This window comes from Streptomyces sp. NPDC053750, from assembly GCF_044544295.1.
GTDB lineage: Bacteria > Actinomycetota > Actinomycetes > Streptomycetales > Streptomycetaceae > Streptomyces.
Map to the genome: position 1 here is coordinate 56,261 of NZ_JBITXB010000008.1, position 57,018 is coordinate 113,278.

Below are 57,018 nucleotides of genomic sequence, written 5' to 3' on the forward strand. Positions count from 1 at the left end.
CGCCGCCAGGACTCCGCCACCACCGCACGCACGGGCCGCGGCACCGTCCCCGCCTCGGTGAACGTCTCGTGCGCGCGCCGCAGCGTCCGCGCGCGCTCGGCGGGGTCCGCCCCCGGTTCCAGAGCCAGCCACGAATCGGTCAACTCGGCCTCCCGGACGGTGTGATGCGACGGGGACATCGTCACTCCGCCGGTACGCCCGGACAACCACTTCGACCGGCCGGGTCACCCGAACGTGGCAGTGCGCCGGGAGTCAGGCGAAGTTGACCAGTCTGATGTACCGGGTCCAGTCCCACAGGGGCCCCGGATCCGTGTGGTCGCTGCCCGGCACCTCGTGATGGGCGATGATGTGCGTGCGGTCCCTGGGAATCCCGTACGTGGCGCAGATCGCCGCCGTGAGCCGGGCCGACTGCTCGTAGAGGGCGTCGGTGAAGTACTCGGGCCTGTCCACCCATCCTTCGTGTTCGATTCCGATGCTGCGTGTGTTGTAGTTCCAGTTCCCCGCGTGCCAGGCGACGTCCGCCTCACGGACGCACTGCGCCACGTGTCCGTCGGAGGACCGGACGACGTAGTGCGCGGACACCTGCCGGGAGGGGTCGCGGAAGATGGCGAGGGTGTCGGCGTAGGTCTCCTGCGTCACGTGGATGACCACGTGGTCGACGGGATAGGTGGCGGGACGGCTCGACGGGGTGTAGTTGGCCGTGCTCGCCGGCTGCCACTCGGCGGAGGGGTAGTCGACGGCCCGGGGACGTGCGGTGGCGCGTGTGCCGGAGAACAGGGTGAGCGGGACGGTGGCGAGTGCGGCGCCCTTCAGGAGTCGCCGCCTGGTCGGAACCGGTGCTGTCCTTTCCCCTTCCATGGGGACTGCCTTTCGTCGGTGGGGGCTTGCTGCGAGGTGCGTCCGCGCGAATCACCGTACGGGGGCTGCGGGTTGCGCAGTAGTGCGCCGCGCCGTTCCGTGGACAGCCGCCGCCTTGTGGACACCGTGCTCACTCGATCGAGTGATGAGGGTCGATCGATGCAGGTGGGCGAGGGACGGACGACGAGGCAGGAAGACAGGAAGACAGGACGGGGCGGACAGGGCGGACGGGCTCAGGCCCGCTCCGCCACCACCGCCGGATCGTCCAGCACGGCCCGCACCACCGCGTGCGCGGCGCCGAGCAGCGGCCCGCGCGGACCCAGCTCCGACACGGAGACCGGGCAGGCCGGGCCGGCCGTGCGCCGGGCCAGTTCGTCCCGCAGAGACGGCAGCAGCCAGGGGGCGAGTCCGGCCAGGGCTCCGCCGAGCACCACGCTCTCGGGGTCGAGCAGGTTGACCGCACCGGTGAGCGCGATGCCGAGCGCCGTCCCCGCGTCGCGCAGGGCCCGCCGGACCGCCTCGTCGCCCTCCGCGGCTCGCCCCGCGAGGACTCCGACGCGATCCTCGCCCGGCTCCACGCCGGCCGCGCGCAGTACCGCGCTCTCACCGGCGTACTGCTCCAGGCATCCTCGCCCGCCGCAGGCGCACTCCGGCCCGTCGGGACGGACCGGCACATGACCCAGCTCGCCGGCGAATCCGCGGGTTCCGCGCAGCAACTGCCCGTCGACGACCACGGCCGCACCGATACCGATCTCCGCCGAGACGTGCAGGAAGTCGCGGGGGGTGCCGTCACCGAGCCAGAGCTCGGCGAGCGCCCCGAAGTTGGCCTCGTTGTCCACGGTCAGCGGCAGATCCGCGGGCAGCAGCGCGCCGAGGTCCGCGTCGTGCCAGTCGAGGTTGGGGGCGCGTACGACGGTCCGGGCGTCCCGCGCCACGAGACCCGGGACGGCCACCGCGAGGCCGGCCGGCCACAGGCCCTCGGCCTCCGAGTCGGCGACGACCTGCCGCACCAGGCCGGCGAGCTGCTCGAGCACCGGCTCCGGTGAGCGGCCACGATTGCTGCCGTACCGAACGACACGCGAGCGCACCTGGCCGCGCAGATCGACCGCGCAGACCGAGAGGTGGTCGACTCCCACCTCCGCTCCGATGCCCGCCGGACCCCGCGCGCTGACGGCGAGCGCCGAGCCGGGCCGGCCGACCCGGCCGGGGCGCTCGGGGCCCAGCTCCTCCAGCAGGCCCGAGCGGATGAGTTCGTCCACGAGGGTCGAGACCGCGGCCCGCGTCAGCCCGATCCGTGAGGCGACGGCGGCCCGGGACAGCGGACCCTCGGCGCTGACGGTGTGCATCACGCGCGCGAGGTTGCGGCGGCGCATGCCCTGCTGGGTGTCCGGCAGCGCGCGCCCGGCGCGGGCCGGGTGGGCTTCGTGGGACGGTGCGGTCATTCCTCCGTCATTCCTTTGTCGTTCCTCCGTCGGTTCCCGGCCGGGAACCGGCCGGACCGGCCTCGGGTGCGTGCCCCCGGCCACCGGTCCGGCCGGCATGTCGGTCCCCGGCGGCCTGCCTCGGAGGGCGTCCGGGAGGCAGCCTCCGACGGCGATGTCGCGCGTCGGTGGCGTGCCGCAGGAACGCCGGTGACGGTGCCTGGCGGCATCGTCCGTCCGGGTGCGTCTCAGCGGGAGTCCGCGCTCCGTTCCAGCAACGGTGCCGCGTCGGAGAGTACCCCGGTGATCCTCGCCAGCGTCGCCCCGTCCCGTTCCACGGCGTCGAGGACGGGCCCGGCCGCCGTGTCCCAGCGCCGGGCGACCGCAGCCGCGTCCTCGCCGGTCAGCAGGCCGGCCGCCTGCGCCGCGGCGCCGAGCGCGACCAGTTCCCTGGCCTCGGGGATCTGGACAGGACGTCCGGAAAGCCGCCGTACGGTCTGCTGCCACGCCGTACCGCGTGCGCCGCCGCCGATCAGCAGCAGGGGCGCGGACGGGTCCGCGTCGGCGTCGAGGACCAGGTCGAGCGCGCCGAGCAACGAGTGGACGGCGCCGTCGTAGGCGGCCTGGAGCAGCTGGCCCCCGGTCGTGTCGTGGCGCAGCCCGTGCAGGAGGCCGGAGGAGTGCGGCAGGTTCGGGGTGCGTTCACCGTCCAGGTAGGGCAGGAGTGTGACGTCGGTGCCGGGTTCGACGGCCTCCCGGTCCAGGCCCAGCAGGGCCGCGACGCGGTCGACGGCGAGCGTGCAGTTGAGGGTGCAGGCCAGCGGCAGCCAGTCGCCGCGTGCGTCGGCGAAGCCCGCGACGGTGCCGGTCGGGTCGGCGGGCCGTCGCTGCGACACGGCGTACACGGTGCCGGACGTGCCCAGGCTCATCACCGGCACGCCCGGGCGCAGTCCGAGGCCCAGCGCGGCGGCCGCGTTGTCGCCGGTGCCGGCGGCGACCAGGGTGCCCTTGGAGAACGGCAGGTCGTGGGCGTCGCGCACGGTGCCGGCCACCTCGCCGGGCCGGACCACCCGCGGCAGCAACGCCGGATCGAGCCCCACGCGCGCGAGGATGTCCTCGTCGTACGCCTCCGTACCGGACGCCCACCAACCGGTGCCGGACGCGTCGCCGCGGTCGGTGGTCCCCTCACCGGTGAGCCGCCCGGTGAGGTAGTCGTGGGGGAGACGTACGGCCCTCGCCGCGCGGGCCGCGTCCGGCTCGTGCTCGGCCAGCCAGGCCCACTTGGTGACCGTGAAGGAGGCACTGGGCACGCTGCCCGTGCGCTCCGCCCAGGTCTTGGGCCCGCCCAGCTCGTCGATCAGACGGCGGGCCTGCGGCGCCGAGCGCACGTCGTTCCACAGGAGAGCGGGACGCACCGGTTCGCCCCGGGCGTCCAGCGTGACGAGTCCGTGCTGCTGCCCGCCGATCGACACCGCGGCGGCCTCGCGCGCCGCGTCACCGCACTGGTTCAGGGCGTCGACCAGCGCGTCCCACCACTGACGCGGGTCGCTCTCGCGGCCGGCCCCGGAGGACACGGTGTGGGACGCCTGGCCGCTGGCGACGACCTGGCCGGTGGCCGCGTCGACGACCAGCGCCTTGGTGGACTGGGTGGACGTGTCCACGCCGACGACGAGCGGACCCTCGGCTGCTGACATCGGGCTTCTCCCTCTTCCGCGGCTCGCGGGATCTGACTGGCCTGACCTGGGATTCTGTGGCTCCAGGGCCTTAGGCGGCCCGGCGTCACCCGTTCGGCGACACCTTGTCCCTTCCCAGGAACGTGTGTGCATACTAATTTGTAAAGCGCCATGACGAAATAGTCGTCAGCGATTGGCCGGGCAGTGATTGGTCGGACAACGATTGGCCGGACCACGATTGGTCGGCAGCGAGTGAGGAGCCGCGGAATGAACTACCAGCCCACTCCCGAGGACAGGTTCACGTTCGGTTTGTGGACGGTCGGCTGGCAGGGCCGGGACCCGTTCGGTGATGCCACCCGGCGTGCCCTGGACCCGGTGGAGTCCGTGCAGCGCCTGGCCGAGCTGGGGGCGTACGGGGTCACCTTCCACGACGACGACCTGATCCCGTTCGGGTCGAACGACACGGAGCGGGAGGCGCACGTCAAGCGCTTCCGGCAGGCGTTGGACGCGACGGGCATGAAGGTGCCGATGGCGACGACGAACCTGTTCACGCACCCGGTGTTCAAGGACGGCGCGTTCACGGCCAACGACCGGGACGTGCGGCGGTACGCGCTGCGCAAGACGATCCGCAACATCGACCTCGCGGTGGAGCTGGGCGCGAGCGTCTACGTGGCGTGGGGCGGCCGCGAGGGCGCGGAGTCCGGCGCGGCCAAGGACGTGCGGGACGCCCTGGAGCGGATGAAGGAGGCCTTCGACCTGCTGGGCGAGTACGTCACGTCCCAGGGCTACGACCTCAAATTCGCGATCGAGCCGAAGCCGAACGAGCCCCGCGGTGACATCCTGCTGCCGACGGTCGGCCATGCCCTCGCGTTCATCGAGCGCCTGGAGCGGCCGGAGCTGTACGGCGTGAACCCGGAGGTGGGTCACGAGCAGATGGCGGGGCTGAACTTCCCGCACGGGATCGCGCAGGCACTGTGGGCGGGCAAGCTGTTCCACATCGACCTCAACGGCCAGTCCGGGATCAAGTACGACCAGGACCTCCGTTTCGGCGCGGGTGACCTGCGGGCGGCTTTCTGGCTGGTCGACCTGCTGGAGCGGGCGGGGTACGAGGGTCCGCGGCACTTCGACTTCAAGCCGCCGCGGACCGAGGACCTGGACGGGGTGTGGGCGTCGGCGGCCGGCTGCATGCGCAACTACCTGATCCTCAAGGACCGGGCGGCCTCCTTCCGGGCGGACCCCCGGGTGCAGGAGGCGCTGGCCGCGGCCCGGCTGGACGAACTGGCCCGCCCGACGGCCGAGGACGGTCTCGCCGGCCTGCTGGCCGACCCGACCGCCTACGACACCTTCGACGTGGACGGGGCCGCCGCCCGCGGCATGGCCTTCGAACACCTCGACCAGCTCGCCATGGACCACCTCCTCGGCGCCTCCTGAACCCCACCGCACCGCGGCGCGGACGCTCCGGCCCCCTCCGGTCCACGGACGGGGCCGGAGCCCGTCCGGCCGCCTGGGAGGATGGCCCTCATGACACAAGAGAGCGCAGTGTCGGTGGCCCCCGTGTCCGGCGGGGGAGAGCCACTGGCCGTCGTGGCGGCGGCGATCGTCCAGCACGGACGCCTGCTGGTCGTGAGCAAGCAGGCCGCCCCGGAGGTCTTCTACCTGCCCGGGGGCAAGCCCGACGCGGGCGAGGAGCCGCTGGAGGCCCTGTGCCGTGAGCTGGACGAGGAGTTGGGCGTCGAACCCAGGGAGCCCCGACTCCTGGGCCGGGTCGAGTCGACGGCGGCTCTGGAGAAGGTGCCCATGCACCTGACGCTCTTCGAGGCGCGGATCGACGGACTGCCCCGGCCTGCGGCGGAGCTGGCCGACATGAAGTGGATCTCCGGACACGAGCGCGACGTCCGGCTCGCACCGGCGGTCACGGACCACGTCCTGCCCATGCTGCGACAGCGCGGCTCCATGGCGCCGTAGGACGCCGGATCGCCGGCCACGTGCCGAGCAGTCGGACTCCCCCCCGCAGGTCCAGGGGAGGCCCGGTTGGGGTCAGGGCTCGCGTGGAACACCCCTCGCCCTGCCCCACCCGGTCCCGGCATCAGCAGCGCCGGTCTTGTCCCACACAGAGCCTCAGGGGATCAGGATTCGTCCCCGGCGGTGAGTGCCGCCGAGGCCAGTGCGGTCGCCGGGTCCTGCGACGCGCCGCCCACGGGAACCCAACGACCCCGCTCCTTGCGGTACGGCCACCAACGGCCGTCCCGGTCCAGACGGAGCTGGTACGGCGCGCCGGTGACGGTCCACCGGTTGGCCCGGGCCCGAAGCGCCGGCCGTTCGTCCTCGTCCCAGGCCGATTCCAGCGCCGCACGCGCGCGTGCGAGCGTGTCGCCGTCCACCGGCCACTCCTCCTCCAGCACGGACAGGGCGACGGCGCCCCCGAGCCGCCACGCGCGGACGGCCACGGCCAGCGCTTCCCGAGTGCGCTCCGACCCGTCACCCAGGCGCTGCAGCACGGCCGGTCCGGGCCCCCCCGCGGCCAGACGCACCGCGTCCTGCGCGACGGTCGGCGCACCGTCGACGGCCTGTCCGCCGTGCCCGGCCCGAAGAGCCTCGGCGAGCAGGCGGTGTGCCTCCACCGCGGCCCGGGAGGCCAGGAAGGTCAGGGCGGCCGGGTCGACACCGGGCGGGGGCGCCGTCTCGGTGTCCAGGGAGGGCGGTGTTCCCGGCCCCTCCCTGAGGCCGGGCGGGGCGGGCAGCGGAGGCAGCACGTGGCCCGCCGCGTACGCCTCGGCGGCGTCCACGCCCACCGGACGGGAGGAGGCCGCCTCGGTGGACGAACCGCCGTGCGTCTGAAGGGTGTCCAGAACGGCGCTCTGGTCACGCCCCCGCATCAGCAGCAGGACGAAGGGGTCCTGGTCCAGCAGCCTGGCGACCTGGTAGCAGAGTGCCGCCGTGTGCCCGCAGTGGTCCCAGGCGCCACAGTCGCACTCCGGTTCCAGATCCCCCAGACCCGGCAGCAGGTCGATGCCGGCGGCCGCCGCGTCCTCCACCAGGTGCGGGGGCATGTCGTGGTCCAGCAGAGCCGCGACATGTCCGGACCGCTCGATGGCCATGTCGGCAAAGCGGTCCCACTGGGCGTCGGACAGCTTCTCCAGCAGGACGTCGGCCCGGTACGCCGTGCGGTCCCGGTCCTGGACGACCGCGGTGATGCGCCCCGGCCGCACCGACACCGCACCGACCGCTCCCGCGCGCGCCAGCCTGCGGCCCGTCTTCACCTGCCCCGTGTCCAGCGCCGCGTCCTCCAGCGCCTTCAGCCATGCCATGCCCCACCAGGTCTGCGCGAAGCCGCGGCCGGGCGCGGGCGGGAGTGCGGCGAACGTCCGTTCCGTGTCACCGTCGTACCGGGTCATCGGGTACCCCCTCGCAGCTCGACCAGATCGGCCAGTTCCGCGTCCGTCAGCTCCGTGAGCGCCACCTCGCCCGCCCCCAGCACCGAGTCGGCCAGCTCCTTCTTGCGGTTCAGCAGGGTGGCGATGCGGTCCTCGACGGTTCCTTCGGCGATGAGCCGGTGCACCTGCACGGCACGGGTCTGGCCGATGCGGTAGGCGCGGTCGGTGGCCTGCGCCTCGACGGCGGGATTCCACCAGCGGTCGTAGTGCACGACGTGCTCCGCGCGTGTGAGGTTCAGTCCGGTCCCCGCCGCCTTCAGGGACAGCAGAAAGACCGGGACTTCGCCCTCCTGGAACCGCCGCACCAGCGACTCCCGCGCCGCGACGGGCGTTCCGCCGTGCAGGAACAGCGAGGCCACCCCCCGGGCGGCCAGGTGCTGTTCGAGGAGGCGCGCCATCTGCACGTACTGCGTGAAGACCAGCACGCTCGCCTCCTCGGCGAGGATCGTGTCGAGCAGTTCGTCCAGCAGCTCCAGCTTGCCCGAGCGGCCCGTGATCCTCGGCCGGTCCTCCTTGAGGAACTGCGCGGGATGGTTGCAGACCTGCTTGAGGCTCGTCAGCAGCTTCACGATCATGCCGCGTCGCGCCATGCTGTCGGCACCGGCGATCTCCGCGAGCGCCTCGCGCACCACCGCCTCGTACAGTCCCGCCTGCTCCGTGGTCAGCGACACGGGATGGTCGGTCTCGGTCTTCGGCGGCAGCTCGGGCGCGATCCCGGGGTCCGACTTGCGGCGACGCAGCAGGAACGGCCGCACGAGCCGCGCCAGCCGCTCCGCCGCAGCCGGGTCCTGACCGCCCTCGACGGCCCGGGCGTAGCGCCTGCGGAAGGTGCCGAGCCGGCCCAGCAGGCCAGGGGTGGCCCAGTCGAGGACGGCCCACAGCTCCGAGAGGTTGTTCTCCACAGGAGTGCCGGTGAGCGCCACGCGCGCGCGTGCGCCGATGGAGCGCAGCTGCCGCGCGGTCTCGGAGTAGGGGTTCTTCACGTGCTGGGCCTCGTCCGCGACGACCATGCCCCACGGCACCGTGGCGAGTCGTTCGGCGTCCAGGCGCATCGTCCCGTACGTGGTGAGGACGAACTCGCCGTCGGCGAGAGCCTCCAGGTCGCGTCGCGTGCCGTGGAAGCGGCGTACGGGCGTGCCGGGCGCGAACCGCTCGACCTCCCGCTGCCAGTTGCCCATGAGCGACGTCGGACAGACCACCAGGGTGGGCCCGGCGGCGGACGTGTCGGTCTGCCGGTGCAGGTGCAGGGCGATCAGGGTGATGGTCTTGCCGAGACCCATGTCGTCGGCGAGGCAGCAGCCCAGACCCAACGACGTCATACGGGCCAGCCAGCTGAGCCCGCGTCGCTGGTAGTCGCGCAGCGTGGCGTCGAGGGCGGCCGGCTGCGCCACGGCGTCCTGCGCCTCGGGATCGGCGAGCCGTTCCCGCAGGGTGGCCAGCCATCCCGTGGGGTGCACCTCCACGGGGCGTCCGTCGACCTCCGCCGAGCCCGTCAGGGCCGCGGCGAGCGCGTCGACGGGCGTGACCTTGTGGTCCTGCCGGGCACGGGCGCGGCGGGCCTCCGCGGGGTCGACGAGCACCCACTGGTCGCGCAGCCGCACCACGGGGCGGTTGGCCTCGGCGAGCACGTCCAGTTCCTCGCGCGTGAGCCGCTGCTCCCCCAGCGCGAACGACCAATTGAAGGCGAGCAGCGCGTCGGCGGACAGGAACGACGGATCGGCGTCAGCGGCGGACGTGTGCGGCGCCGGCTCGTCGTCGGGCGGTCCGACCTCCGCGCGGGCGGTGAGATCACGCGCCAGTTCCCGTGGCCAGTGCACGTCGACCCCCGCGCCGGCGAGCGCCCGGTGGCCCGCACCGAGGAGCTCGGCGACCTCTTCGTCGGCGAGCTCCACGGCGTCCGGCACAGCGGCCGACAACAGCGGTGTGAGTGCCGGCCACGCCCGCGCGGCACGCCGGAGCGCGAGCAGGGCGTCCATCCGCGCGCGCGTGCCGAACGCGTCGTCCACGGTGCCGCCCCACACCTCGGCGGCGTCCGCGACGAGCGCGGGATCGTTCACGCTGTGCACCTGGGGCACGGCCCGGAAGGTGGGGGCAGTGTCCTCGTGGGACGCGGCCGACAGGCCCCGCACCTCGACGCGCAGGGACAGCCGTACGCCCATGTCGTGTCCCGCGGCCACGTCGGCGGCCCATGGGTGCGCCTCGGGCAGCCGCTGCGGCTGTGGCGACGCGTAGGCCGGCCCGTCCGTCACGAGCTCGGCCGCGGGGGAGCGGGGCAGCGTGTCGGCGACGGCGTCGAGGAAGGCACGCACCAGCAGTTCCGGGTCGGGCAGCCGCAGGGGTGCGACGTCGTCCACCGGGACGGCGTGCGCCTCGGGCGGCATGGAGGCGGCGAGGTGGCGGATCCGCTCGGTGTCCTCCGGGCGCAGTGGACCCGTGCGCCACGCGTCGTGGTCGGTCGCGGACAGGCCGGGCAGCAGCAGCCCCCGCGCCACGAGGTGCAGGGCCTCGACGGCGACCGCGCCCCAGAACACGGTGGCGCGGTGGCCGTCCGCGTCGACACGCGCGCGTGTGAGGACCGGCAGCGCCGCCCGCACCGGCAGCAGGAGGGCGGGCACGCTCACCTGCCGCACACCGTCGCCGTCGGGCCGTACGACCGTCAGGTCCGCCACGGACCCCGACGAGACGGCCGCAGGGGCCTCGCCGTCGGACCGCCAGAAGGCGACACGGCCGGCGCGAGCGGGGTCGCCGGGGACGAATACGGCACAGTGGCGGGCGAGTTCGGAGATCTCGGAGGGCGTCGGAGGGAGATGGGTCTGCGCAGCGATGGTGTATTCCTCAAATTTGACTAGCCAGGGATGCGGCCGCCGACAGTACACGATTCGCACGGCTACGGGGTGTGGCCGAGCTGTGGCGTGGGTCACTATTCAGATGAGGTGTTCTCCGGACGGACTCGCCGACGGGTTCTCCGGGGCACGTAAGGGTACGGCCTCAGGGTCGTCTCAGGGTCGCGGTACGGAACCGCCGGGAGCGCGGACCCGTTTTCAGGACAGAGAGCGGCAGTGGCCGCGAAGGAGGCGACACCATGTCGAAGAACGCCAAGATCGCAGCAGGGGGAGTGGCGGCCGGGCTCATCCTGCTGATCTGGCTGCCCTGGTGGGCTGCCCTGCTGATAGTTCTGGGAGTCCCGGCCGCCGCGTACCTGACTCTGGATCCCTCGCAGCGACGCAGGCTGCGCCGCGTCACGCGGAAGGAGATCGGCCGCTGAGGTGCTGACGCCCGGTCGCCGGCGTCTCGGCCAGGGCGCAGGAGTTGACCACGTCGCCGTTCGCGGGCCTGTCGACCGTGTGGTCCGCGGGCGGCGGAGTGCCCCGCGCCACCCACTCGGCCAGCGCGTCGAACGCCGAGCGGAAGCAGGGCAGGATCGGCCGGAGCCTCTCGGGATACGTGTCGTACAGCCCGTCCACGTGGGTGCCGCCCCGGATGGTGTAAGAGCGGTGCAGCCCGCCACGTCCGCTCGCGTCGATCATGCGCTCGTACACGTCGGCGTGGACCGCCTTGGGCAGGAGCGCGTCCAGATCGCCGTGCAGCGTGATCAAGGGTTTCCCGATGCGGCCGGTCAGGGCCACCCGGGCGACCGCGCGGTGGACGGAGTCGGGGCGTGCCGCGTAGTCGTACGCCGCATCGGACGGACACGGTGCCAGGATCTCCTCCAGCCCGGACCCGGCGGTCGGTCCCGGACAGCCCGGATCGTAGGCCGGGTCGAACTCGGCCCGGTAGGTCTTCTGGGTCACGCCCCAGTAGGCCTTCTCGTGGTACGGCCACAGGAACTCGGAGCCGCGCGCGAAGCCCGCCGCGTACAGGTCCTCGTCCCGTGCCCCGCCGAACATCCGGGCCACGGTCACCGGCAGTGTCGTGAACAGGCCGGGGTCGTGCGCGGTCCACAGCGCGCCCTCCCAGTCCACGCCGCCGTCGTAGAGTTCCGGGTGGTTCTCCAACTGCCAGCGGGTGAGATAGCCGCCGTTGGAGACGCCGGTGATGTACGTGCGACGCGGCGCGTGTCCGTAGCGCCGGGCGGCCACCCGCTGGGCGGCCCGGGTGAGCTGGGTGGTCCGTGCGTTCCACTCGGCGACCGCGTCTCCCGGCCGTTTGCCGTCCCGGTGGAAGTCCGGTCCGTTGTTGCCCTTGTCGGTCGCGGCGTACGCGTAGCCCTGTGCGAGGACCCGGTCGGAGATCGCCTTGTCCGTGGCGTACTGCTTGCGGGTGCCCGGCGCTCCCGTCACGACGAGACCGCCGTTCCACTTGTCCGGCAGGCGGATCACGAACTGCGCGTCGTGCTTCCAGCCGTGTGTGGTGTTGAAGCGGGAGGAGTCCGGGAAGTACCCGTCGACCTGGATGCCGGGAACCCCGGACGGCGTGCTGGTGCCGCCGGCGGTCAGTCCGGCCTGGTCGGCCATGTCGGTGTAGGGGGTGCCGGCCAACGCCGTGGTCGTCAGGTCGGGCAGGCAGGCGGTGCGCTGCAGGGCCGCGCCCGGCACCCGCACGCGCTCCTGGCGGGAGCAGTGTTCGCCTGCGCCGGTCGCGGCGGCCGGGCCCGGCCCGGTGAGCGGGACCGCCATCACCACGGCGGCGAGGAAGAGGGCACCTCGGGACAGACGCATCAGGGTCTCCAGGCACGAGGGGGAGAGGAACTGAGGGCTGACCCATCGTGCGAGCCCGTACGTCCCCCTTCCATGGGCCGGACCCACATGGAGCAGGAGCTGAAGATAGAGGTTGGAGACAGCCCGGGCGACCGTGGCCGCGAGTCCCCGTGGTGACCCGCGCCCGAACCCCGGTCAGCCCGAGCCCTGGTCAGCTCGGTCGTACGGCCATCTTGTCGAGGGCCTCCAAGAGCCCCGGCAGCGACGGTCCTCGGCCCACCGGCACCACCTCACCGGGTTCGTCGTCGAGCAGGACGAAGGCGATGTCGTCGGTTCTGGCGACCAGCGACCAGCCGGGGCCGTCGGCACGCAGCGTGCGTGCGCCCCCCGGCGCGAACGACGACCGGACCCGGCCGAGCGGCGGGGGCGTGTCGACATAGGCACGCGCCTCCGCGAGCACCCGCCGGACACTTCCGCGCCCGGAGGAGCCGGTCCCCGCCGCCTGCGCGACGCCGGACTCCGCGCCCTCGTCGGCGCCCGTGTCCCCCTCCTGGGCCTCTACGGCGCCCGTGTCTCCTTCGTGGTCGTCCAGGGCGCCCGTGTCCCCTTCCCCGGCGTCCACGGTGCCCGTGTCGTCCCCTTCCCGGGCGTCCGCCGAACCGGACCCGGACTTCCCGCCCGCCACGGGGAACTTCGCGTCGTCGACCTGCTCCCGCCACTGCGCCCACTGCAGGGCGATCTCGTCGGCCCCCAGACGTCGCTGGGCGGGGCCCCAGACGGTGGTGTCCGGCGGGGACAACACGGGCCGGTCGGCGGACTCGGGGTCGGGATCGTGCGGCGCGGGGACACCGGGGGCCGCCACGGCGACCGCGAGGGGCCAGCCGGGCAGCGCGGCGACGACCGTACGCTCGTCCGGCGACAGGTCGTACTCCATGCCGCAGTCCCAGGACGCCACGGCGACGGCGACCAGCGAGACGTCGTCGACGACGACGGTCCACCGGGCACCGTCACCGTCCTGGCCGAGCACCAGCCCGTAACCGTCGGCCAGCGGTGGGAGCCCGAGCGCCGCGCACGCCTCCGGATAGTCGTCGCCCAGCACACTCGGGAACTTCGCCGGCGTCAGCAGCACCGCCGTCAGCACATAGAGCGCGTCGTCCGCGGCGGCGACGGTGTCCTCGTCCGTCCCGGCCATCCCTGCCTCCCCATCCGTTCGTCCAATGGCGCGCACCCTAGTGCGACCGGGAAGCCCTTGTCACGACTCCCAGACGCACCCGAGCTGCAGCTTTCCGGCTGGACGGGGGCGAATCGACCACGTGCCCCGCAAGGGCAGGCTCAGGTCGCAGGCAGCCCCAGGAGCGCCCGCGCCACCTCCCGCGGGGACTCGTCGCGCTCCCGTGCGAGAGCGATCACGGCCCGGCACGCCAGCTCGTTCACCCCGAACGACAGCGCCTCCGGAGACACCCAGCCCGCCGCCTCGTCCATCCGTTCCTGGTCGTCGTCCGCACTCGCCGCGACATACACGGCCGCCGCCTCGAACAGATTGTGCGAGCGCGGCTCCCCTCCCGCCCTCCCGTCCTTCCCTTCCGCGCGCCGAGCGGCACGAGATCTCTTCCAGGCCTCGCGGATCCCGTCGAACAAGCTGACCACCCTCCCCTGGCGATTGCCCTGACCGACCGTGCATCTCCTGCTGCCCAACGTAGAGTTGAAGCTTCGACAGCAGAAGGGGGCGCCACAGTGAAGCGCTTCGAACGGCTGGAACGAATCCGGCGGATGGACCCGTACGAGGACGCCTCGGAGATCTACCGGCTGACCTCGGCCTACGAGTTCCCCTGGGACTTCGCCCGCGCCCTCGAGCTGGCCCTCTACCGTACCTACGCCGTTCCGAGCATCGGTCGACTGCTGGCCGAGACCGGGGAGTTCACGAGCCGGGCGCAGAAACGGTACGACGACACGGCGCTGCTGCTCGACGCCGTCGTCGAGCACGGCTTCGGCAGCGAGCAGGGCCGTACGGCCATCCGGCGCATCAACCAGATGCACCGCAGCTACGACATCACCAACGACGACATGCGCTACGTCCTGTGCACGTTCGTCGTCATCCCCAAGCGCTGGATCGACGCCTACGGATGGCGCAGGATGTCACGCCACGAGACCGTCGCCGCCGCCGTCCACTACCGCACACTGGGACGGCACATGGGCATCAAGGACGTCCCCGGGGCCTACGAGGAGTTCGAAGCCTGCCTCGACGCCTACGAGGAGGCCCATTTCGCCTGGGACGAGGCCGCTCGCCGGGTCTCCGACGCCACACTCGACCTCATGGCCTCCTGGTACCCTCGCCCCCTCGCCCCGCTCCTGCGCACCGGGACACTCGCCCTGCTCGACGAGCCCCTCCTGCGGGCCTTCCGGTACGCCCCGCCGGGGCCCGTCACCCGGGCGACGGTGCGACGAGCGGTGTGGCTGCGTGGCCGCGCGGTCCGCCTGATGCCGCCGAGGCGCGCCCCGCACCACGCCCGGCAGAACCGGGAGGTCAAGGGCTACCCGAACGGCTACCGGCTGGCGGAGCTGGGCACCCGCCCCGTCCCGGGTTTGCGGGGCTGCCCGGTCCGGCACATCGACACGTCAGCCGTCGAGTGAACCGATCACCGGCCGCACCGAGCCGTCAGCGCTGACGTACCTGACGGACCGCCAGCGCCAGGAAGCGTGCGTCCTCGTCGACGTACGACGTCATGCGCCACCCGGAACCGGTCAGCAACGGACGGAGATTGGGCTCGGCACGCAGGTCGTCCGGTGTGATCCGCCGACCCTGCCGGGCCGCGAGCGCCGCCCTCCCGATCGGGTGGAACAGAGCCAGCACACCGCCGGGACGCACGACGCGCGCCAACTCCCGCAGGTTCCGGGCGGGGTCGGGCAGGTGCGCGACGAGGCCCGCCGCGAACACGGCGTCCAGCGATCTCGGCCTCAGCGGCAGCGCGGCGACGTCGGTCAGCAGCAGCTGACCGTCGTGGTCCCTCCCCGCGCGGACGGCGGCCTGGAGCATGGCAGGCGTCAGGTCGGCCCCGAGGACCACTCCCGAGGGGCCCACGGCGGCGCGCAACGGCGGCAGGGCGCGTCCGGTGCCGCAGCCCGCGTCGAGCACGTGATCCCCCTCCCGCAGTCCCAGCTCGGCGACGGCGGCCGCATAGGCGGGGTCGTCGTCGGGGAACCGGCTGTCCCAGTCGGCGGCGCGGGCACCGAAGAACTCCTGGACGTGCGTGTGGTCGTCGCTCATGCTTCGCATGATCCCGCAACGGCACGGAAGGCGCCGCAGTGCACACGTTCGAGCGTGACGCGATCGTTCCCGTACGTGTCTGTGTCATATAGCAACACCTTTCGAAATGCGCCCCCGTTGTGCGCCCTTGCCGGTACTAGCGTCCCGGGGCCATGGGACACCTGGACCACGTCGCCCTTGGCTGGCTGACTCCCGCGCTGTCGTACGCGATGGCCTGTGCCGGCGCAGCCCTCGGACTGCGCTGCACCGTGCGCGCCCTCTCCGCCACCGGCCGCCCGCGCCGCAACTGGCTGCTCACCGCCGCCTCGGCGATCGGCACCGGCATCTGGACGATGCACTTCGTCGCGATGCTCGGCTTCCGCGTCAGCGGCACCGACATCCGCTACGACGTGCCGCTCACCCTCGCGAGCCTGCTCGTCGCCATGATCGTCGTCTGCGCCGGCGTCTTCGCGGTCGGCTACGGTCGGGACCGCGGTCGGGCACTCCTGCTCGGCGGACTCACCACGGGGCTGGGCGTCGCGAGCATGCACTACCTCGGCATGGCGGCCGTGCGCCTGCACGGCGACGTGAGCTACGACCCCGTGCGCGTCGGGCTCTCCGTCCTCATCGCCGTCGCCGCCGCCACGGCGGCCCTGTGGGCGGCGCTCAACATCCGCTCGCCCCTCGCGGTCACCCTCGCCTCGCTGATCATGGGCGCGGCCGTGAGCAGCATGCACTACACCGGGATGTTCGCGGTGAGTGTGCGCGTCACGCCGTCCGGCGAAGCGCTGCCGGGGGCCACGGCGATGCAGTTCATCTTCCCCCTCGCCGTCGGGCTCGGGTCCTACCTCTTTCTGACCTCGGCCTTCGTCGCCCTGTCACCCACGGCGGGCGAGCGCGAGGCATCCGCCTCGGCCCGGCAACCCGTCGGGGGCCCCACCCCGTAACGGCGGCCGCGGGCGTCGACGCCCCGCAGACAACGCCCCGCACCCGTCCCGAGCGAGGAGGCCATGCGTACACCCCGTACGACCCCCGCAGCCGGCGCCGAGGCGCCGCCCCAGCCACCCGTGCGCGGCCGTCGCGCCCATGCCGGACCACCGGCCGACGAGACACCGGTCCCGCCCACGGGCGAGGCGCCGGACTCACCCACGCGCGCGTGGCGCACGCGCGTACGGCCGCGTACGGTGCGCGCCAGGATCGTCTGCCTGCTGATGGTGCCCGTGGTCTCCCTGCTCTCCCTGTGGGCGTACGCCACCGTCACCACCGCCCAGGACATCGCCCGGCTGCGACAGGTGCAGCGCGTGGACGCCCAGGTCCGGGCCCCCGTGAGCGCCGCCGTCGCCGCGTTGCAGGCCGAGCGGCGCGCAGCCGTAGGCCACGCCACCGACCCGTCGGCGGTGCCGAGCGGCGACTACGCGGAACTCTCCGCACGCACCGACCGGGCCGTCGGGAAACTGCGCCTGGGTGACCGCAACACCGTCGCCGACAGCGGGGAACTGCCCGCCGGAGTGGCCCGTCGGCTCGAGGAGTTCGTCACCGGGGCCGAGCGGCTCGGATCCCTGCGCACCGCCGTCCTCGACCGCCGCGCGGACTGGGACGAGGCCTACCGCCGGTACACGGCGGCCATCTCGGCGGCCTTCCGGGTGGGTGGCGCGCTGAGCGGCATCCAGGACGCCGATCTGGGATCCGACGCGCGCGTGCTGGTCGAGTTCGCCCGCGCGGGCGAGGCACTGGCCCAGGAGGACGCCCTGCTCGCCGGTGCCCGCCTCGCCGACGACCTCGGCGGCGAGCGGCTGCGACTGTTCACCGGTGCCGTCGACCGGCGCCGCGTGCTCACCGAGTCCGCCGTCGCCGATCTGCGCGGCTCCGAACGCGCCGCCTGGCAGGACCTCGCCGACAGCGGCGCCTACGTGACCGTGGGCACGGCCGAGGACAAGCTGCTCGCCCGCGGTCCGGATGACCGAACGATCGAGGCGGCGGCACCGCGGACCACGTGGGACGGGGCGCACGCGCGCGTGCGGGACGGAATGCGGGCGATCGAACAGGACGCCGGACGAGGAGTCGCGGACCGGGCCGACCCGTTCACCCGCGGGGTACTCACTCCCGCCGGGGCCGCGGTCCTCTTCGGCCTGCTCGCCGTCGCCGCGTCGCTCGTCATCTCCGTCCGCATCGGCCGCGGCCTCGTGGTCGAGCTGGTGAGCCTGCGCAACAGCGCCCTGGAGATCGCCCGGCGCAAACTCCCCGAGGCCATGCGCCGGCTGCGCACGGGAGAGGAGATCGACATCCCGTCCGAGGCACCACCGGGGCCACCCGCCGAGGACGAGGCCGGACAGGTCGCCGAGGCCCTGGACACCGTCCACCGCGCAGCCCTGCGGGCCGCGGTGGAACGCGCCGAACTCGCCAGCGGCATCTCCGGAGTCTTCGTCAACCTCGCCCGCCGCAGCCAGATCCTCGTCCACCGCCAGCTGAGCCTCCTGGACAGCATGGAACGCCGCTCCGACGATCCGAACGAACTCAGCGACCTCTTCCGTCTCGACCATCTCACCACCCGCATGCGGCGCCACGCCGAGAGCCTGATCATCCTTTCCGGCGCGGCACCCGGCCGAGCCTGGCGCATGCCGGTCTCCCTCACCAACGTGGTCCGTGCGGCCGTCTCCGAAGTCGAGGACTACGCGCGCGTGGAGGTACGGCAGCTTCCCGAGACGTCGGTCGTCGGCGCCGCCGTCGCCGACCTCACCCACCTCCTCGCCGAGATCATCGAGAACGCGGCCCAGTTCTCGCCGCCCCACACGCGCGTGCGCGTCACCGGCGAGCCCGTCGGCAACGGCTACGCGCTCGAGGTCGAGGACCGAGGACTCGGCATGGGCAAGGACACCCTCGCCGAGGCCAACCACCGCATCGCACGGTCCGAGGCGCTCGACCTGTTCGACAGCGACCGGCTCGGCCTCTTCGTGGTCAGCCGGCTCGCGGCCCGGCACGACATCAAGGTTCACCTGAAGACCTCGCCCTACGGAGGCACCACCGCGGTCGTCCTGCTGCCGACCGCACTGCTGCACGGTCAAGCGGCGGAACCTCCGGCGGGGCCGTCGCACGAGGCAGCACGGCCCGAGGAGCACCTCTACGCGCGCGTGCCGGAAGCCGCCCCGCACCAGGACCCCGTCCCCGCACCGGCCGACCGGCCCGCGCTGGCAGCCTCAGTACCGAGGGCGGCGCAGGCACCGGCACCGAGCCGACCCCCAGGAGCCCCCGCCTTGCGACTGCACCGATCCCCCGACGCCGCCGCGGCGTCCGACGGACCCGCCCCGCCGGACGCGACGGGGGAGACCGACGACCTTCCCCGACGCGTACGGCAGGCCAGTCTCGCCCCCCAACTGCGCGACGGTCGCCCGGGGGAGCCCGCCCGGTCCTCCTCGCCGCACTCCCACGACGAGCGCACCCCCGAACTCGTACGCGACCGCATGGCGGCCTACCGCGACGGCTGGTCACGCGGAGGCGGCCGACGCCCCGGCCGCGGAAAACCACCGGACGCGCCGACCGGCGGCAACAGCAGTGAAGGAGACCCCGCATGATCCACGACCCCGGTACGGGAACCGTCCGACCGACCCGCGAACTCGACTGGCTCCTGGACGATTTCGTCGGCTGCGTGAGCGAAGTACGGCACGCCGTGGTGTTGTCGAACGACGGACTCGCCGTGGGCGCGTCGACCGGCCTCGGCCGCGCCGACGCCGAACACCTGGCCGCGGTTGCCTCCGGCTTCCACAGCCTGGCCAAGGGCGCGGGCCGGCACTTCGGTGCCGGGGGAGTGCGCCAGACCATGGTGGAGATGGACGACGGCTTCCTGTTCGTGGCCGCCGCGGGCGATGGTTCCTGCCTCGCCGTCCTCACCGCAGTGACGGCTGACATCGGCCTGGTGGCCTACGAGATGGCACGGCTGGTGAAACGCGTCGGCGAGCACCTTCACACCGCGCCGCGCTCCTCCGCACGGCCCCCCGCCGGCGGATGACCCGGAAGTGGCCGCGCGGATGACCGACGCCACGGCCGGTGGCCCGGACCGGCCCGGCAGTCAGTGGTACGACCACGAGGCAGGGCCCCTCGTCCGTCCCTACGCGGTGACCGGCGGCCGCACCCGCCCCGGCCCCACGGACGTACGGTTCGACCTGATCGCCCTCGTCACGCGGACCCCGGGGGCGCCGGGTTTCGACCACGGTGTGCTCGGGCCGGAACACCGGACCCTGATCGACCTGTGCCGCACGGAGACCCAGTCGGTCGCCGAACTCGCCGCGGACGCGGACCTGCCCGTGGGGGTCGTCAGGGTGCTCCTGGGCGACCTGGTCGAACTCGGCTCCGTGACCGTCAGCCGCCCCGTACCGCCCGCGCAGTTGCCCGACGAACGGATTTTGCGCGAGGTGATCGAGGGACTGCGCGCCCTGTAACGGAGTGCGTGCACCGCAGAGGAGGGCCGAAAAAGCCATGACCGGCATGAACATGCACGACCACCCGGACCGAGAGAAGTGATCGATGGTCTCCGAGCAGTCCGACGCCACGGACGGCGACACGACCGCGCTGGCGTTGAAGATCCTGGTCGCCGGAGGATTCGGCGTGGGCAAGACCACCCTGGTGGGCGCGGTCAGTGAGATCAGACCGCTGCGCACGGAGGAAATGCTCAGTGAGGCCGGCCGACTGGTGGACGACACCGACGGGATCGACCGGAAGGTCACCACGACCGTCGCCATGGACTTCGGGCGTATCACCATCCGGTCCGGCCTTTCCCTCTACCTCTTCGGCACACCGGGACAGGACCGCTTCTGGTTCCTGTGGGACGAGTTGTCGCAGGGCGCGCTCGGCGCGGTCGTCCTCGCCGACACCCGGCGCCTGGAGGACTGTTTCCCGGCGGTGGACTACTTCGAGCACCGGCGCATCCCGTTCGTCGTGGCCGTCAACTGCTTCTCGGGTGCGCGCCGCTACGACGCACAGGCTGTCCTGCGCGCCCTCGACCTGGACGGGGGAACGCCCGTGGTGCTGTGCGACGCCCGGGACCGCGACTCGGGGAAGGAGGTGCTGATCCGGCTCGTCGAGTACGCCGGGCGGGTGCACACCGCCCGGCTGCTCGACTCCGTGGGCTGACCGGACCGGCCGTCGGCGGAGCAGACCTCAGTCCGCCACGGCCTTCTGGGCCAGAACCTTGTCGACGGTGACACGGACGAGGAGCTCGCCCGGAACGCCGTTGCGGGCTCCGAACTCCTCGGCGCGTTCCTCGCCCATGTAGCGGGCCCCGATACGGGCGGCCCAGTGCCGGAGGTCGTCGAGGTCCTCCGAGATCCGCGCGCGCCCCTGCAACACGACGTAGTCGAAGGGCGGCCGGTCGTCGTCCACGCACAGGGCGACCCGCCCGTCACGGGCCAGATTGCGTCCCTTCACGGTCTCCTTGCCGGTGTTGAACACCACGTCGTCCCCGTCCAGCAGGAACCAGACGGGCGCGACGTGCGGGCTGCCGTCGGCTCGGACGGTCGAGAGCTTCGCCGTGCGGGTGCCGTCCGAGACGAACGCCCGCCACTCCTCATCGGTCATCTTCTGTGCCATGCCCCCATCCTCCTTGCCCGGAGCACGGGTGTGGTGAAGGCTGGCGGGCAGATCCCCCGGCCCGGGGGAGACAACGCATACGGGGACAACACGGGGAGACCGGATCATGGTGCACAACCAGGGACTCGGCTGGCTGCTGGACGACCTGACGGAGCGCGTCGAACACGTCCGGCACGCATTGGTGCTGTCCAACGACGGGCTGGTGACCGGGGCGAGTACGGGCCTGCGCCGGGAGGACGCCGAACACCTCGCCGCCGTCTCGTCCGGACTGCACAGCCTGGCCAAGGGCTCGGGCCGCCACTTCAGCGCCGGTCAGGTACGGCAGACGATGGTCGAGTTCGACGACGCGGTGCTGTTCGTGACCGCGGCGGGCTCGGGCAGTTGTCTGTGCGTGCTCAGTGGCGCGGACGCCGACATCGGACAGATCGCCTACGAGATGACGCTGCTCGTGAACCGGGTCGGCGAGCACCTCGACGTCGATGCCCGACAGCCGGGCCGAATATCGCACATAGAGCCCTGACCTGGGCTTTCGAGGGCTCCAGTGGGGGCGGCCGGGAAGTTGTCCACAGGCTCGCCACGGAAGTCGCGGCAGCGGCTACGGTTTTGTGTCAGGCGGGCGCGGACGGCGCCGGCCGCACACTCCACGGGGGAGACGAGCATGTCCGGCAACACCATCACGCACGAGGTCACGGCCACCGTCGAACAGCCCGGCAGCGCCCGCGGCACTTCCTGTGCGCCGAGCCGCGCGGCCCGGGAACTCGGCCTCAGGCGCAGTGAGTTCGACCTCGCCGTACACCTCGGCCGCATCCGCACCGTACCCGACGAAGGAGGCGGTGGCCGACGCGTCCCCCGCACCGAGATCGCGCGGATCCGGGCAGCGGAGGGCTTCCCCGAAGCACTGCGCGAGAGCGTCCGGACCGTCGGGACGACGGAGGGCGCGGCCCTCATGGACGTGACCAGGGACCGGTTCACCCGCCTCGCACGGCTGGGGCTGCTGGTGCCTGTGAAGTTCTATGTGAACCGGTACCGCGCCGTCGTCTGGCTCTATCCGGCCGACGAACTACGGCAGTTCGCGGCCGACGAGAGGAACGCCGCACTGCTGAAGGGCCGCACCCCCGGGGGACTGCGGGCCCAGTTGACGGACGGTCTGGACCTGCGACCCCGCAACTGGCGGGGACGGTACCTGGGTTTCCTCCTCCGTCAGGCCGACGACCCATGGGCAGAGGCGGCGGCCGTGGCCTCGCTGCTCGACCCGGTCGACGTCTCGGAGATCGTCAGGGATCCCTACGAGCGCTCCCACCTGAACCGGCTCCGCCCGCAGCCACCGGCCCAGGGCGCTGCGGACTCTCCGGCCCGACAGCTCGCCGAGGAGATCATGACGGCGGCCGACCCGGACGAGATCGACTGGCTCCGGGCGGACCTGGCCGGGGCGGTGGCAGCGGCGCGCCGACAGCGCCCCGCACCACGCCCTGCCCATCGCCCGGTGCCGCCCGCCCCCGGCCCGGCACCGCAGGAGACCGAGGAGCGGGAGGGAGCCGGACGGTTCCGCGGCCTGCTGGGCCGGCTGCGGCGCAAGGGCTCATGACCCGGAGAGCTCGGGACCGGGGTCTCTTGACCTACAGGGCCCGGAACAGGCCTTCCTGGACGACGGACACCAGCATGTGCCCCTCCCTGTCGTAGATCCGCCCGCGGGCGAGACCCCGTCCACCGGTCGCGATCGGCGACTCCTGGTCGTACAGGAACCACTCGTCCGCACGGAACGGCCGGTGGAACCACATGGCGTGATCCAGTGACGCCATGTCGAAGCCCCGCGGGCCCCACAACGGTTCCACCGGAATGCGCACGGCGTCCAGGAGGGTCATGTCGCTGGCGTAGGTCAGGGCGCACATGTGCACGAGCGGGTCGTCGCCGAGCGGCCCGACGGCGCGCATCCACACCGCGCTGCGGGGCTCGGCGCCCTCGACCTCCTCGGCGCTCCAGCGCAGCCGGTCGACATAACGGATGTCGAAGGGCTGGCGACGCGCCATCCGCTCCAACTGCTCGGGCAGCGCGCCCAGGTGCTCCCGGATCTCGTCGGCGACGGTCGGCAGGGACTCGGGATCCGGGACCTCGCGGGCCACCGGCAGCTGGTGCTCGAAACTGCCCTGCTCGGGCTTGTGAAAGGAGGCGGTGAGATTGAAGATCGTGCGGCCCTGCTGCACCGCGGTGACCCGGCGGGTCGTGAACGACCGCCCGTCCCGCACCCGTTCGACCTGGTACACGATCGGCACGCCCGGCCGTCCCGGGCGCAGGAAGTACGCGTGCAGCGAGTGCACCGGGCGGTCGCCCTCCGTGGTGCGGCCGGCGGCGACCAGCGCCTGGCCGGCCACCTGGCCGCCGAAGACCCGCTGCAGCGACTCCTCGGGGCTGCGGCCACGGAAGATGTTGACCTCGATCTGCTCCAGGTCGAGCAGGGCGACGAGGCTCTCGGCCGGGTTCGTCATGGGCGGGTTTCTCCTGTGTTCAGAGCTGGCCGACAGCGGTGACGCGGACGACCGCCCGGCCCTCGGCGTCGGAGGCCGTCAGGTCGACCTCCGCGCTGATGCCCCAGTCGTGGTCGTCGTTCGGGTCGTCGAAGATCTGCCGCACGCGCCACAGGCCGTTACGGGGCTCCTCCTCGATGACCAGCAGCTTGGGACCGCGGGCGTCGGGACCGGTGCCGAGGTCGTCGTACTCGTCCCAGTACTTGTCCATGGCCTCGCCCCACGCATCGGCGTCCCAGCCGGAGTCGGCGTCCATCTCGCCCAGCTCGTCGACCTGGTCGAGAGCGGCGAGTTCCACCCGGCGGAACATGGCGTTGCGGACCAGGACACGGAAGGCGCGTGCGTTGGCGGTGACCGGCCGCACCTGGTCGGCCTTCTCCTGCGCCTCCTCGGCGGTCATCTCCTCCGGGTTGGCGAGCTGCTCCCACTCGTCCAGCAGGCTGGAGTCGACCTGGCGCACCATCTCGCCGAGCCACTCGATCAGGTCCTGCAGATCGTCGGACTTCAGGTCGTCCGGGACGGTGTGGTCGAGCGCCTTGTAGGCGCTGGCGAGATAGCGCAGCACGATGCCCTCGGTGCGGGCCAGTTCGTAGTGGGAGACCAGCTCCGTGAAGGTCAGTGCCCGCTCGTACATGTCCCGGATGACCGACTTCGGGGACAACGGATGGTCACCGACCCAGGGGTGGCTCCTGCGGTAGGTGTCGTACGCGTGGAAGAGCAGCTCCTCCAGGGGCTTCGGGTACGTGATGTCCTGGAGGCGCTCCATGCGCTCCTCGTACTCCACGCCGTCGGCCTTCATCGCGGCCACGGCCTCACCGCGCGCCTTGTTCTGCTGGGCGGCGAGGATCTGCCGCGGGTCGTCCAGGGTGGACTCCACCACGGACACCATGTCCAGCGCGTACGACGGCGACTCCGGGTCCAGCAGCTCGAAGGCTGCCAGGGCGAACGTGGAGAGCGGCTGGTTCAGCGCGAAGTCCTGCTGCAGGTCGACCGTCAGACGCACGATGCGCCCCTCGGCGTCCGGCCGGTCGAGCTTCTCGACGATGCCGCCGTCCAGCAGCGAGCGGTAGATGGCGATCGCCCGCCGGATGTGCCTGAGCTGCTGCTTGCGCGGCTCGTGGTTGTCCTCCAGCAGGTGCCGCATCGCCTTGAAGGCGTCGCCGGGCCGGGCGATGACCGACAGCAGCATGGTGTGCGTGACCCGGAAACGGGACGTCAGTGGCTCCGGATCGGAGGCGATGAGCTTGTCGAACGTGCTCTCCGACCAGGCCACGAAGCCCTCGGGAGCCTTCTTGCGGACGACCTTGCGCCGCTTCTTCGGGTCGTCACCGGCTTTGGCGAGCGCCTTCTCGTTCTCGACGACGTGCTCGGGCGCCTGGGCGACGACGAAGCCCTCCGTGTCGAACCCCGCGCGTCCGGCCCGGCCGGCGATCTGGTGGAACTCGCGGGCCCGCAGCGTGCGCACCCGGGTGCCGTCGTACTTGGTCAGCGCCGTGAACAGCACGGTCCGGATGGGGACGTTGACACCCACACCGAGCGTGTCCGTTCCGCAGATCACCTTCAGCAGGCCGGCCTGCGCGAGCTTCTCCACCAGGCGCCGGTACTTGGGCAGCATGCCGGCGTGGTGGACACCGATGCCGTGCCGGACGTAGCGGGAGAGGTTGCGTCCGAACTTCGTGGTGAAACGGAAGTTGCCGATCAGGTCGGCGATCCGCTCCTTCTCCTCACGCGTGCACATGTTGATGCTCATCAGCGCCTGCGCCCGCTCCACGGCCTGCGCCTGCGTGAAGTGCACGATGTAGACGGGGGCCTGCCGGGCCGCCAGCAGGTCGGTGAGCGTCTCCGTCAGCGGTGTGTAGCGGAACTCGTAGGAGAGCGGCACGGGCCGGGTCGCCGAGCGGACAACCGCCGTGGGACGGCCGGTGCGGCGGGCGAGGTCCTTCTCGAAGAAGGAGACGTCGCCGAGCGTGGCCGACATCAGGACGAACTGGGCCTGCGGCAGCTCCAGCAGGGGGATCTGCCAGGCCCAGCCGCGGTCCGGTTCCGCGTAGAAGTGGAACTCGTCCATGACGACCTGACCGATGTCGGCGTGCTTGCCGTCCCGCAGCGCGATCGACGCCAGGACCTCGGCGGTGCAGCAGATGACGGGGGCGTCGGCGTTCACGGAGGCGTCACCGGTCAGCATGCCGACGTTCTCGGTGCCGAAGAGTTTGCACAGCTCGAAGAACTTCTCCGACACCAGCGCCTTGATCGGAGCCGTGTAGAAGGTGACCTCGTCACGGGCCAGGGCGGCGAAGTGGGCGCCCGCCGCGATCATGCTCTTGCCGGAGCCGGTGGGCGTCGACACGATCACGTTCGCGCCGGACACCACCTCGATCAGCGCCTCCTCCTGATGGGGGTAGAGCGCGAGACCGCGTTCCTGGGCCCACGACTCGAAGGCTTCGTACAGGGCATCGGGATCGGCGGTCGGCGGCAGCTGGTCGATGAGGGTCACGCCCCCATCTTGCCTGGCCTCGGGCGTGATGGGGGAATCGGCTGTCCGTATGAAGATCACGAACGCTACGCTGGGTCGCCGACGAGCCTTCGGCGGACCGGGACAACTCGACAGCGGCACACGAGGAATGGGGCGGGCAACGGCGATGATGGGACCAGCACACTCACTGTCGGGTGCCGCGGCCTGGCTCGGCGTCGGGGCGGCGACCGCCGCCGCGGGGCACCCGATGCCCTGGCCGGTGCTGCTCGCCGGAGCCCTGATCTGCGCCGGCGCGGCGCTCGCCCCGGATCTCGACCACAAGGCGGCCACCATCTCCCGCGCCTTCGGGCCGGTCTCACGGGGGCTGTGCGAGATCGTCGACAAGCTGTCGTACGCCGTCTACAAGGCCACGAAGAAGCAGGGCGACCCGCGCCGCTCCGGCGGTCACCGCACGCTGACGCACACCTGGCTGTGGGCGGTCCTGATCGGCGCGGGCACCTCGGTGCTGGCCATCACGGGTGGCCGCTGGGCGGTCCTGGCGATCCTCTTCGTGCACATGGTGCTGGCCATCGAGGGTCTGCTCTGGCGGGCGACCCGCGGCTCCAGCAGCGACGTCCTGGTCTGGCTGCTGGCCGCGACCAGCGCGTGGATCCTCGCCGGGATACTGGACAGGCCGGACGGTGGCTCGGACTGGCTGTTCACCGCACCGGGCCAGGAGTACCTGTGGCTGGGGCTGCCGATCGTGCTCGGGGCGCTGGTGCACGACATCGGCGATGCCCTGACCGTCTCGGGCTGCCCCATACTGTGGCCGATCCCGGTGGGCCGCAAGCGCTGGTACCCGATCGGCCCGCCGAAGGCCATGCGGTTCCGTGCCGGCAGCTGGGTGGAGCTGAAGGTGCTGATGCCGGCGTTCATGGTGCTCGGCGGAGTGGGCTGCGCCGGGGCGCTCAACTTCATCTGAGGGGCCCGGGGGACCGGAAGGGTCTGCGTCCCGCGGGCAGCTCAGCTGTTCCCGTCGGCGCCTTGGCCCTCGCCGCTTCCGTAACGCCGCTCGAAGCGTGCGACGCGTCCTTCCGAGTCCACCGTCCGTGCCTTGCCCGTGTAGAAGGGGTGGCTCTCCGAGGAGATCTCCACGTCCACCACCGGGTAGGTCTCACCGTCGTCCCAGGTGATGGTCTCGTCGCTGGTCGCGGTGGACCGGGTGAGGAAGGCGTACCCGGCGGCACGGTCGCGGAAGACGACGGGCTGGTACTCGGGGTGCTTGTCCTGCTGCATGGCGGCTCCTCGTACGGCGTGGATCATCGGTGTGGCGGCGCGGGAACGCCGCCGCGGGTGGTGTCAGCCGGGCAGCGAGTCCTCGTCGACGACGTGCATCGCGGCCTCTTCGGCGGAGGCTGCCGCGCCGTCGATGCCCACGTCCATGGCGACCAGCGCCGGCTCCTCGTCCTCGTGTGCCCCCTCGTCGGGTGCCACGAGCCGGCCGGAGCGGTCCGTGCCGACCTCGTTGTCCAGCAGCTCGCCGTCGGTGCCCTGGGAGTCGCCGAGGCCGTCACCGTCGGGTGCGAGCACGTCCGGCTGCTCCTCGGCGAGCCGCTGGTCCAGCGTCTCGCCCCGGTGACGTTCGCCGGCCGTCACTCCGGTGTGCTCCACCGCCCAGGGGCGCTCGGGCGGCGACCAGCCCCGGTCGAGAGGATCGTCGACGCCGTCGTTCTCGAGGGTGTCCTCCGCGTCGAGCAGTCCGGTGTCCTCCCGCTGCTCGGAACCGTCGGGCTGGTAGACGTCATCTCCCCATCCGTCGACGCTGTTCACGGGTACCTCCAGGGGGGTGGGGACGGGCCCCTTCTCACCGTGGGCCGCGGCAGGCCGCCGCTGCACGGGGCACTGAACTCACCCGTTGCCGAGCCACACGGTTCCCGGGCCTTCCCCCGAGCCGGTGCCTTCTCCCAGCCTTCCACTCCGCTTCGGGACCGCGCAACGGCACGCACCCGGGCCGGGTACCCGCGGCACTCCCGACCCACCCCACGGGTCGACCCACGGCGGCCGGGCCGGGGCCGAATCCTGCACACCACCGGCGAGGTCCGATCGATCAACGGGGGTCCGTCCGATCACCGGGGGTCTGCCCGGTCATCGGGGGTCTGCCTGGTCAGCGGGGGTTCGTCCGGTCATCGGGAGGCCGACCAGCGCGGTCTCGCCCTCCCCGGCGGACGGTACGCGGGCCCCCGCCTCTCCGTCACCGGGGCGCGGACTCGGCCTTTGGCCCCCACCTCCCCAGCCGCCGGGGCGCGGACCGGGCCTCCCCGGCCGACCGGAAGCGAACCCGGCGCCCCCCCCGCGCGCGGCCGGACGCCGACCCGCCCGTGCGGCCGAGCCCGTCACGACCGGTCGCGGGACGACCCGCCCCGGCGGCTGTCGAGCGGAGGCCCGGTCACCCGTGCCACGAGCGCCACAGTGCGGCGTACGCGCCGTCCGCAGCGACCAGGTCGTCGTGGCTGCCCAGCTCGCTGATCCGGCCGTTCTCGACGACCGCGATGACGTCCGCGTCGTGGGCGGTGTGCAGGCGGTGGGCGATCGCGACCACCGTGCGGCCGTCCAGGACCCGGGCCAGGGACCGCTCGAGGTGGCGTGCGGCCCGCGGGTCGAGCAGGGACGTCGCCTCGTCCAGCACCAGCGTGTGCGGGTCCGCCAGCACCAGGCGGGCCAGCGCGATCTGCTGTGCCTGCGCCGGCGTGAGCGCGAAACCGCCCGAGCCGACCTCCGTGTCGAGGCCGTCGTCGAGCCCGCGCGACCAGTCGTCCGCGTCGACCGCGCCCAGCGCCGCCCACAGCTCGGCGTCGGTGGCACCGGTCCTGGCGAGGCGGAGGTTGTCGCGCAGGGAGCCCACGAAGACGTGGTGCTCCTGGTTGACCAGGGCGACGTGGGAACGGACCCGTTCGGCGGACATCCGGGACAGTTCCGCGTCGCCCAAAGTGATCCGCCCCTCCCGGGGACCGTAGATGCCGGCGAGGAGCCTGCCCAGCGTGGACTTGCCGGCGCCCGAGGGGCCGACCAGGGCGAGCCGTGTGCCGGGGGCGACCTCCAGCGACACCTTGCGCAGCACGTCCACGCCCTCGACGTAGCCGAAGTGCACCCGGTCGGCGTGCACATGCCGTCCGTCGGGGGCCAGCGAGGGGTCACCGGCGTCCGGCTCGATGTCCCGCACGCCGACCAGCCGGGCCAGGGACACCTGGGCCACCTGGAGCTCGTCGTACCAGCGCAGGATCAGCCCGACCGGGTCGACGAGCATCTGGGCGATCAGCGCCGCCGTGGTCAGCTGACCGACCCCGATCCACCCCTGCAGGACGAACACACCGCCGATCAGCAGAACGGAGGCGAGCACGGTCACATGCGTGACGTTGATGACCGGGAAGAGCACCGACCGCAGCCAGAGCGTGTAGCGCTCCCAGGCCGTCCACTCGCTGATCCGGCGCTCCGACAGCTCGATGCGACGGGCGTCCAGACGGTGGGACTCGACAGTGCGCCCGGCGTCCACGGTCTCGGCGAGCGCGGCGGCCACGGCGGCGTACCCGGCGGCCTCCGAGCGGTAGGCCGCGGGCGCCCGCCGGAAGTACCAGCGGCAGCCGATCACCAGCAGCGGTACCGCGAGCAGCACCGCGGGCGCCAGCGGCGGAGCCGTCACCACGAGCCCACCGAGCAGCAGCACCACCCACACGACGCCGATCGCCAGCTGCGGCACGGCCTCGCGCATGGCGTTGCCGAGCCGGTCGATGTCGGTCGTGATCCGGGAGAGCAGATCACCCGTACCGGCCCGCTCCAGCACGCCCGGAGGCAGACCCACCGACCGTACGAGGAAGTCCTCGCGGAGGTCGGCGAGCATCCGCTCGCCCAGGACGGCTCCGCGCAGCCGCACCTCCCGTACGAACGCCGCCTGGACGAGGAGCGCGAGCACGAACAGCGTGGCCGTGAGCCCCAGGTGCAGCTCGCGAGCGCCGTCGGACACCCGCTCCACGAGCCCGCCCAGCAGGTAGGGACCCGCCATCGACGCGACCACGGCGACGGTGTTGACGGTGACGAGGAGGAGGAAGGCACGGCGGTGCCGGCGCAGCAGTTCCCCCGCGTAGGCGCGTACGGTCGCGGGCGCGCCGACGGGCAGGGTGCTCGCCGTCGTGGGGGCCGCCGGGTCGTACGACGGTGGCGCGACGCCGATCATGCCGTCTCCTCGATCTCTTCCAGTCGGTGCAGTACGTCGTCGTCGGCGAGGACATCGTCGCCCCGGATCTCGTCGTCCGTCTCACGGGTCACCACCGCGCGGTACCGGGGCTCGGTGCGCAGCAGGTCCCGGTGGGTGCCGACCGCGGCGACCGCGCCGTCGTGCAGGAAGACGGTCCGGTCCGCGCGGTCCAGCAGCAGCGGCGACGAGGTGAACACCACCGTCGTGCGTCCCGCGCGCAGGGTCCGCACGCCCTGGGCGATGCGTGCCTCGGTGTGCGAGTCCACGGCGGAGGTCGGCTCGTCCAGGACGAGCGCCTCCGGGTCCGTGATCAGGGACCGGGCCAGCGCGAGCCGCTGGCGCTGGCCGCCCGACAGCGAGCGGCCCCGTTCGGTGATGCGGGCGTCCATCGGATCGTCGACGCCGAGCGACCCCTGCGCGAGCGCCGCCAGTACGTCCCCGCACTGGGCCGCGGCCAGCGCGTCCTCGGCGTCGACGGCACCGGACGCGGGCACGTCGAGCAGCTCACGCAGCGTGCCGGAGAGCAGCACGGGATCCTTGTCCTGGACCAGGACGGCGGTGCGGGCGGACGCCAGCGGCAGCTCGTCCAGCGGCACCCCGCCCAGCAGCGCAGACGTGCCCTCCTGCGAGGGATGCCCGCCGAGCTGTTCCGCCAGTCGGCCGGCCGTGTCCGGATCGCCGCACACCACGGCCGTGAACCGGCCCGCCGGCGCGAGCAGACCCGTGGCCGGGTCGTACAGGTCCCCGGTCGGCACTTCGGCGGCCCGTGACCCCGCGGTGTCGGTGGCCCGCTCCAGCGCCAGCACCCGCGCTGCCCGCTTGGCCGAGGGCCGCGAGAAGGAGTACGCCATGGCGATCTCCTCGAAGTGCCGCAGCGGGTAGGTGAGGATCATGACGGAGCTGTAGACGGTGACGAGTTCGCCGACGCCGATGCGGCCCTCGCGGGCCAGGTGGACGCCGTGCCAGACCACCGCGATCAGCAGCAGCCCCGGCAGCAACACCTGGATCGCGGAGATCAGGGACCACATCCGCGCGCTGCGCACGGCCGCGTGGCGCACCTCCTGGGAGGCGTCGCGGTAGCGGTCGAGGAAGAGTTCCTCGCCGCCGATGCCGCGCAGCACGCGCAGCCCGGCGACGGTGTCGGAGGCGAGTTCCGTGGCCCGGCCGGCCTTCTCCCGCTGGACGTCGGCCCGCCGGGTGGCCCGGGGCAGGAGGGGCAGTACGGCGAGGGCCAGCACCGGCAGGCCCACGATCACCACGACGCCGAGTGCCGGCTCGTAGACGACCAGGGTCACGCAGACCAGCACGATGGTCACCGCCGCCGCGGTGAAGCGGGAGACGGCCTCGACGAACCAGCCGATCTTCTCGACGTCGCCGGTGGAGACGGCCACGACCTCGCCGGCCGCGACGCGACGGGTGAGCGCCGAGCCCAGCAGGGCGGTCTTGCGGGCCAGCAGTTGCTGGACGCGGGCCGCGGCGGTGATCCAGTTGGTGACGGCGGCGCGGTGCAGGAAGGTGTCGCCGAGCGCGTTGCCGGCGCAGCACAGCGCCATCAGACCGCCGGCGAGGGCGAGCCGTGTGCCGGAACGGTCGACGACGGCCTGGACGGCGAGACCGACGCAGAAGGGCAGGGCGGAGACGGAGGCGAAGTGCAGCAGGCCCCAGGCCAGCGACTTGAGTTGTCCACCCAGCTGGTTCCGGAACAGCCACCACAGGAATCGGGGGCCCGAGCGTGCGTCCGGCACTCCCGGGTCGGGATACGGAAGGTCTTGGATCTGCATGACGTCCCAGTGGCTCGTGTCAGGGGGTGCCGTTGCACCACGGCATCAAGAGGCTGCAAACCGTGACAGGTTCGCGTCGCAGCGTGCCCAAAATCAAGCGGTTTTCCGTGGTGGGGCAGAAAACCGGCTTCCCGGCGCGGGTGCGAGGATGGACGGATGCGGACTGGTGGTGCACGGCGTACCGGGACAGCGACGGCGGCCCTCGGAATCCTGCTCGGAACCCTCCTCACGCTGCTGTCCGCGTGCGGCGGCCCGACCGGGAACCCGGACACGGGAACGAGCCGGTCCGCCGACCGACCGGCGCCGAGCAGCCCCGCCGCCGACCCGTCACGGATTCCCGGCCTCGGCGACCGGCTCCACCGGCGCATCCCGGCCGACTCGCGCCAGGTCGTGGCGGTGTACGGCGACGGCCGGGACTCCGCCGACTCCACGGTCGTGCTGTACACGAAGCAGGGGACCGCCTGGCACCGCGCCCGCAGTTGGGCGGCGCACAACGGCACGAAGGGCTGGACGACCGACCACCACGAGAACGACAAGCGCAGCCCCGTCGGCGTCTTCACCCTCAGCGACGCGGGCGGCGTGCTCCCCGACCCGGATCCGGCCCCCGGCTCGGGGCTGCCCTACACGCAGTCCTCCGCCTTCGCGGCGCCGCGTTCGTGGGCCGAGTCGTACTGGCACGACTTCGACTACGTCATCGCCATCGACTACAACCGGGTCAAGGGCACCCCGCCGAACGACCCGACCCGACCCGAGGGCACGTCCAAGGGCGGAAGCATCTGGCTGCACATGGACCACGGCAGTGGCACGTCGGCCTGCGTCAGCCTGCCCAAGCCGGCGATGGCGTATCTGCTGCGCACACTGGACCCGGACCGGCACCCGGTGGTGGTGATGGGGGACAGGGCGCACCTGAAGGCCTGATCACGCGCCCCTCGCATCACGCCGTGCGGTGGCCTCGCGCGACGTCGGGCCCGTCGACCAGCGTGTCCAGGAGCCCGCCGAGCACCGCGCGCTGCTCGTCCGTCAGCGGGGCGAGGATCTCCTCCGCGGCGGACCGGCGCGCGCCGCGCAGTTCCCGCAGGGCCGTACGTCCGTCGTCGGTGAGCTCGATCCGGATGACCCGGCGGTTGGCCGGGTCGGGGACGCGGCGCACCTTCCCGGCCGCCTCCAGCCCGTCGACCAGCGTCGTCACCGCCCGGGGCACGACCTCCAGGCGCTCGGCGAGATCTGCCATCCGGGGCGGCGAGCCGTAGTGCGCCAGCGTGCGCAGCAGCCGGGACTGGGCCGGTGTGATGCCGAGGTCACGGTGCTCGAGATGGCGCTTCTGAATGCGGTGCACCCGGCGGGTGAGCCGCAGCAGCTGTTCGGCGAGCAGGCCGTCGGTATCGGGGGCGGTCATGCGGGAACACTATCAGGACCATGTTCATTGTGAGTATAGGTAACAATGAGCTACGATCCGCAAGGCGCCGGACAGGCGCGTCGTCCTCCGAAGGAGCCCATGCACCCCGATCGCGAATCCACCTGGACCGCACCCGCCGACGCCGAGGAACAGCCCCGGCAGGTGCGCCGCATCCTGAAGCTGTTCCGCCCCTACCGCGGCCGTCTCGCGGTCGTCGGACTGCTGGTCGGCGCCGCGTCACTGGTCTCGGTGGCCACACCCTTCCTGCTGAAGGAGACGCTCGACGTCGCCATCCCCGAGGGGCGCACGGGCCTGCTGAGCCTGCTCGCCCTCGGCATGATCCTCGGCGCCGTCCTCACCAGCGTCTTCGGCGTACTGCAGACGCTGATCTCCACGACCGTCGGCCAGCGCGTCATGCACGACCTGCGCACCGCCGTCTACGGCCGGCTGCAGCAGATGTCCCTCGCGTTCTTCACCCGCACCCGCACGGGTGAGGTCCAGTCCCGCATCGCCAACGACATCGGCGGCATGCAGGCCACCGTCACCTCCACGGCTACCTCCCTGGTCTCCAACCTGACCGGCGTGGTCGCCACGATCGTCGCCATGGTCGTCCTCGACTGGCGCCTGACCGTCGTCTCGCTGCTCCTGCTGCCGGTGTTCGTGTGGATCAGCCGCCGCGTCGGCAGGGAACGCCGGAAGATCACCACCCGGCGCCAGAAGCAGATGGCCGCGATGGCCGCCACGGTCACCGAGTCGCTCTCCGTCAGCGGCATCCTGCTCGGCCGCACCATGGGCCGCTCCGACTCGCTGACCCGCGCCTTCGCGGACGAGTCCGAGAGCCTGGTCGACCTCGAAGTGAAGTCGAACATGGCGGGCCGCTGGCGCATGGCCGTCATCACGATCGTCATGGCCGCCATGCCGGCCGTCATCTACTGGACCGCGGGCATCGCCCTCCAGCTCGGCGGCCCCGACGTCTCCCTCGGCACCATCGTCGCCTTCGTCTCGCTCCAGCAGGGCCTGTTCCGCCCCGCGGTGAGCCTGCTGTCGACCGGTGTCCAGATCCAGACCTCGCTCGCGCTCTTCCAGCGCATCTTCGAGTACCTCGACCTGCCGGTCGACATCACCGAGCGGGACAAGCCGATCCACCTCGACCGGGTCAAGGGCGAGGTCCGCTTCGAGGGCGTCGAGTTCCGTTACGACGGCAAGGGCGGACCGGTCCTCGCCGGCATCGACATCACCGTCCCCGCGGGCAGCAGCCTCGCCGTCGTCGGGCCGACCGGCGCCGGCAAGTCCACGCTCGGCCACCTGGTGCCGCGGCTGTACGACGTGACGGGCGGCCGGGTCACCCTCGACGGGGTCGACGTGCGCGACCTCGACTTCGACACCCTCGCCCGCGCGGTCGGCGTCGTCTCCCAGGAGACGTACCTCTTCCATGCCTCTGTCGCCGAGAACCTGCGCTTCGCCAAGCCGGACGCCACCGACGCGGAGCTGGAGGCGGCGGCCCGCGCGGCCCAGATCCACGACCACATCGCCGCCCTGCCGGACGGGTACGACACGGTCGTCGGCGAGCGCGGCCACCGTTTCTCCGGCGGCGAGAAACAGCGTCTGGCCATCGCCCGCACCATCCTGCGCGACCCGCCCGTCCTGGTGCTCGACGAGGCGACCAGCGCTCTGGACACCCGTACGGAGGCCGCCGTGCAGGCGGCCATCGACACCCTGTCCGCCAACCGCACCACGCTCACCATCGCGCACCGCCTGTCCACGGTCCGGGACGCCGACCGCATCGTCGTCCTCGAGGGCGGACGCCTGGCCGAACAGGGCACGCACGAGGAGTTGCTGGAGCGGGACGGGCGCTATGCGGCGTTGGTGCGCCGGGACGCCCGATTGGAGCCGACAAAATGAAGATATGCCGGGTTTGTCCCTGCATGAGGGTTACCGTGCCCGCATGCAGACGAACACTCCGCGCCGGAGACCGAGGAGCAACAGGAGAACGATTCGACTGACGCGCCGGGGGCGCATCGCCCTGCTCGTGACCGGCGCCGTCGTCGCGGGTACCGCCGTGGCGGTGCCGCTGCTGATGACGGACGACGAGGGTGACTCCCGCCCCACGTCCCTGGTGATCCCCGAGGGCCGGCGCGCGACCCAGGTCTACGAAGCCATCGACAAGATCCTGGCCCTGCCCGCCGACACCACCAAGAAGTCCCTGGCCCAGGCCCACCTCGAGCTGCCCGACGACGCCGAGGGCAACCCCGAGGGCTATCTCCTCCCCGGGACCTACCCGCTGGGCGAGAACCCGACCCCGGAGAAGCTGCTCACGGCCATGGTCGACAAGGCGAACCGGAAGTTCACCGGCGCGCCGATCGCCGCGGGCGCCCAGCGCAACGCGCTCAACGTCTACCAGGCGGTCACCATCGCCAGCATCGTGCAGGCCGAGGCCGCCACCAAGGACGACATGGGCAAGGTGGCCCGGGTGATCTTCAACCGGCTGGAACGCGGTATGCCGCTGCACATGGACTCCCCCCTCAACTACGCCCTGGGCCGCCCCGCCGTGAAGGCCACCACCGAGGACACACGGATCGACAGCCCCTACAACTCGTACCAGCGCATGGGTCTGCCGCCCACACCCATCGGCAACCCGGGCGAGGAGGCGATGCGCGCCGCGATCAACCCGACCCCGGGCGACTGGCTGTACTTCGTCACGGTCAAGCGGGGCGACACCCGCTTCACCGCCGACTACGCCGAACACCAGGCCAACGTGGCCGAGTTCAACCGCATCGAGCAGAGCGCCTCGGCCGAGGCCGCGGCGAAGTGACCCGCGGGGCGTCACACGGCGGCCGACTCCTCCTCGGCCAGCAGCCGCCTGATGTCCCGCACGGCGGCGCGCCCGGCCCGGTTGGCGCCGATGGTGCTGGCCGACGGCCCGTAGCCGACGAGATGGATGCGCGGGTCGGCGACCGCGCGCGTCCCCTCGATCCGGATTCCGCCGCCCGCCTCCCGCAGTCGCAGCGGCGCCAGATGGTCGACGGCGGGCCGGAAGCCGGTGGCCCACAGGATGACGTCGGCGGCCACCTGCCGTCCGTCGTCCCACTCGACCCCCTCGGGCGTGATCCGGTCGAACATCGGCTGCCGGTCCAGCACGCCCGACTCCAGGCCCGCCCGGATCGCGTCGTTCAGCGGCAGCCCGGTCACCGACACCACGCTCCTGGGCGGCAGCCCCCGGCGCACCCGCTCCTCCACGAGCGCCACCGCGGCCCGGCCCGCGTCCTCGTCGAAGGGCCCCTCGCGGAAGACGGGCGGCCGCCGGGTCACCCACGTGGTCGCCGCGGCGTACGGGGCGAGCTCCAGCAGATGCTGCGTCCCCGAGGCACCCCCGCCCACCACGACCACGAGCTGCCCGGCGAACTCCTCGGGGCCGGCGTACTGCGCGGTGTGCAGCTGCCGTCCCCGGAAGGTCTCCTGACCCGGGTAGCGCGGCCAGAAGGGCCGGTCCCAGGTGCCGGTCGCGTTGATCAGCGCCCGCGTCGACCAGACCCCGGCCGACGTCTCGACGAGCAGCCGCCCGCCCGCCCCCTCGCGCACCGCACGGACGTCGACGGGCCGCCGCACCCTCAGATCGAAGGCCCGCTCGTACGCCGCGAAGTACGCGCCGACCACCTCGGCGGAGGGCCGCTCCGGATCCGCGCCGGTCAGCTCCATGCCCGGCAGGGAGTGCATCCCGTGCACCTTGCCGTACGTCAGCGACGGCCAGCGGAACTGCCAGGCACCGCCCGGCCCGGGGGAGTGGTCGAGCACCACGAAGTCGCGCTCCGGCTCGAACCCCGTGCGCCGCAGGTGATGGGCCGCGGCGAGCCCCGCCTGACCGGCACCGATGACGACGACCTCGACCTCGCGTGTGTTGTTCACGTTTCTACCAACGGCGCAGGGTGCGCCGATCTTCCCCCGCACGACCGGCGACGACCAGCGCCCCGCGTTCCCGCCCCCGGCCCGCCGGGTACGTCAGGATGGGAGACATGCCCGATGCCTTCACCACCCGAGTCCTGAACCTCGCCACCGGTTCCGCCGAGCGGGTCGCCGACATCACCGGTGACTGCGAGTCCTTCCTGCGCGAGGCGGCGGCCGGCCGCGACGGCCTCCTGAACATCTTCGTCCCGCACGCCACCGCGGGAATCGCCATCATCGAGACGGGCGCCGGCAGCGACGACGACCTGCTGGCCGCCCTGCACACCCTGCTCCCCGCCGACGACCGCTGGCAGCACCGCCACGGCAGCCCCGGCCACGGCCGCGACCACGTCCTGCCCGCCTTCGTACCCCCGCACGCGACGCTGCCGGTGATCGGCGGGCAGCTGGAACTCGGAACCTGGCAGTCGGTGTGCCTGGTGGACACCAACAAGGACAACCCCGACCGCCGGGTCCGGCTGAGCTTCCTGGGCTGAGCAAGATCGTCCTGAGTGTGGCCGCTGATTCTCCGTACCCTGCGTGTTCGAAACAGAGAAGTCTTGCGCGGTACGGACCTGAACATGATCGAACGCCCCCTACGACGGATGCGGTAAGTGCCTGCTCGGCGTGCGACGGCTGTCGCCGGATGACACTCGCCACGTCGTCGCCGGAGCGGCAACGCGAGGACGTGCTGACCGCCGCCGCATCTGTCGGGGGCCACATCATCGGCTGGGCCGACGATTGGGAGGTGCCCGGCGCCACCGACCCGATGACCCGGCCGAAACCGGGACCGTGGCTTCGCGACGAGAAGGGTCCGTACGACGGGTTGGTTTCCTCAGCCGTGGACCGGCTCGGCCGCAACGTCGTGGACTGCCTGAACACCGGCTACAAGGTGCGTGACGAAGGGAAGCTGCTCGTCAGCTAGGGCATGACGGTCCGTGGGATCTGGATGACCAGGTTGACGAGAACCGCTTCACCGTAGAGGCTCGGGACGCGCAGATGGAACCGCGGGCCATCCAGCGCCGAAACCACACCGCTACGCAATCCGAACCCGCGCGTGTGGTTGAGTCTTCTGGGGTGCGGCGGGCTGGAGCCGCTTCGAGGCGGACGCCCAGAGCCGGTGTCGATCACTGTCCTTCGTTGACCAGCCGGGCCAATTGCGCCTCCAGGCCGCTGAGGCCCGTCTTCTCAGCGCCGCTGCGGAGCCGGGACAATTGGGGGACCGTCAAGCGCAATTGGCGGGCCAGGCGAGCGATGAGTTCCTCCGCTTCCTGCTGAGTGACCTGTCGGCGTGATCCCATACGCTGGTCCAGGCGGTGAAGAAGAGCGAGCTTGCGTGGTGTTTCCTCCGGGCACCACACGCGGAAGAAGCGGCTGCCCGCCATGCGGTAGCTGCCGATACGGGACACCGGGATCCCCTTCTCGCCGAAGGCGTCGGCGGGCAGTGAGACCGACCAGGTGCCGTCGGCGTCCTGTTCCGGGGCGACTGTGTCGAGGCCCTGATCGCGGAGCCACTTCCGGGCGGACCGCAGGACGCGCTCGTCCGCCTCCTCGGCCATCTCCTCGTTGTCGAGAGCATTGGTCAGCTCCGGAGCACGGGAGCAGAGCTCGCTGAGTTCCGGGTCATGCGCGGTCCCCGCCTCTGCCTGGCCGTAGACCAGGAGCCCTTCCCGCCCGCGCACCAGGTAGACCGGCAGGAAGACGAGCGTCTCGTTCAGGCTCTCCAGCGCGTCCAGGGCTACGGGCAGATTGAATCGCGCCCGGTCCTTGCGGTCCTTGAGGCGGTCCAGAGCTGAGCGGTCGAAGCCGGACGTCACCTGGATGGGGGCGAAGCGTGGGTAGTGGTCGCTTCGTGTTGCCCTTGCCAGTTCGTCGGCAGTCAGCAGGGTCACGACCTCGTCGTCGTAGTGAGCCCGGGTCAGCGGGGTGCAGCTCAGTGCCTCGAAGTACAATTTGCGGCGGTCCTGCCGGGTGACCACGTAGCGGATGTCGTCGTCCACGGAGCGCTGCCCCAGCTGCGTCAGGGACAGCCGGCCTCCGGGCTCCTCCCGCAGGTGACCGATCGCGGTCAGGAAGCGCACGGCCTGCGCGACCAGTGCGCGGTCCAGGGCGAAGAACGCGGTGAGTTCGTCCACGGTGTGCAACGCGCCGTGCCGCAGCCCGCGCTCCAGGAAGCGGTCGATGAGGAAGAAGTCCTCGCCCTCGGTGATGTCGGCGCGGATCTCAACCTGCCAGACTGGCAACAGTAGAGCGTAGAGCCGGGTGGGCACGATGCCCTGGCCGAACGCGGCGTCCTCCAGGACTCGCTCTTCGGGGAAGTTCATCAGGCGGGGAGCAGCCGTCACGCCCGGCCTCCTTCCGCGTACCGATCGGCTTCGCCCGCGTCTGGGGCGGCTTCGTCGAGGGCCTTCATGACGTCCCGGTAGTCCCGCAGGTCGCCGCGGTCGAGCAGATGCTGATGTAGGGCGTCGATGAGCATGCGGAAGCCGGGATCGTTCGCACGGATCAGCGTGCTCAGGTCGCCCGTGAGGATCAGTTGGCTCTTGGCGCGAGTGAAGGCGACGTTGGCGCGGCGCAGCTCCTTGAGGAAGCCGATTCGTCCTTCCGGGTTGCTGCGTGTGAAGCCGTACAGGACGACGTCGCGCTCCCCGCCCTGGTAGGAGTCGACGCTGCCGACCGAGGCATCCGCAAGCTGGGAATCACCGATCAGCGGGGTCAGGTGGCGGACGACCTCCGCACGCTGCGCGAGGTAGGGGACGATCACCACCCACTCGGAGCCCCGGCGGTGGTAGAAGGCGGCGAGCCTGGCCAGGAGACGCGCTTCACAGGTGTTGAAGGGGCCCTTGCGGCCGCGACCCTCGGCACGACGGTCCCCCGACTCGCGACGTACGCGGTCGGGCAGCGCGGCTGTGTCGACGAAGGCCATGGGGCTGGCGAACAAGGGGTCGGTGTGCTGGTGGTCCTTCTCGGTGAGCAGTTCTCCCCGGTAGAAGGCGGTCGAGATGAAGTCGGCGATCTCGGCGGGCATCCGGCGCTGGCGGGTCAGCTGCACGACGTGGGAGGACGGCAGTCCGGCACGCAGGCGTTCCAAGGCGCTCTGTGACATCAGCCGGACCAGTTCGGGGTCGCCGATGCCCTGGGCCCACTCGTCCACCTCGGGGTCGCGGAAGGGCGGCAGTTGCTGGTCGTCACCGACCAGAACGCCGCGGCGAACCCGGGTCAGCGGCACCAGCGTGTCCGCGACGCCGATCTGGCCGGCCTCGTCGACGATTCCCAAGTCGAAGTCGACCCCGGACAGTTCGGCGCGGGATGCGGCGCCAATGCAAGTAGCGCCCACCACTTGGGCGTAGCGGACGAGTTCGGGCACCAGCTGGCCCGGATCCTGGCCGATGGCGGCCTGCCACTGCCGGGTGAGTTCCTCGCGTTGGGAGAGGAACGGCAGCCACGCCTCCAGCTGCCGATGCAGTGTGTGCAGCTCGGCTGCCGCATCGGCCGGATCCGGCAGCCGAGCGGGCGCGGGCATGGCCGGCACGACCGCGCCCAGCGCCTGGACGGCTATGTCGGCGGCCTCATAGGCAGATCGAAGGCTCTCGCCGATCCGGCGTTCTGCTTTCTGAAGTGTGGCCCGGGCCGTGCTGACGGTAGCTCCCTCGCGGACTGCACGCTCCGCCTCAATGCCTGCCGCTTCCGCCTGCCGGCGCAATTCGGGTCCCAGTGCCGTGAGCCGTTGAATCTCGGCGCCCACCGTGGTGAGCTCTTCGTCCCGGCGACGGGCCCGGCGGCGGTGCAGCCGACCGGTGAAGAGGGCGTTGGAGCGCAGCCGAGCGGACTGTGCCTTCTCCTGGAGCCACGAGGCACGCTCGATCAGTGACTGCAGGGCCGTCTCCCTTCCCCGCTCCTCGTGCTGGAGTGCCGCCAACTGCGCCTGGGCCGGTGCGGCGGCCGCTTGGATCGCATCCTGCAGACGCAGGGCCGCGACCTTCGCTTCCTGGACCAGGCCGTCGACCTGGTGGACTCGAGCGGCGAGCTCGGCTGTCCACGGGGCGACGGCCGCTGCCTCTCGGTAGGCCTGGGTGCGCTGGGCCATGGCATGTTGGATGCCTTCGCAGAGGTTCTCCGACTGTTCCTCCAGGAGCAGCGGTTTGACATCGGCGTGGACCTTGCTCTCGTCTCCGACTCGGATCACCACGAGATCCCGTGGCAGCCGCGCCAGTACGTTGTCCACGGCGCGATTGGTGTGGGAGGTGACGAGGACACGGCCGCTTCCGGCGGCGGCCGTCGTCGCGGTGGTGTGGGCGATCTCGGTGATGGTGCGGGTCTTGCCGGTGCCGGGCGGGCCGAGCACCACCAACAGGTCCTCGGTGGTTAACGCCTTGCGAAACGCCTCGAGTTGTTCGGGGTCAAGGCTCGTGCGGCTGCGCGGTGGTAGCCGGGATCGTGCGCACGTGGTGCTCGACCACTGCCGGTAGGAGGCCCGCGTTCCTGGCGCCCCACGTGCGAAGGCTTGCAACGGCCTGTCGCTGTTTGTTGAAGATCACGTTGCTCGGGATGAGTTCCAGAGCACCGCGTGCCGGCAGCCGCTCCCACGACACGGGCTGATCGAAGCGGACGGTGACGGAACTACCGGCCGCCCGGTTCACTTTCCCACGGGTCTCCGTGTCGCCCTGTAAGCGGACGATGGCGCCGGTCGGCGGCAACTCCCGCCCAATGAGATGGAATTCGTAGACCGACTGCGGAGCGCTGCTGCGCTTGCCGCCGGTGGTCGTGAGGCGTTGATACGGGAATGGGGCGGCCTCGCGCTCTTCCCGGGTGGTGATCTCCTCGGTCGCGTCGATCAGCCGGTCCACCGTCTCGAGGAACTCCGACTGGGCTTCGCTGAAGGAAGGAGTTTCCCGCTGCTGCCGCTGTGCCTGGCCGAGACTCCGCCAGGCCTGTTCAAGGTCCTGCCACTGGGCGTCCGAGCCTTCGGGTACGGCCCTCAGCTCGAACACCATCCGCCAGGCAGGCGGGCGCACCAGGAGACAGGATCGGGCGAGGCGCGCGTGGTCGGCGAGACGCAGCGGATCGATGTGCTTGACGAAGTAGCCGGTGCCTCGGTTCGTGACCTCCAGGCGCACGCGATACGCACGTGTGTGAACCAGCAAGGACGGTTTGTACTTGCCGTTCGCCGGGCTGACGCTCACCGCGGCGCCGCCTTCGAGCTCGTTCAGATCGTGGACGATCTGCGAGACGTCGGGTGGCAGACCAGCGCTGGATTCGGCCTTTTTGCGGAGCTGGTCGTCAAGGCCGAGCCCCGGTACTAGCACCAGGGGAGCGCGCAAGGCGATGGTGGCGACGGACATAGGCGACGCTCCTCAGCGCTGGGGCGGCGGGACGGACGTCAGCTCGCCTGCAGCGGTGCGCAGAGCGAGGCGGAGCGCACGGACACCTGGGCGGGCCCCCGGGTCCTCGCGTAGGGCACCGGCGACCGCGTGGACGAGACTGTCCGGTACGGAGGCCGAGCCGCGGTAGGGAGGCAGCCCGGGCGCGGGTGCGCGGCCGGTCAGCGCCCGATACAGCAGCGCGCCCAACTGGTAGACATCGGTGGCGGGCCCGGGGCGGACGCCGGAGCCGTACCGCTGCTCGGGTGCCTGATAGGGCCCGGGGTTCTCGCCCGGGCGGGGTGGCACGGTGGCGAGACCGAAGTCACGCAGCACCATGCGCGGTCGGTGCATGACGACCGCGGTCGGCCCGAGCGCCCGGTGCGAGAGCCGCTCGACGGCCAGCCGCTCAAGGATCTCGGCCACGTCGGCGAGCCCCTTCACGATGGTCCACAGGCGCAGCCGGTCCGTCGGCGCCGGCGGTTCGGGCAGCAGTTCGTGGAGGGTCCCCGGCGGGCGGCCGAGCTTCGGGTCACCCGGCCAGGCCAGGGCGAGCGTGGCGGTGTTCCGGCCACGGGTCAGCTGCACGACATCGGGGCCGCGCAAGGCACGGCACAGTCCGGCTTCCTGTTCGAGTGTGGCCAGGGGGTCGAAGTGGCCCGGGCCGGGCAGAGACCGAGTCCACTCGACTTGGCGCAGCCAGGCGTAGGAGTCGCGGGTATCCCCGTCGGACACCACACGTGCCACCGCCTGACGTCGTAGCACGTCGCCGTCCCGCGACTCCATAAGGAGGTCACCGGGGCCCTCGTAGAGCAGGTATTCCCGTCCCTCGACCTCGACGACGGGCCGACTGCTCCAGGCCGCCGGGCCGGAGGCGCGGTCGGGGCCGGACACCACGACGACGGCGGGGGCCGGAGGCCGCTCTCGGGCCGGTCGCGCGGCGGGGCGCAGGTCGCGCAGTACCCGCAGCGCGAAGGCGGCGGCATGCCGCGCCGCGGTCTCCTGGGAGCCCTCAGCATCGTATGTGGCTTTGTCCGGGTCGGCGAAGTCGCTGATGCCGCGGATGGAGAGGGCTCGCACGGTGCGGTTCATCCTGGCTGCGTGGGTGACGCCGTGGCTCTCCATGTCGACGGCCGCGGCGTCGTTGTAGTGCCGGCGGATCCGTCGGAATGTCCCGGAGTCACGGAAGCCGAGCAGTACATCACCCGAAGCGATCGGCTCGAAGTGGACCCGCGGCGGAGTGGCGGGTCGCACATCCGGGGGGAGGAAGACCCATGGCTCGTTGCGTCGTGCGGAGCGCACCAACTGGTCCACGTCGTATGTCGGCTCCCAGACGTCGGGCCGGGCGGCGAACCCGTCCGCGCTCTCACGTCCGCCGTGATAGCCGTAGACCTTCCTGGCGACGACGACGTCACCGAGGCGGACATCGTCCTTGAGTCCACCGGCGACGCCGACGAAGAGCACAGCCTCGGCGTCGAAGTACTCGATCGTGGACTGCGTGACGAGGGCGGCACGGGTGTTGGTGGGGCCCGTCTCGGCGAGCGCCACATCCCAGTCGAGGCCTGATATTTGGCCGACGTCGACGAGGGTGCCCTGCGGCAGCTTGTCCTCGCGGACGTCCTCCAGGTGCCGGCGCACTGCCTCGTACTCCACCTGCAGGGCAGTGAGCACGACCACGATGGGCCGCTGCCTTCTCGCTCCCCCCAACGGAACCCCTCACCTTCACGGGATCTGAGACCGGACCTCACGACGCCCGACGGCCATCCCGGCCGGCACGTGAAGTGGCAGGAAGAATCACTCTAGCCCGGACGCCGTGGAGGGCATTCGCCAGCTGGGCAACTGCATCAGCGCATATGAGCGCATATGAACGTTGTGCTACGGACGGCGTGGTACTGGTGTCAGCGTCGCCCCTCAATACGGTCCGCTCCGCCGACAATGAGGACCGAGGCAACACGCACACCGCATCGAGCCCTTGCACTTGCCGTCGACGTGATGTCACGAGATCGCCCCGACAGGCGCCGTACTCGGCCGGGCAGGACAGAGGCCGGACATTTGGTGGTGCGGCGACGGAGAACAGGCATCGGCCAATGGCCGATCGGCGCCCTTGCCGATGCCACGGGCGCTGCTGAGACTGCTCTCACAACAGAGGGAGGGCGTGGGTGGCGGCACGAAACCGACGTCGATCGGCCGCGCGGAAGCGCCGCGAGCAGCGACTCAAGGCGGGCTTGATCGGCGGTGCGGTCTGCGTCGTCTTGCTGGTCGTGTTCTGGCAGGTGATCTGGCCGTACCTGGTCAGCGGGCTTCTGCTCATCGGGGCTGTCGTCGGCGGATGGAGGCTGTGGCGAACGAACCGACTGATTCAGGGACGTGATCACCAGTGGCGTCACGAAGAGGCAGTCAAGGCCGGCCACCGGACGCTGAGCGAGGTGGACGTGATGTCGGGGGGAGAGTTCGAGGACTTCGTTGTGGACCTGTGCCGACGCGATGGTTGCACCGAGGTTCGCCGGGTGGGTGGCTCGCACGACGATGGCGCGGACGTGCTGGGGCATCTGCCGGATGGTCGGAGCATGGTGATTCAGTGCAAGCGCTACTCTCCGAAGAGCAGGATCCCCAGCCGTGAGGTCCGAGACCTTCTGGGTGCCAGGGTGCACTTCAAGGCGGATGTCGCAATATTTGTGACGACAACGTACTTCACCGGACCGTCTGAGCGGACCGCGGTGCAGAACGGTGTTGTCGCGGTCCACCGGGACCACCTCGGTATGTGGAACAGCGGCGCGTCTCTTCTGTCGCTCAACGAGGTGAACGGGGTGGGGCAGGGAGACCGTAGGCATCGCGTTCGCTGGAAGGAGACGTACGAGTAGGACGACGTTGCCTGCAACGGGAACGCGTCGTCGCCGGTCGGCCTCTGCCGTGGAACTCCGGTGTCGTCGAAGGCCATGTCAACCGCATCAAGATGATGCAAGCGTCAGTTGCCCGGCTGTGCAGGATTCAAACCCCTCTGCGAACCTGTCCTGTTGGTGTGATCGAGCGCCACCACAACGCAGGAAGTGGACCAGAGCTCGAAGTTCAATCGCAGGCCCAGGAAGCAAGTGATCACTGTTGCGGCGCGGGGCGGCGTGCCGAAGGCCTACTTTCGTCACCTGGCGCACAACCTTCGCGTCGACCATCGGACGCGGCCGTTGGTCCGGAGTAGCGTCTTGCGCGTCTGAGTAGGGTCGGGGTTGTCCTTGCGGAGGTTGGCGGACACCAACAGGGACAATGCCAACCGTCAGGTCCGTCTGAGCTTCCTCGGCTGATGGGTCTGACGGAACTGTAGCGGCGAATCCCGGCCGCACGGCATACCTCTTGGCCCGCGCGTGGGGGAGCGGGTCGGCTCCCAGCGAGACTTGACCCACGGCTTTCTTGTGACCGCCGATGCCGAGAAAGCCGACCCGGACTTCAGGATCGCGTTCGCGCGACGCAGTTCCTACACCTCGCGTTCCAGCTCGGCGATCCGTGCCGCCTCCACGCTCGTGGTGCCTCACACAGACCTTCGTCGGTCTCGGCCCGCTTCACCCACGTCCGCAGGGCCTCGGGTGCACGTCGAGCTGCTCGGCGATCCGCCGGATCGCACTCGCCCGGCCGACCGGGTCCAGACGGGCCTCGACCGCCATCCGCGTCGCACGCTCACGCAGTTCGTCGGAGTACTACCTCGGCCCAGGCATGAACAGCATCCTTCCGGGTCTTCGATGTCTCCATCGAACCAGGACGGTTCACTTCCCGTCGCTGCCCTTGACGGCGCGCGTGTTCACGCACTGATCCCCGGAATCCTGCGATGCGGACGTACCGCCGCCCGGGCATGCACGGGCCCGACCGTTGTCAGTGCCGAGGTCTAACGTGATCGGTAACTGCTCATGAGGTCCCCGTGCAACGGGTGACGGGGAGGAACAGCGCCATGCACCAGGAAATTGTTGACGAGGACCGGTTCGAGATGCCCGCCGCCTGGCTGCGAGCCCTGCCCGCGCCCCGAGCCGCCGCGAAGCCGGCCGAGGACGCGGTGGAGAAGGCCGCTCGCCGCTACGCGCAGGAGGCGGCCTGGTTCGAGGGGATGTTCTCCTCCTCCGGCAGCGACCCGGAGCTGGTGAAGGCGGGCCGGGCCCACCGGGAGGGGAGCCCCTCTCCGCTCGGAGCCGCCGTGGAGATCGCCGTCGGCTGGCACTACACCATGGTGGACGTGCTCGTCGACGCCTGCGTGACCGAACACGGCCTGCCGTTCGCCGCCCGTGCCGTCGTTGAGCTGGGATGTGTCAACCCCCATTACAAGCAGTCGGGTTCCCGACGGTACGACGCGGCGCTGCGCAGAGTGACCGGTTACCAGACCTACTACGTGTGGGAGACCGCCGCACGTGTCCGGGACCTGCTCGCGGCGGTGGACGAGGAGACCCGACGGCGGACCGTCGAGGCCCTCGCCGGCCTCCGGGACAGCGTCGAGCGCCGCATCGTGGTCTCCTACCTGGTACCCGAGGAGCATGCCTGGGTCGACGAGTGCTGCGACGGCCCGATATCGAACGACTCCGCCCTGCGGCGCATGCTCCTTCTCTCCCTGTACCGGCCGGAGCAGATCGCCCGCATCGGCGAAGGAGGACGACTCGGATGGAACGGCTGGAAACTCCCACTGTTCGCCACCCTCGCGAACCGGCTCGGTCCCGCCGTCGGGTCGCTGCTGGAGGACGCGTTCGACGGAGCCTACGGATCCGACGGACACCGGGACGTCGCGGGCTGGGCCGCCGAACTGCCTACCGACGACGCCTTCCGCCTGCTCCTGAAGAAGGGCGGCGACCGCAATGTCCGCCCCGCCCTGCTCGATGCCATGAACCGCTACCCGCGGCGCGCCCTGCGACTGCTCTCCGCCGCCGCGGCGGGCGACAGCGAACAGGCGTCCCTCTCCCGGATGCTGCTGCCCTTGAACGTGGTGACCCACCCGGAGCTCACAAAGGAGACGTTGCCCGCCCTGCCCGAGGCGTCCGCAGCCGTCGTCGCCCCGCTGCTGAAGCGAGGCGAACGGGACGCAGAAGCGCCTGCGGAGGCGCTCCCCGCCCTGCTGGTCGCCCCGCCGTGGACCCGGAAGCGCACCAGCCGCAAGGCCCGGGTGGCCCGCGACGTCCCCGGGGTGCCGCAGGCCGAGGTGGTCTGGAAGCCCGGGGAGCAGAAGGCCTGGGCGGCCACCGTCGTTGCCGAAACCCCCTGGTGGCGCGAGCACGACTGGTCCCGCGAGATCCAGCGGATGCAGCAGGGGACATGGCGGGGCAACATCCACGCCGCCCGCCTCTTCGTCACCGGCCCCGAGGACGTCGTACGTCCACTGCTCGACGCCTTCGCCCCCGAGCGCGTCTGGGACACCGAGAGCCACCTCAGGCCCGTCGCCGCCCGCCACGGCCTGCACGCCCTGCCGATGCTGAGCCGGCTCGCCGCCCGCTACCCGGCCACCGCCTGTGGCCTGCTGCTGCCCTACCGCAGCGTCGAGGTGGCCCGGCAGATGGCCGAGTGGCTGGTGCGCCGCCAGTCGCTGAGGCCCACGGTTCTCGCCTGGCTCCGCCGCCACGGCCGGGCCGCGGCCGCCTTCCTCGTTCCCGACGCCGTCGGCCCGGCGGGCATGCCCCGCACCCACGCCGAACACGCCCTGCGGCAACTTGCCGCAGAGGTGGGCGCCGAGGCCGTGCGGGAGATCGCCGCCGGCTGCGGCGCCGAGGCCGCGGAGATCGTCGCCGACCTCCTCGCCGGCGATCCGCTGGAGGCCGCCCTCCCGGCGAGGATGCCGTCCCCCTGTACCTGGGCCGACCCCGCCCTGCTCCCGCAGATCCGGCTCACCGGCGGCCGCGGCGCCCTGCCCGCCGACGCCGTCCGCCACCTGACGACCATGCTGCAGATCTCCAAGCCCGGTGACGTCTACCCCGGCCTCGCCATCGTCACCGAGCAGTGCGACGCCGGCTCCCTCGCGGAGTTCGCCTGGACCCTCTTCGAGACGTGGCGGTTCCACGGCATGCCGGCCAAGGACAGCTGGGCCCTCCACGCCCTCGGCCTCCTCGGCGACGACGAGACCGTCCGCCGTCTCACCCCCGTCGTGCGTGCCTGGCCCGGTGAGAACGCCCACCACCGGGCCGTCGAGGGCCTCACCGTCCTCGCTGCGATCGGCACCGACACCGCCCTGCGCCATCTGCACGGCATCTCCCAGCGGGTGCCGTTCAAGGCCCTCAAGAAGCGCGCCCGGGAGAAGATCGACGAGGTCGCCGAAGGACTCGGCCTCACCACCGACCAGCTCGCCGACCGTCTGGTCCCCGACCTCGGCCTCGCCGACGACGGCAGCACCGTCATCGACTACGGCCCGCGCCGCTTCACCGTCACCTTCGACGAACAGCTCCGCCCCTGTGTCCGCGACGAGACCGGCAAGCTCCGCAAGGCGCTGCCGGCCCCGGGCGTCAAGGACGACCCGGAACTTGCACCCGCCGAGCGCAAGCGGTTCGCCGCCCTCAAGAAGGAGGTCCGGACCATTGCCTCCGACCAGCTGCGCCGCCTGGAGGCCGCCATGGTCACCGGCCGCTCCTGGACCGCCGCCGAGTTCCGCGAACTGCTCGTCGAACACCCCCTGCTGCGCCACTTGGTGCGCCGCCTGGTCTGGCTCGGCGACTGCGACGGTGACGGTGACCGCATGGTGACCGCGTTCCGTGTCGCCGAGGACCTCACCCTCGCCGACGTCCACGACGACGCATGGACCCTTCCCTCCGACGCCACCGTGCGCCTCGCCCACCCCCTCCGTCTGGGAGACGAACTCGAGGCCTGGGCCGACCTCTTCGCCGACTACGAGATCCTCCAGCCCTTCCCGCAGCTCGGGCGCCCCGTGCACGCCTTCACCGACAAGGAGGCCACCAGCCACCGGCTGACCCGCTTCGAGGGCGTCACCGTCCCCGTCGGCAAACTCCTCGGCCTCACCAAGCGCGGCTGGGAACGCGGCACGCCCGAGGACAACGGCGTGGAACGCTGGTTCTCCCGCCCGATCACCCGCGACCGCCACCTCGTCATCGCCCTCGACGAAGGCATCGCCGTCGGCATGGTCGAGGAGTTCCCCGACCAGACCCTCGAGGCCATCTGGATCGACACCGCCCCCGGCGACTACTGGCCCAACCACGCGTACCCGCACCGCCTCGGCGAGATCGACCCCGTCATCGCCTCCGAGATCCTCGCCGACCTGACCGACATCACCGCCAAGTGAGCGCCGCCATGACCCCAGTGAGCGACCCGCACCCGCCCCGCCTGCAGCGCCCGCCCGCAGAAGTGCGCCACGCCGACGAACTCGCAGAGCTGCGTGCGGGGGACACCGACCCGCGGCCGCCCGGCTGGCGGCTCAGCCTCCGTGCCGCCCTCCGCTTCGTGGTCGGAGACCCCGACGCCGGCATCAGCCGCAAGTTCGTCGGCAGTCCTTCGCTCGTCGAGCGGGCCCTGGTGACCCTGGCCACCAACCGGGGTCTGATGCTCGTCGGCGAACCCGGCACCGCCAAGTCGCTGCTCTCCGAGCTCATCGCGGCAGCCGTCAGCGGCACCTCCACGCTCACCGTGCAGGGCGGCGCGGCCACCACCGAGGACCAGATCAAGTACTCCTGGAACTATGCCCTGCTGGTCTCCGAAGGCCCCTCCCGCCGGTCCCTGGTGCCCGCCCCCATGCTCCGCGGCATGGCCGAGGGACGCATCGTCCGCTTCGAGGAAATCACCCGCTGCCCCCTCGAGGTCCAGGACTGCCTGCTCTCCCTGCTCTCCGAACGCGTCGTCGCCGTCCCCGAACTCGACGGCGACGACGGCATGGTCTTCGCCCGCCAGGGCTTCAACGTCATCGCCACCGCCAACACCCGCGACCGCGGCGTCAATGAGATGAGCGCCGCGCTCAAACGCCGTTTCAACTTCGAGACCGTCTTCCCGATACCCGACCTCGACACCGAACTCGCCCTCGTCGAAGCCGAGTCCACCGCCCTGCTCCGCGAGTCCGGAGTCGAGCGGGCACCCGACCCGGACGTCCTCGAGGTGCTGGTCGGCACCTTCCGCGAACTGCGCGGCGCACCCGGCCAGGGCGACCGGCCCTCCGCGGTGATGAGCACCGCCGAAGCCGTCTCCACGGCCCACGCCGTCGGCCTGCGCGGCTGGTTCCTGCGCGGCGAGGCCGGCAACGCCGCCGACATCGTCTCCTGTCTCGCCGGCACCGCCGCCAAGGACAGCCCCGAGGACCTCGCCCGCCTGCGCCGCTTCCTCGAACAGCAGGCCCGCCTGCGCCGAGGCCCCCAGTGGCAGGCCCTCCACGAGGCCCGGCACCTGCTGGACCAACGGTGAGCGATGCCCGCGTCACCTTCCTGGGGGTGCGCCACCACTCACCGGCCTGCGCCGGCCTTGTCCGCCGCACGATCCGCGAACTGCGCCCGGCATACGTCCTGGTCGAGGGCCCCGCCGACATGAACGACCGGATCGGCGAACTGCTCCTCGGACACGAACTGCCCATCGCCGTCTTCAGCCACTACCGCGACACCGAACGGGTCGCCACCTCCTGGGCCCCGCTGTGCGCGTACTCCCCGGAATGGGTGGCACTCACCGAGGGCCGTACCGCGGGCGCCGAGGTCCGGTTCATCGACCTGCCCGCCTGGCACCGCGCCTTCACCGACCGCCCCGACGGCGCGGCCAACCGCTACGCCGACGCCGAGGCCCGCTACAGCCGCGCCACCGAACGGCTCCGCGCCCGCTACCGGGTCGACACCGTGGACGCCCTGTGGGACCGCGTCTTCGAGATCGCCGATCCGGACGGCCTGCAGGACCGCCTGGACGCCTACTTCGCCCTGGTGCGCGGCGACACCGAGGCCGACGACGGGGACCGCGCCCGCGAGCAGTACATGGCCTCCTGGGTCCGTGCCGCAGTGGCGCACGCCGGCAGCCGGCCGGTCCTGGTGGTGACCGGCGGCTTCCACCAGCCCGCCCTGCGCGCCCTCACCGCCGCCCCCGGCACGTCTCCGGGCGCGGAACCCGCCGCCTGGCCCCCGGTGCCCGTCCCGCCCGACGGGGCTGCGGGCGGCAGCTTCCTGGTGCCCTACTCCTTCCGCCAGATGGACGCCTTCGCCGGCTACCAGTCCGGCATGCCGTCCCCCGGCTACTACCAGCACCTGTGGGACGAAGGCCCCGACGCGGCCGCGAAAACCCTCCACCGCACCGTCGTGGAACGGCTCCGCGCCCGCCGCCTCCCCGCCTCCACCGCCGCCCTGATCTCCGCCCACACCCTCACCGAAGGCCTCGCCGCCCTCCGCGGACACCCCCGCCCCGCGCGCGTCGACGTCCTGGACGGCCTCGCCGCCGCACTGATCACCGACGACCTCGACCAGCCGCTGCCCTGGAACACCGACGGCCCCCTGAGGCCCGGCGCCCACCCCGCCGTCGTCGAAACGGTCGTCGCCTGCACCGGCGACCGCACCGGCCGCCTCCACCCCGACACCCCGCTGCCACCCCTGGTCCACCACGTGACTGCCGAGGAGATCCGCCTCGGCCTCGACGGCGACCGCACCCTCGACCTCGACCTCACCCACCCCCGAGGGCTCGAACGCAGCCGCTTCCTCCACCAGTTGCGCATCCTCGGCATCCCCGGCCACACCCGCCTCACCGGCCCCGACCACGGAGCCGACCCCCGCGACCGCGAAACCTGGGAACCCCGCCCCCGCACCGGCCGCGACGCCGCACTGACCGAGGCCGGCGCCTACGGAGCCCGCCCCGACGAGGCCGCCACAGCCCTGCTCGCCCACCGCGTCCGCGACACGGGTACGGCCGCCGACGCCGGGACCACCGCCGCCCTCCTCTTCGACTCCGTCCTCTGCGGAGCCGGAACCCTCTCCCGCGACCTCCTGGACGGCCTCGCCCACCGGATCCGTACCACCGCCGACCCCGGCCCCCTCGGGCGGGCCCTCGCCGTGGTCCTGGGGCTCTGGCGCCACGACCGGGTCTTCGGTACCGCCCGTGACCCGCTGCTCGGCACCGTCCTCGACCACGCCGTCGACCGGCTCTTCCACCTCGTGGAGGGCCTCCACGGCGGCCCGCCCGGCGTCGACGTCCCCCGCCTGCGCGCCCTGACCGCCGCCCGCGACGCCCTCCTCCACGCCGCGCCCGCCCTGACTCTCACCCCGGAAACCGCCGCCGCGACCGCCGCCCGCATCGCCCGCGACCGGCACGCCCCCGCCGACCTGCGCGGCGCCGCCCTCGGCCTGCGCCGCGCCCTCGGAGCCCCGGCCGAACCCGCCGCCGAGGCCGAAGCGTTCGCCGCCGCGGCCGACCCCGCCGTCCTCGGCGACTGGCTGGCCGGCCTGCTCGCCCTCGCCCGCGAAGAAATCCTGCGGCCCGCCCCGAAGGGCGAACGGTCCCTGCTCGACACCCTGGACGGCGTCGTCACCACCATGACCGACGACGTATTCCTCCAGGCCCTGCCCGCCCTGCGTCAGGCCTTCGCCTTCTTCCCGCCCCGTGAACGCGAACGCGTCGCACAACTCCTCCTCGACCGCCGGAACCTGCACGGCTCCGCCCGCACCCTGCTGCGCACCACCGCCGACCCGCTGCTCCTCGCCCGTGCCGCGGCCCTCGAGGAACACACCGACCTCCTGCTCGACCGGCACGCCCTCGGAGCACCCCGATGACCCCCGACGACCCACGCGCAGGACTGGAACGCTGGCGGCTGATCCTCGGCGCCCCCGCCGAACGCCGCACCGGCGGCCTCGACGGCCCGGACGCCGCCCGCGACACCGCCCTCCAGTGGCTCTACGGCCGCGGCGACGACCTCGCCCGCCGTGGTGAACGCCGCGGCACCGCCGACGGCCGGGAGGGCGGCGACGGCCCCTCCACGCTCGCCGTCGTCGACTGGCTCGACGACATCCACCGTCTCTTCCCCCGGGAGACGGTCGAACGCCTCGAACGCGATGCCGTGGAGACCTACGGCATCGAAGAGATCGTCACCGATCCCGACGTCCTCCTCCGCGTGGAGCCCAGCACCAGCCTGCTGCGGGCCGTACTGCGCACCAAACACCTGATGGACCCGCAGATTCTGGCAGCCGCCCGGCGGATCGTCGAAGCCGTCGTGCGCGACCTGACCGAGCGGCTGAGGCCGGAGATCCGGCGCGCCCTCACCGGAGCCCGCTCCCGCCGCCCCAGCCGAAGCCCCCGCGCCCGGGACTTCGACTTCAGGGCCACGATCCGCGCCAACCTCGCCCACTACCGGCCCGAGGACCGCCGCATCCTCATCGAGCAGCCGCGCTTCCACTCCCGCACCCGCCGCCACATCGAGCAGTGGCAGCTGATCCTCCTCGTCGACCAGTCCGGCTCCATGGCCGGATCCGTGATCCACTCCGCCGTCACCGCTGCCTGCCTGTGGGGCCTGCCCGGACTGCGCACCCACTTGGTCGCTTTCGACACGCAGGTCGTCGACCTCACCTCCGACGTCACCGACCCCGTCGAACTCCTGATGAAGGTCCAGCTCGGCGGTGGCACCGACATCGCCCGCGCCGTCGACTACTCCGCGGGCCTCGTCGACAACCCGCGCCGCACGATCGTCGCCCTGATCACCGACTTCTACGAGGGCGGCGACGCCCACCGCCTGACCCGCACCGTCCGCGACCTGACCGGACAGGGCGTCACCGTCCTCGGCCTCGCCGCCCTCGACGAGGAGGCCGTCCCCTCCTACGACCGCGACCTGGCCGGCCGCCTCGCCGAGGCCGGCGCACACATCGGCGCCATGACCCCCGGCCACCTCGCCGAATTCGTCGCCGAGAGAATGGCCAACGGAGGACGAACGGTATGACCCGCACCGACCTGCTCGCCCTCACCCCCGACACCCTCGCCGCTCTCGCCAACCGCGGCCTGGTCAAACGCGCCGCCAAGGACCTCGACGCCGGAGCAGGCCCCGACCTGCACGTCACCGGCGACCACACCGTGCACGGCTGCTTTCCCGACGGCACCGAGACCCGACTGCCGCCCGGCGCCACCCTGCAGGACGCCCGCTGCAGCTGCGAGGCCCAGGGAGTCTGCCGTCACCGCATCGGCCTCGTCCTCGCCTACCAGCGCACCGCGACCGCATCGGACACCCCGCCGCCTTTCACCGACTGGTCGCCCGGAAGCATCGACGACACCGCCCTCGCCGAGGCCTTCGGCCGTCCCGCCCTCACCGCGGCCCGTCGCACCCGCGACCGCGGCTACCGGGCCGTCCTCCACCGCCCCACTCCCGCCGACCCGGTCCCCGCCGTCGAACTCCCCGCCTGCACCGTCCGCTTCCCCGTGCCCCACCGCCCCGGCTTCGCCGTCACCGACGCCGCCGAGCCGGTGCGCGGCGCGACGGTCGTACTCGCCGTCTGGGCCTTCCGAGCCGCCGACACCGAGGGCAGCGACCGAGTCACCGTCGGAGGCAAGGAAACAACTCCGGACAACGGCGACAGCGCCCACCACGCAGCCATGGACCTGGTCGACGAACTCCTCGTCGAAGGCGTCCCCCAGGCCGGCCCTGTCCTGGACGGAACCCTCCGCCGTGCCGGCGCCGCCCTCACGGCCGCAGGCCGCCACTGGCCCGCCGCGGCCCTCGAGGGGATACGCCACCAGCTCGCCGAGCACGCCGTCCGCGGCGCCCGCCACGACCGCGAGACCCACGCCCTGCTCCTCGCCGAACTCCACGCCCGCCACCGCGCCGCCCCCACCGACCCCGCAGCCGTCCTCGGCACTGCCGAGACGGCCCGCACAGCCCTGCGCCGAGTCCGCCTCGTCGCCCTCGGCTGCCACGTGGACGGCTCCGCCCGCGACCGCACCGCCGACGTCTTCTTCGCCCACCCCGATGCCGGTGTCGTCCTCGTTCTGCACAAACGCTGGGAGCTGCCCGACGGTGAGGCGCCCACCGGTCACGACCTCGGCTCCCGTAGGATCCTCGGTACGAACCTGCGCACCCTTGCCGCCGCCAACGTGGTCAGCGAGGCCACCTCCCGCACAGCCGGCCGCGCCGTGGAGATCTCCCGCGGACGGATCGCCACCACGTCCGTCACCCCCGTCGGCACCGCCTGGGACGACCTGCCGCCCGGGCTGCTGGTCACCGACCTCGCCGCACAGTTCCCCGCCCCAGGTACCCTCCCTCCCCGCCTCGTGCGCCCTCGGGTGGAGGCCGAGTCCATGCGCGTCCTCGCCGTCGCGGAGGCCGGACCCGTGCGGTACGACCCGGCCGCACAGCGCCTCGAAGCCGTCCTTCACGACCCGGCCGGCAACGAGGCCCTGCTGAGCACCGCGCACAACCCCCACTGCCCCGGCACCCTGGACACCCTGGCCGACGCCCTCGCCTCCGGCACCGCCGACCGGATCAGCGGTTCCCTCCGCCATGACCGGGGCAGGGTCCTCCTCGCCCCTCTCGCCGTCCGCACCTCCCGCGGCGTCCTTGTCCCCGACCTCGCTCCCGGCGACGGCGACACCGCCCTCCCCGTCGCCCCGCACCCCCCGGACGACTCCTTCACCACCGCCCTGGAACAGGCCCTCGCAGCACTCGCCGAGGCCGCCCACCACGGCCTGAAGAACCTGACTGCCACCGACCACGACACCCTCGAATCAGCAGCCGCCCTCCTGCACCGAACCGGCTTCCACACCACCGCGGACAAGGTCTACGCTGTGACAACCACCCTCCGCACCCACGGCCCGGCCCCCGCCACTTCCCACTGGCACACCGCCGTCATCCGCCTCGCCACAACCCTGGAACTCCACCGGACCGGCCCGTATACAAGGTCCTGACAAAGGGTGTGCGAGTGCTCAAGAGCGGCGGGCCCCGGGAGGACCAAGGATCGCGACCAGCCTCCCTTCCGGGAGGCCAGCTGTCCTCGGGGTTGTCTTGACGGCGGTTGGCGGACACCAACAAGGACAACCCCCACCGCCAGGTCCGGCTGAGCCTCCTGGGCTGAGCCCGGGCGGGCCGCGGATCAGGCCCCGGCCCGGGTCCGTCCCCGTCGCACCAGGCGCGCCAGCAGCGGCCACGCCAGCAGCAGCACGATCACCGCGTACACCGTGACCGCGAACGGAGTGTTGACCAGGCCCGTCACGCTGCCGTCGCTGATCTGCAGGGCCCGGCGCAGTTGCTGCTCGGCGTTCGGGCCGAGGATCACGCCGATCACGGCGGGCAGGATCGGCAGGCCGTAGCGCCGCATGCCGAAGCCGACCAGGCCGATGACCAGCAGGATCACCAGGTCGACCACCTCACCGCCGACCGCGTAGGCGCCGACCGCCGCGAAGAACATGATCCCCGCGTAGAGGTACGGCCGCGGGATGCGCAGCAGCTTGGCCCACACCGGCGCCAGCGGCAGGTTGAGCGCGAGCAGCAGCACCATGCCGACGAAGAGGGACGCGATCAGGCCCCACACCAGCTCGGGTTCGCGTTCGAAGAGCAGCGGGCCCGGCTGGATGCCGTACTGCTGGAAG

The 57,018-nt window shown here is 72.0% G+C and carries 47 protein-coding genes (2 of these 47 only partly in view); 23 read left to right on the top strand and 24 right to left on the bottom strand.

Translation table 11 applies throughout. The features are described from left to right. The 4 genes from ACIGO6_RS23175 to xylB all read right to left on the bottom strand — a co-directional run. Positions 1–143, bottom strand: partial view of a GAF domain-containing protein gene (locus ACIGO6_RS23175; RefSeq protein ID WP_399879036.1) — the beginning only. Its footprint begins 1,117 nt before the window's first position; only the first 143 of its 1,260 coding nucleotides appear in the window; its start codon is at positions 141–143; the stop codon falls past the left edge of the window. A gap of 109 nt (positions 144–252) precedes the next feature. Beyond that, complete coding sequence (locus tag ACIGO6_RS23180; protein ID WP_399879038.1) at positions 253–858, bottom strand: N-acetylmuramoyl-L-alanine amidase; 606 nt, start codon at positions 856–858, stop codon at positions 253–255. A 233-nt stretch (positions 859–1,091) separates the two neighbouring features. After that, positions 1,092–2,300, bottom strand: a complete 1,209-nt coding sequence (locus ACIGO6_RS23185; protein ID WP_399879040.1) for an ROK family protein — start codon at positions 2,298–2,300, stop codon at positions 1,092–1,094. 227 nt (positions 2,301–2,527) lie between these two features. Further along, on the bottom strand, positions 2,528–3,973 hold the full coding sequence (xylB, locus tag ACIGO6_RS23190) for a xylulokinase (RefSeq protein ID WP_399879042.1): 1,446 nt from the start codon (positions 3,971–3,973) through the stop codon (positions 2,528–2,530). Positions 3,974–4,219: 246 nt separating this feature from the next. On the opposite strand from xylB, the gene xylA reads away from it, so the two are divergent. Continuing rightward, a complete protein-coding gene (xylA, locus tag ACIGO6_RS23195; protein WP_399879044.1) occupies positions 4,220–5,383 on the top strand; it encodes a xylose isomerase in 1,164 nt (387 codons plus the stop codon). A 90-nt stretch (positions 5,384–5,473) separates the two neighbouring features. Beyond that, positions 5,474–5,917, top strand: coding sequence for an NUDIX domain-containing protein (locus ACIGO6_RS23200; protein WP_399879045.1), 444 nt, complete (start codon positions 5,474–5,476; stop codon positions 5,915–5,917). A gap of 161 nt (positions 5,918–6,078) precedes the next feature. On the opposite strand, the gene ACIGO6_RS23205 is transcribed toward ACIGO6_RS23200, so the two are convergent. Together ACIGO6_RS23205 and ACIGO6_RS23210 are read right to left on the bottom strand one after the other, a co-directional pair. Next, positions 6,079–7,347 (bottom strand): SWF or SNF family helicase, encoded by a 1,269-nt coding sequence (locus tag ACIGO6_RS23205; protein ID WP_399879046.1) that lies wholly within the window; start codon positions 7,345–7,347, stop codon positions 6,079–6,081. Then, positions 7,344–10,211, bottom strand: coding sequence for an SNF2-related protein (locus tag ACIGO6_RS23210; protein ID WP_399879487.1), 2,868 nt, complete (start codon positions 10,209–10,211; stop codon positions 7,344–7,346). Before ACIGO6_RS23210 ends, ACIGO6_RS23205 begins: the two co-directional genes overlap by 4 nt. A 257-nt stretch (positions 10,212–10,468) precedes the next feature. Here ACIGO6_RS23210 and ACIGO6_RS23215 point away from each other — a divergent pair, with 257 nt between their 5' ends. Then, positions 10,469–10,651 carry a hypothetical protein gene (locus tag ACIGO6_RS23215; protein WP_119105388.1) on the top strand — a complete coding sequence of 61 codons (183 nt, stop codon included), beginning with the start codon at positions 10,469–10,471 and terminating at the stop codon, positions 10,649–10,651. Here ACIGO6_RS23215 and ACIGO6_RS23220 read toward each other — a convergent pair. The 3 genes from ACIGO6_RS23220 to ACIGO6_RS23230 form a co-directional block, all read right to left on the bottom strand. Then, the gene (locus ACIGO6_RS23220) at positions 10,626–12,044 is read right to left on the bottom strand and encodes a tannase/feruloyl esterase family alpha/beta hydrolase (protein ID WP_399879048.1); all 1,419 of its coding nucleotides are present in this window, start codon (positions 12,042–12,044) and stop codon (positions 10,626–10,628) included. The genes ACIGO6_RS23215 and ACIGO6_RS23220 overlap by 26 nt on opposite strands. 190 nt (positions 12,045–12,234) lie before the next feature. Continuing rightward, entirely contained in the window at positions 12,235–13,215 is a 981-nt protein-coding gene (locus ACIGO6_RS23225) for a hypothetical protein (protein WP_399879050.1), read from the bottom strand. Between the two features lie 140 nt (positions 13,216–13,355). Continuing rightward, on the bottom strand, positions 13,356–13,661 hold the full coding sequence (locus ACIGO6_RS23230; RefSeq protein ID WP_399879051.1) for a hypothetical protein: 306 nt from the start codon (positions 13,659–13,661) through the stop codon (positions 13,356–13,358). A 96-nt stretch (positions 13,662–13,757) separates the two neighbouring features. Here ACIGO6_RS23230 and ACIGO6_RS23235 point away from each other — a divergent pair, with 96 nt between their 5' ends. Further along, positions 13,758–14,654, top strand: a complete 897-nt coding sequence (locus tag ACIGO6_RS23235) for an oxygenase MpaB family protein (protein ID WP_399879053.1) — start codon at positions 13,758–13,760, stop codon at positions 14,652–14,654. A gap of 25 nt (positions 14,655–14,679) precedes the next feature. Here the strand turns inward: ACIGO6_RS23235 and ACIGO6_RS23240 are convergent, their stop codons facing one another. Continuing rightward, entirely contained in the window at positions 14,680–15,288 is a 609-nt protein-coding gene (locus ACIGO6_RS23240) for a class I SAM-dependent methyltransferase (protein ID WP_399879055.1), read from the bottom strand. Between the two features lie 152 nt (positions 15,289–15,440). Between ACIGO6_RS23240 and ACIGO6_RS23245 the strand changes: the two genes are divergently transcribed. The 5 genes from ACIGO6_RS23245 to ACIGO6_RS23265 all read left to right on the top strand — a co-directional run bounded on the left by ACIGO6_RS23245 (position 15,441) and on the right by ACIGO6_RS23265 (position 20,391). Next, positions 15,441–16,214 (top strand): MHYT domain-containing protein, encoded by a 774-nt coding sequence (locus ACIGO6_RS23245; protein ID WP_399879057.1) that lies wholly within the window; start codon positions 15,441–15,443, stop codon positions 16,212–16,214. A 63-nt stretch (positions 16,215–16,277) separates the two neighbouring features. After that, entirely contained in the window at positions 16,278–18,836 is a 2,559-nt protein-coding gene (locus ACIGO6_RS23250; RefSeq protein WP_399879059.1) for a nitrate- and nitrite sensing domain-containing protein, read from the top strand. After that, positions 18,833–19,270: a roadblock/LC7 domain-containing protein gene (locus ACIGO6_RS23255; RefSeq protein WP_399879061.1), complete on the top strand. Its 438-nt coding sequence runs from the start codon at positions 18,833–18,835 to the stop codon at positions 19,268–19,270. Before ACIGO6_RS23250 ends, ACIGO6_RS23255 begins: the two co-directional genes overlap by 4 nt. 19 nt (positions 19,271–19,289) lie before the next feature. Beyond that, positions 19,290–19,700, top strand: a complete 411-nt coding sequence (locus ACIGO6_RS23260) for a DUF742 domain-containing protein (RefSeq protein WP_399879063.1) — start codon at positions 19,290–19,292, stop codon at positions 19,698–19,700. An 85-nt stretch (positions 19,701–19,785) separates the two neighbouring features. Then, complete coding sequence (locus ACIGO6_RS23265) at positions 19,786–20,391, top strand: GTP-binding protein (protein WP_399879065.1); 606 nt, start codon at positions 19,786–19,788, stop codon at positions 20,389–20,391. Positions 20,392–20,418: 27 nt separating this feature from the next. Here the strand turns inward: ACIGO6_RS23265 and ACIGO6_RS23270 are convergent, their stop codons facing one another. Next, positions 20,419–20,847, bottom strand: a complete 429-nt coding sequence (locus ACIGO6_RS23270; RefSeq protein ID WP_399879067.1) for a PPOX class F420-dependent oxidoreductase — start codon at positions 20,845–20,847, stop codon at positions 20,419–20,421. A 106-nt stretch (positions 20,848–20,953) separates the two neighbouring features. Between ACIGO6_RS23270 and ACIGO6_RS23275 the strand changes: the two genes are divergently transcribed. Beyond that, the gene (locus ACIGO6_RS23275; RefSeq protein ID WP_399879069.1) at positions 20,954–21,367 is read left to right on the top strand and encodes a roadblock/LC7 domain-containing protein; all 414 of its coding nucleotides are present in this window, start codon (positions 20,954–20,956) and stop codon (positions 21,365–21,367) included. A gap of 138 nt (positions 21,368–21,505) precedes the next feature. Then, complete coding sequence (locus tag ACIGO6_RS23280) at positions 21,506–22,432, top strand: DUF6397 family protein (RefSeq protein ID WP_399879071.1); 927 nt, start codon at positions 21,506–21,508, stop codon at positions 22,430–22,432. Between the two features lie 31 nt (positions 22,433–22,463). On the opposite strand, the gene ACIGO6_RS23285 is transcribed toward ACIGO6_RS23280, so the two are convergent. Further along, positions 22,464–23,330 carry an acyl-CoA thioesterase gene (locus ACIGO6_RS23285; protein ID WP_399879073.1) on the bottom strand — a complete coding sequence of 289 codons (867 nt, stop codon included), beginning with the start codon at positions 23,328–23,330 and terminating at the stop codon, positions 22,464–22,466. A gap of 19 nt (positions 23,331–23,349) precedes the next feature. Beyond that, positions 23,350–25,863, bottom strand: coding sequence for a DEAD/DEAH box helicase (locus ACIGO6_RS23290; RefSeq protein ID WP_399879074.1), 2,514 nt, complete (start codon positions 25,861–25,863; stop codon positions 23,350–23,352). Between the two features lie 145 nt (positions 25,864–26,008). Between ACIGO6_RS23290 and ACIGO6_RS23295 the strand changes: the two genes are divergently transcribed. Next, complete coding sequence (locus ACIGO6_RS23295; protein ID WP_399879076.1) at positions 26,009–26,803, top strand: metal-dependent hydrolase; 795 nt, start codon at positions 26,009–26,011, stop codon at positions 26,801–26,803. A 41-nt stretch (positions 26,804–26,844) separates the two neighbouring features. Here the strand turns inward: ACIGO6_RS23295 and ACIGO6_RS23300 are convergent, their stop codons facing one another. From ACIGO6_RS23300 to ACIGO6_RS23315, 4 genes are all read right to left on the bottom strand, one after another. Then, on the bottom strand, positions 26,845–27,117 hold the full coding sequence (locus ACIGO6_RS23300; RefSeq protein WP_399879078.1) for a type B 50S ribosomal protein L31: 273 nt from the start codon (positions 27,115–27,117) through the stop codon (positions 26,845–26,847). 63 nt (positions 27,118–27,180) lie between these two features. Next, positions 27,181–27,651: a DUF5709 domain-containing protein gene (locus ACIGO6_RS23305; RefSeq protein WP_399879080.1), complete on the bottom strand. Its 471-nt coding sequence runs from the start codon at positions 27,649–27,651 to the stop codon at positions 27,181–27,183. A 616-nt stretch (positions 27,652–28,267) separates the two neighbouring features. Beyond that, positions 28,268–30,049 (bottom strand): ABC transporter ATP-binding protein, encoded by a 1,782-nt coding sequence (locus tag ACIGO6_RS23310; protein WP_399879082.1) that lies wholly within the window; start codon positions 30,047–30,049, stop codon positions 28,268–28,270. Continuing rightward, the gene (locus ACIGO6_RS23315; RefSeq protein WP_399879084.1) at positions 30,046–31,851 is read right to left on the bottom strand and encodes an ABC transporter ATP-binding protein; all 1,806 of its coding nucleotides are present in this window, start codon (positions 31,849–31,851) and stop codon (positions 30,046–30,048) included. The genes ACIGO6_RS23310 and ACIGO6_RS23315 overlap by 4 nt, the downstream gene beginning before the upstream one ends. A 156-nt stretch (positions 31,852–32,007) precedes the next feature. Here ACIGO6_RS23315 and ACIGO6_RS23320 point away from each other — a divergent pair, with 156 nt between their 5' ends. Beyond that, positions 32,008–32,769 carry a hypothetical protein gene (locus ACIGO6_RS23320; RefSeq protein ID WP_399879086.1) on the top strand — a complete coding sequence of 254 codons (762 nt, stop codon included), beginning with the start codon at positions 32,008–32,010 and terminating at the stop codon, positions 32,767–32,769. 16 nt (positions 32,770–32,785) lie between these two features. On the opposite strand, the gene ACIGO6_RS23325 is transcribed toward ACIGO6_RS23320, so the two are convergent. Further along, positions 32,786–33,247, bottom strand: coding sequence for a MarR family winged helix-turn-helix transcriptional regulator (locus ACIGO6_RS23325; RefSeq protein ID WP_399879088.1), 462 nt, complete (start codon positions 33,245–33,247; stop codon positions 32,786–32,788). A gap of 99 nt (positions 33,248–33,346) precedes the next feature. Between ACIGO6_RS23325 and ACIGO6_RS23330 the strand changes: the two genes are divergently transcribed. Both ACIGO6_RS23330 and mltG read left to right on the top strand, forming a co-directional pair. Next, on the top strand, positions 33,347–35,149 hold the full coding sequence (locus tag ACIGO6_RS23330; protein ID WP_399879090.1) for an ABC transporter ATP-binding protein: 1,803 nt from the start codon (positions 33,347–33,349) through the stop codon (positions 35,147–35,149). 43 nt (positions 35,150–35,192) lie between these two features. Beyond that, entirely contained in the window at positions 35,193–36,059 is an 867-nt protein-coding gene (gene mltG, locus ACIGO6_RS23335; protein ID WP_399879092.1) for an endolytic transglycosylase MltG, read from the top strand. Positions 36,060–36,070: 11 nt separating this feature from the next. On the opposite strand, the gene ACIGO6_RS23340 is transcribed toward mltG, so the two are convergent. Then, complete coding sequence (locus ACIGO6_RS23340; protein ID WP_399879094.1) at positions 36,071–37,150, bottom strand: NAD(P)-binding domain-containing protein; 1,080 nt, start codon at positions 37,148–37,150, stop codon at positions 36,071–36,073. 107 nt (positions 37,151–37,257) lie between these two features. Between ACIGO6_RS23340 and ACIGO6_RS23345 the strand changes: the two genes are divergently transcribed. Continuing rightward, complete coding sequence (locus tag ACIGO6_RS23345; protein WP_399879096.1) at positions 37,258–37,680, top strand: YjbQ family protein; 423 nt, start codon at positions 37,258–37,260, stop codon at positions 37,678–37,680. Between the two features lie 149 nt (positions 37,681–37,829). Further along, a complete protein-coding gene (locus tag ACIGO6_RS23350) occupies positions 37,830–38,108 on the top strand; it encodes a recombinase family protein (protein ID WP_399879097.1) in 279 nt (92 codons plus the stop codon). A 202-nt stretch (positions 38,109–38,310) separates the two neighbouring features. On the opposite strand, the gene ACIGO6_RS23355 is transcribed toward ACIGO6_RS23350, so the two are convergent. The 4 genes from ACIGO6_RS23355 to ACIGO6_RS23370 are packed head-to-tail and all read right to left on the bottom strand — an operon-like array spanning position 38,311 to position 44,214. Then, entirely contained in the window at positions 38,311–39,528 is a 1,218-nt protein-coding gene (locus tag ACIGO6_RS23355; RefSeq protein ID WP_399879099.1) for a hypothetical protein, read from the bottom strand. Next, complete coding sequence (locus ACIGO6_RS23360) at positions 39,525–41,693, bottom strand: DEAD/DEAH box helicase (protein WP_399879100.1); 2,169 nt, start codon at positions 41,691–41,693, stop codon at positions 39,525–39,527. Before ACIGO6_RS23360 ends, ACIGO6_RS23355 begins: the two co-directional genes overlap by 4 nt. Continuing rightward, on the bottom strand, positions 41,584–42,525 hold the full coding sequence (locus tag ACIGO6_RS23365) for a hypothetical protein (protein ID WP_399879101.1): 942 nt from the start codon (positions 42,523–42,525) through the stop codon (positions 41,584–41,586). Before ACIGO6_RS23365 ends, ACIGO6_RS23360 begins: the two co-directional genes overlap by 110 nt. 12 nt (positions 42,526–42,537) lie before the next feature. Further along, positions 42,538–44,214, bottom strand: coding sequence for a hypothetical protein (locus ACIGO6_RS23370; RefSeq protein WP_399879103.1), 1,677 nt, complete (start codon positions 44,212–44,214; stop codon positions 42,538–42,540). Between the two features lie 488 nt (positions 44,215–44,702). Here ACIGO6_RS23370 and ACIGO6_RS23375 point away from each other — a divergent pair, with 488 nt between their 5' ends. The 6 genes from ACIGO6_RS23375 to ACIGO6_RS23400 all read left to right on the top strand — a co-directional run bounded on the left by ACIGO6_RS23375 (position 44,703) and on the right by ACIGO6_RS23400 (position 56,337). Then, on the top strand, positions 44,703–45,404 hold the full coding sequence (locus tag ACIGO6_RS23375) for a restriction endonuclease (protein ID WP_399879105.1): 702 nt from the start codon (positions 44,703–44,705) through the stop codon (positions 45,402–45,404). A 1,073-nt stretch (positions 45,405–46,477) separates the two neighbouring features. Then, complete coding sequence (locus tag ACIGO6_RS23380; protein WP_399879106.1) at positions 46,478–49,789, top strand: DUF4132 domain-containing protein; 3,312 nt, start codon at positions 46,478–46,480, stop codon at positions 49,787–49,789. 8 nt (positions 49,790–49,797) lie between these two features. Continuing rightward, a complete protein-coding gene (locus tag ACIGO6_RS23385) occupies positions 49,798–50,895 on the top strand; it encodes an AAA family ATPase (RefSeq protein ID WP_399879108.1) in 1,098 nt (365 codons plus the stop codon). Continuing rightward, complete coding sequence (locus ACIGO6_RS23390; protein ID WP_399879110.1) at positions 50,892–53,225, top strand: DUF5682 family protein; 2,334 nt, start codon at positions 50,892–50,894, stop codon at positions 53,223–53,225. The genes ACIGO6_RS23385 and ACIGO6_RS23390 overlap by 4 nt, the downstream gene beginning before the upstream one ends. After that, positions 53,222–54,382, top strand: coding sequence for a VWA domain-containing protein (locus tag ACIGO6_RS23395; RefSeq protein WP_399879112.1), 1,161 nt, complete (start codon positions 53,222–53,224; stop codon positions 54,380–54,382). The genes ACIGO6_RS23390 and ACIGO6_RS23395 overlap by 4 nt, the downstream gene beginning before the upstream one ends. After that, on the top strand, positions 54,379–56,337 hold the full coding sequence (locus ACIGO6_RS23400) for a hypothetical protein (protein ID WP_399879114.1): 1,959 nt from the start codon (positions 54,379–54,381) through the stop codon (positions 56,335–56,337). The genes ACIGO6_RS23395 and ACIGO6_RS23400 overlap by 4 nt, the downstream gene beginning before the upstream one ends. A gap of 185 nt (positions 56,338–56,522) precedes the next feature. On the opposite strand, the gene ACIGO6_RS23405 is transcribed toward ACIGO6_RS23400, so the two are convergent. Further along, positions 56,523–57,018, bottom strand: the 3' end of a protein-coding gene (locus ACIGO6_RS23405; protein ID WP_399879116.1) for a tripartite tricarboxylate transporter permease. The gene runs 1,004 nt beyond the window's last position; only the last 496 of its 1,500 coding nucleotides appear in the window; its start codon lies beyond the right edge, outside the window; the stop codon is at positions 56,523–56,525.

What these genes read in the sequence shown, in the direction of transcription:
- ACIGO6_RS23280 (WP_399879071.1), top strand. Translation starts at nt 21,506, where the DNA reads ATGTCCGGCAACACCATCACGCACGAGGTCACGGCCACCGTCGAACAG.
- ACIGO6_RS23260 (WP_399879063.1), top strand. Translation starts at nt 19,290, where the DNA reads ATGACCGACGCCACGGCCGGTGGCCCGGACCGGCCCGGCAGTCAGTGG.
- ACIGO6_RS23295 (WP_399879076.1), top strand. Translation starts at nt 26,009, where the DNA reads ATGATGGGACCAGCACACTCACTGTCGGGTGCCGCGGCCTGGCTCGGC.
- xylA (WP_399879044.1), top strand. Translation starts at nt 4,220, where the DNA reads ATGAACTACCAGCCCACTCCCGAGGACAGGTTCACGTTCGGTTTGTGG.
- ACIGO6_RS23315 (WP_399879084.1), bottom strand. Translation starts at nt 31,851, where the DNA reads ATGCAGATCCAAGACCTTCCGTATCCCGACCCGGGAGTGCCGGACGCA.
- ACIGO6_RS23380 (WP_399879106.1), top strand. Translation starts at nt 46,478, where the DNA reads ATGCACCAGGAAATTGTTGACGAGGACCGGTTCGAGATGCCCGCCGCC.
- ACIGO6_RS23285 (WP_399879073.1), bottom strand. Translation starts at nt 23,330, where the DNA reads ATGACGAACCCGGCCGAGAGCCTCGTCGCCCTGCTCGACCTGGAGCAG.
- ACIGO6_RS23185 (WP_399879040.1), bottom strand. Translation starts at nt 2,300, where the DNA reads ATGACCGCACCGTCCCACGAAGCCCACCCGGCCCGCGCCGGGCGCGCG.
- ACIGO6_RS23225 (WP_399879050.1), bottom strand. Translation starts at nt 13,215, where the DNA reads ATGGCCGGGACGGACGAGGACACCGTCGCCGCCGCGGACGACGCGCTC.
- ACIGO6_RS23255 (WP_399879061.1), top strand. Translation starts at nt 18,833, where the DNA reads ATGATCCACGACCCCGGTACGGGAACCGTCCGACCGACCCGCGAACTC.
- ACIGO6_RS23385 (WP_399879108.1), top strand. Translation starts at nt 49,798, where the DNA reads ATGACCCCAGTGAGCGACCCGCACCCGCCCCGCCTGCAGCGCCCGCCC.
- ACIGO6_RS23400 (WP_399879114.1), top strand. Translation starts at nt 54,379, where the DNA reads ATGACCCGCACCGACCTGCTCGCCCTCACCCCCGACACCCTCGCCGCT.
- ACIGO6_RS23180 (WP_399879038.1), bottom strand. Translation starts at nt 858, where the DNA reads ATGGAAGGGGAAAGGACAGCACCGGTTCCGACCAGGCGGCGACTCCTG.
- ACIGO6_RS23300 (WP_399879078.1), bottom strand. Translation starts at nt 27,117, where the DNA reads ATGCAGCAGGACAAGCACCCCGAGTACCAGCCCGTCGTCTTCCGCGAC.
- mltG (WP_399879092.1), top strand. Translation starts at nt 35,193, where the DNA reads ATGCAGACGAACACTCCGCGCCGGAGACCGAGGAGCAACAGGAGAACG.
- ACIGO6_RS23395 (WP_399879112.1), top strand. Translation starts at nt 53,222, where the DNA reads ATGACCCCCGACGACCCACGCGCAGGACTGGAACGCTGGCGGCTGATC.
- ACIGO6_RS23250 (WP_399879059.1), top strand. Translation starts at nt 16,278, where the DNA reads ATGCGTACACCCCGTACGACCCCCGCAGCCGGCGCCGAGGCGCCGCCC.
- ACIGO6_RS23310 (WP_399879082.1), bottom strand. Translation starts at nt 30,049, where the DNA reads ATGATCGGCGTCGCGCCACCGTCGTACGACCCGGCGGCCCCCACGACG.
- ACIGO6_RS23325 (WP_399879088.1), bottom strand. Translation starts at nt 33,247, where the DNA reads ATGACCGCCCCCGATACCGACGGCCTGCTCGCCGAACAGCTGCTGCGG.
- ACIGO6_RS23240 (WP_399879055.1), bottom strand. Translation starts at nt 15,288, where the DNA reads ATGAGCGACGACCACACGCACGTCCAGGAGTTCTTCGGTGCCCGCGCC.
- ACIGO6_RS23350 (WP_399879097.1), top strand. Translation starts at nt 37,830, where the DNA reads ATGACACTCGCCACGTCGTCGCCGGAGCGGCAACGCGAGGACGTGCTG.
- ACIGO6_RS23200 (WP_399879045.1), top strand. Translation starts at nt 5,474, where the DNA reads ATGACACAAGAGAGCGCAGTGTCGGTGGCCCCCGTGTCCGGCGGGGGA.
- ACIGO6_RS23345 (WP_399879096.1), top strand. Translation starts at nt 37,258, where the DNA reads ATGCCCGATGCCTTCACCACCCGAGTCCTGAACCTCGCCACCGGTTCC.
- ACIGO6_RS23245 (WP_399879057.1), top strand. Translation starts at nt 15,441, where the DNA reads ATGGGACACCTGGACCACGTCGCCCTTGGCTGGCTGACTCCCGCGCTG.
- ACIGO6_RS23365 (WP_399879101.1), bottom strand. Translation starts at nt 42,525, where the DNA reads ATGTCCGTCGCCACCATCGCCTTGCGCGCTCCCCTGGTGCTAGTACCG.
- ACIGO6_RS23320 (WP_399879086.1), top strand. Translation starts at nt 32,008, where the DNA reads ATGCGGACTGGTGGTGCACGGCGTACCGGGACAGCGACGGCGGCCCTC.
- ACIGO6_RS23220 (WP_399879048.1), bottom strand. Translation starts at nt 12,044, where the DNA reads ATGCGTCTGTCCCGAGGTGCCCTCTTCCTCGCCGCCGTGGTGATGGCG.
- ACIGO6_RS23330 (WP_399879090.1), top strand. Translation starts at nt 33,347, where the DNA reads ATGCACCCCGATCGCGAATCCACCTGGACCGCACCCGCCGACGCCGAG.
- xylB (WP_399879042.1), bottom strand. Translation starts at nt 3,973, where the DNA reads ATGTCAGCAGCCGAGGGTCCGCTCGTCGTCGGCGTGGACACGTCCACC.
- ACIGO6_RS23270 (WP_399879067.1), bottom strand. Translation starts at nt 20,847, where the DNA reads ATGGCACAGAAGATGACCGATGAGGAGTGGCGGGCGTTCGTCTCGGAC.
- ACIGO6_RS23275 (WP_399879069.1), top strand. Translation starts at nt 20,954, where the DNA reads ATGGTGCACAACCAGGGACTCGGCTGGCTGCTGGACGACCTGACGGAG.
- ACIGO6_RS23205 (WP_399879046.1), bottom strand. Translation starts at nt 7,347, where the DNA reads ATGACCCGGTACGACGGTGACACGGAACGGACGTTCGCCGCACTCCCG.
- ACIGO6_RS23215 (WP_119105388.1), top strand. Translation starts at nt 10,469, where the DNA reads ATGTCGAAGAACGCCAAGATCGCAGCAGGGGGAGTGGCGGCCGGGCTC.
- ACIGO6_RS23265 (WP_399879065.1), top strand. Translation starts at nt 19,786, where the DNA reads ATGGTCTCCGAGCAGTCCGACGCCACGGACGGCGACACGACCGCGCTG.